Consider the following 56,439-nt stretch of genomic DNA (forward strand, 5'->3'; position numbering starts at 1 on the left):
CGGGCCTGTCGAAGGCACCGTAGTCGACTAGTTCCCGCCCACCGCTTCCGGGCGCGCCGTGCCGGTGGCGGCCGTTTCGGGATGAACAGCTACTGAGGAGTATGGTTATTCGCGTGAGTTCGGCATCAACAGGGACGGCATCGACAGGGACTATGGACAGTTCCGGGGAAACCCTGCGCATTGCGTCCGTGAACGTCAACGGCATCCGTGCCGCCTACAAGCGGGGCATGGCCGATTGGCTGGCGGAGCGCGATGTGGACATCCTGTGCCTGCAGGAGGTGCGCGCGCCCGACGCCATCCTGAAGGACCTGCTTGGTGATACCTGGCACGTCCAGCACGCCGAATGCCTTGAGGCCAAGGGCCGTGCCGGTGTCGCCATCGCCTCCCGCACCGAACCGGTCGCCGTCCGCGAGCACATCGGCGACGAGTACTTCGCACGTTCGGGCCGCTGGGTAGAGGCGGACTTCAAGGTCGCGGTGGCGGGAGAAGAGAAGATCCTCACCGTCGTCAGCGCCTACGTCCATTCCGGCGAGGTGGATACGCCCAAGCAGGTGGACAAGTACCGCTTCCTCGACACCATGGCCGTCCGGCTGCCCGCCCTGGCGCAGACCAGCGACTTCGTCCTGGTGGTGGGGGACCTGAACGTGGGACACACACCCCTGGACATCAAGAACTGGAAGGGCAACGTCAAGCGCGCAGGTTTCCTGCCCGAGGAACGTGCCTACTTTGACCGCTTCTTCGGCGAGGAAATCGGTTACACCGACGTCCACCGCTCCCTCGCCGGTGAGGTCAACGGACCGTACACCTGGTGGAGCTGGCGCGGACAGGCGTTCGACAATGACTCCGGCTGGCGGATCGACTACCACATGGCCACGCCGGAGCTGGCGGCACGGGCCGTCAACGCCGTCGTCGACCGTGCCCCCACGTATGACTCCCGCTTCTCAGACCACGCTCCAGTAGTGATCGACTACCAGTTCTAAGGGTTTCCTCCATGACATCTGAGTCTTCCAGCAGCCGCCGGCGCATCCTCTCGGGAATGCAGCCGTCCGCCGATTCCCTGCATCTGGGCAACTACCTCGGCGCCTTGGTGAACTGGGTGCGGCTTCAGGACGAATACGACGCCTACTTCTTCATCCCGGACCTGCACGCCATCACGGTGCCCCAGGATCCCGAGGACCTGCGCAAGCGCACCCGCGTCACCGCTGCCCAGTACATTGCGGGCGGCGTCGACGTCGACAAGGCGACCCTGTTTGTCCAGTCCCAGGTGCCCGAGCACGCCCAGCTGGCATGGGTGCTGAACTGCCTCACCGGATTCGGTGAGGCCTCCCGCATGACGCAGTTCAAGGACAAGCAGCAGCGCTTCGGCTCTGACTCGGCCAGTGTCGGACTGTTCACCTACCCGATCCTGCAGGTGGCCGACATCCTGCTCTACCAGCCGCACGGCGTGCCCGTGGGCGAAGACCAGCGGCAGCACGTAGAGCTGAGCCGGGACCTCGCCAAGCGGTTCAACACGCGGTTCGGCGACACCTTCGTGGTGCCCGAGGTCTTTATCCAAAAAGAAGCGGCCAAGATCTACGACCTGCAGAACCCCTCGGCGAAGATGTCCAAGTCCGCCGCGTCGCCGGCAGGCCTGATCAACCTCCTCGATGAGGACAAGGTCATAGCCAAGCGGATCAAGTCGGCAGTGACCGACGACGGCAGCGAGATCCGTTTCGACCGGGACGCCAAGCCGGGGATCTCGAACCTGCTGTCCATCTACTCCCTGATCAGCGGACGTAGCGTGGAAACCCTGGAGAAGGAGTACGAGGGGAAGATGTACGGACACCTGAAGGTGGACCTTGCGGAGGTCGTCACCGAACACATCCGGCCCATCCGTGAACGTGCCCTGCACCTGCTGGACGATCCGGCCGAGCTGGACCGCCTGCTGGCCGTCGGTGCTGCCAAGGCCAGGGAGTCGGCGTCGGTGACTCTCGCAGACGTGTACAACAAGGTCGGCTTCCTGCCGCTGGGCAGCGTTACCGCGTAGTCCCATGAGAATCTCCGAATCCTACGACCAGGCCATGCGAGCCGGCAGCATGAACGGCAGCCACGCTCCGCAGTGCGATGCGCACTGCGTGGGGATAGTGATTGCGGTTCCGGAGCCGATGGCGGCCGAGCTGAAGGCGGCACGGGCGTCCTTCGGGGATCCCATGGCGGCGCTGATCCCGGCGCACATCACCCTGGTCACCACCACGGAAACGGATGACTGGGAAGCGACGTTGAAGCATGTGCGCAAAGTCGCAGCGGCGCAGGAGCCGTTCCGGGTGACGTTGGAGGGGACCGCCACCTTCCGGCCGGTTTCGCCGGTGGTCTTCCTGAACGTCGACGAGGGCTTTGACGAGTGCACGGCGCTGCACAAGGAGCTCCAGAGCGGCCCGCTGGCCCGGGACCTGGCCTTCCCCTTCCACCCGCACGTTACGGTGGCGCACGATGTCAGCGAGCAGAGCATGGACGAAGCCGTTCGCCGGCTGGGCAGCTATTCCGCAGGTTTTACGGTGGATTGCGTGGGCCTTTACGAGCACGATGCCACCGGCCTGTGGAAGCTGCAGGAGCACGTCAGGCTCGGATCCGGGAAGCAGCCGGACTAGGACTCCCCGCCCAGGTCCAGATAGGTGCCGGCCCAGGCGGCAATGATTGCCGCGGCGCGGGTTGTCTGGGCCCGGTCCACCATCAGGTGGTCGCTGCCTTCGAGCGAAATGAAATTCCGGGGATGCCGAGCCGTCCGGAAGATCTCGCTAGCGTTGTCTATGCCCACGGTGTTGTCGGTGGGGGAGTGCATCACCAGCAGGGGCAGGTGCAGCTCCTTGATGCTGTCCGTGAGGTCATGACTGCGCAGGTCCTCAATCAGGTGGCGGCGGATTTCCAGTTCCCCGCCGCCCAGATCTACGGCTGCCGATCCCTGTTCGTGAATCCGGTCCAGCTCCGATTCGAAGAGGTGGACGACGTGTGAGGGGCGGAAGGGCGCCGCGATGGTCACCACGGCGTCCAGCCCGGGAACCTGTGAAGCGGCTGCCAGGACGGCGGCGCCGCCGAGCGAATGGCCCACCAGCAGGGAGACCGGGCGGCCGGTATCCGCCATGAAGGCGCACGCACTGAGCACGTCTGCCACCTTGGTGCTGAAACTGCCGTCTTCCCACCTGCCGGTGGAACTGCCCAGCCCCGCGGCGTCGTAGCGGAGCACACCGATGCCGTGGCCGGCCAGGGCCTTGGAAATCCGAGAGGCTGCGGCGCTGTTCTTTCCCAGCGTGAAGCCGTGGCAAAAGACCGCCCAGGCGCGGGCGCCGCCGTCGGGGATATCGACGGTTCCCGAGAGGGTGGTCCCGTTGACGCCGGAAAAGGACACAGATTCAAACGAAGGCATGGAGCAACTCTATCGAGTATGCAAAAGGCGCCGGTAAGCGGTGAAATCCGCTTACCGGCGCCTTGCGCAGGAACTGCTTAGAGGGAGCGGGCCAGGATGGCCTGCTTGACCTCTGAAATGGCCTTGGTGACCTGGATGCCGCGGGGGCAGGCTTCCGAGCAGTTGAAGGTGGTGCGGCAGCGCCACACGCCTTCCTTGTCGTTCAGGATCTCCAGGCGCATGTCTCCGGCGTCGTCACGCGAATCGAAGATGAAGCGGTGCGCATTGACGATGGCCGCCGGGCCGAAGTACTGGCCGTCGGTCCAGAAGACGGGGCAGGAGGACGTGCAAGCGGCGCAGAGGATGCACTTGGTGGTGTCGTCGAAGCGCTCACGGTCCTCGGCGGACTGCAGGCGTTCCTTCGTGGGTTCGTGGCCCTTGGTGACCAGGAACGGCATGATCTCGCGGTAGGACTGGAAGAACGGCTCCATGTCCACGATCAGGTCCTTTTCCACCGGCAGGCCCTTGATGGGCTCGACGAGGATGGGCTTGGACGTGTCCAGGTCCTTCAGCAGGGTCTTGCAGGCCAGGCGGTTGCGGCCGTTGATGCGCATGGCATCGGAGCCGCAGACGCCGTGGGCACAGGAACGGCGGAACGAAACCGAGCCGTCGTGCTCCCACTTGACCTTGTGCAGCGCATCCAGCACGCGGTCCGTGCCGTACATGGTCAGCTTCCACTCATCCCAGTAGGCTTCGTCGGAAACCTCGGGGTTGTAGCGACGGACCTTCAGGGTGATCTCGAACGAGGGGATCTCTCCGCCGATTGACTCGGGGAGCTCTACCTTTGAGGCCGGCTCGGCGATTTCGGTTGTCATTAGTACTTCCTCACCATCGGCTCGTAGCGCGTGAAAATGACCGGCTTGGTGTCCAACCGGATGCCGGCGGTGTGCTCGGTATTCTCGGCTTCGTCAACCTTGTAGGCCATCGAATGCTTCATGAAGTTCTCGTCATCGCGCTCCGGGAAGTCCTCGCGGAAGTGTCCGCCGCGGGATTCGGTGCGGTGCAGGGCGGCAACGCTCATGACCTTTGCCAGTTCCAGGAGGAAGCCAAGCTCCACGGCCTCGAGGAGGTCGAGGTTGAAGCGCTTGCCCTTATCCTGGACGCTGATTTTCTGGTACCGCTCCTCGAAGGAGGCGATGTCCGCCAGAACCTGCTGGATGGTTTCCGCGGTGCGGAACACCTGCATGTTCAGGTCCATGGTGTTCTGCAGGTCGCGGCGGATTTCGGAGACACGCTCGGTGCCTTCGGAGTTGCGCACGTGGTCCAGCAGGTTGACCGTGTCCAGCTCGGAGTTCTCCGGCAGGTCGACAAAGTCGGCGGTCAGGGCGTATTCGGCAGCGTAGATGCCGGCCCGCTTGCCGAAGACGTTGATGTCCAGCAGGGAGTTGGTGCCCAGCCGGTTGGAGCCGTGTACGGACACGCAGGCAACTTCGCCGGCCGCATACAGCCCGGGGATCACCGTGTCGTTGTCCTGGAGTACCTCGGCCTTGATGTTGGTGGGAATGCCGCCCATCACGTAGTGCGCCGTCGGGAACACCGGCACCGGTTCGGTGTAGGGCTCCACACCGAGGTAGGTGCGGGCGAACTCCGTGATGTCCGGAAGCTTCGCATCGATGTGCGCCGGTTCCAGGTGCGTCAGGTCCAGCAGGACGTAATCCTTGTTCGGGCCGCAGCCGCGTCCTTCGCGTACCTCGTTGGCCATGGAACGGGCCACGATGTCACGCGGCGCGAGGTCCTTGATGGTGGGGGCGTAGCGCTCCATGAAGCGTTCACCCTCGGAATTGCGGAGGATGGCGCCTTCGCCGCGTGCGGCTTCGGAGAGGAGGATCCCCAGCCCGGCCAGGCCGGTCGGGTGGAACTGGATGAACTCCATGTCTTCCAGGGGAATGCCGCGGCGGAACGCGATGCCCATGCCGTCACCGGTGAGGGTGTGTGCGTTGGACGTGGTCTTGTAGACCTTGCCGGCACCGCCGGAGGCGAACACGACGGACTTGGCCTGGAAGATGTGCAGCTCGCCGGTGGCGAGGTCATAGGAAATGACACCCGCAACCCGCTTCTGGCCGTCGGGGTCGACGACGGTGATGAGGTCCAGGACGTAGTACTCGTTGTAGAACTCAACGTTGTGCTTGACGCAGTTTTGGTAGAGCGTCTGCAGGATCATGTGGCCCGTGCGGTCTGCGGCGTAGCATGCACGGCGTACCGGTGCCTTGCCGTGGTCACGGGTGTGCCCGCCGAAGCGGCGCTGGTCGATGCGTCCTTCGGGCGTGCGGTTGAACGGCAGGCCCATCTTTTCCAGGTCCAGCACGGCGTCAATGGCTTCCTTGGCCATGACCTCGGCTGCATCCTGGTCCACCAGGTAGTCACCGCCCTTGACGGTGTCGAAGGTGTGCCATTCCCAGTTGTCTTCTTCGACGTTGGCCAGGGCCGCGCACATGCCGCCCTGTGCCGCACCGGTGTGGGAGCGGGTGGGGTACAGCTTGGTCAGTACCGCCGTACGGGCGCGCTGACCTGATTCGATGGCGGCACGCATACCGGCGCCGCCTGCGCCGACGATGACGACGTCGTACTTATGGACCTGCATAGCAGATGCTCTTTCTGTTGAAACTACTAGAAATTCGTGGGCGTACCCGTGGTTGTCCTGCGCCGGCCTTAGCTGGCGCCGCAGAACTCCTGGAGCGTCTCAGTCGAGGCGCCTGCAAGGCAGGGGTCAAAGGTGAAGATCACCAGGGTGCCGAGCACGATGATCACGAAGGTCGCGACATAGAGGACAGTCTTGAGCCACATGCGGGTGGCCTTCTTGTCTGCGTAGTCGTTGATGATGACGCGGACGCCGTTGGTGCCGTGAAGCATGGCCAGCCACAGCATGACCAGATCCCAGACCTGCCACAGCGGGCTTGCCCACTTGCCGGCAACGAAGCCGAAGTCAACGGCGTGGATGCCGTCGCCCAGGACCAGGTTCATAAACAGGTGCGTGAAGATCAGGACAACAAGGATCACGCCGGAGACGCGCATGAACAGCCACGCAAGCATTTCAAAGTTGCCGCGGCCCGAGGAGTTGCGCGTGTAGCGCGGGGCGATGCGTCCTGAACGGGGTGCTTCGAGGGCGTGCGCTTCGTTAGTAGATGTGCTCATTGGTTATTAACCCCCGAAGACGTTGGGCAGGTGGCGAATGGAGAAGCCGATAACCGTAACGGCCCACAGGGCAACAACGCCCCAGAGCATCTGGCGCTGGTACTTGGGCCCCTTCTTCCAGAAGTCGATCAGGACTACACGCAGGCCGTTGAAGGCATGGAACACAATCGCCGCAACGAGACCAAGCTCGCCGAGGCCCATAATCGGGTTCTTGTAGGATTCGATCACCACGTTGTAGGCCTCCGGCGAAACTCGCACCAAAGAGGTATCCAGAACATGGACCAAAAGGAAGAAGAAGATCGCCACGCCGGTGATACGGTGCACAACCCACGACCATTGGCCCTCACGGCCACGGTAGAGAGTGCCTGCTGGTAACTTCGACACTGAATTTTCCTCCCTGCATCGCAGCGGCGTTAGCGCGTGTTCCACGCAGTGATGACGCCGGTGCGACAGCGATATAAGCTCTACCATAATCTAGGCTGACGTGACCGGGGTTTCAATTTAGGTTCGCCTATGGTGTGACGCTGATTACATTGAATCGGCGCTGAAAAGGCTGTAGCGGGGCCGCTTCCTGAAGTTCGCCGGCAGGCTGGGCTAATCTTGGCTGTGATGAGTAACGAAAAGCCACAAGCCGCCCCTGCGTCCGCCGTTCTTGACCGTTTTTACGGGGTCATCCCGGCGGGCGGCGTCGGTACGCGCCTTTGGCCTCTTTCCCGGGCGGCCGCACCCAAGTTCCTGCACGACCTGACAGGGTCGGGCTCCACGCTGATCCGGGCCACCTACGAGCGCCTGAGCCCGCTCAGCGGAGACCGCGTCATGGTAGTGACCGGGGCCGTGCACCGGCAGGCCGTGCGGCAGCAGCTGCCCGAAATCTCCAATAAGAACCTGGTCCTGGAACTCGAGCCGAAGGATTCGGCCGCAGCGATCGGCCTTGCCGCGGCGATCCTTTACAAGCGGGATCCGCAGATCATCATGGGGTCCTTCGCCGCAGACCAGGTCATTGCTCCCGTGGAGGTCTTCCAGGCCGCCGTCCGGGAAGCCGTGCACACCGCAGCGCAGGGATATATCGTCACCATCGGCATCGAACCCACGCACCCGTCCACCGGTTTCGGTTATATCCGTGCCGGTGAGCAGCTGCGGGTTGCCGGCGCACCGAGCGCACGCTCCGTGGTCGAGTTCGTGGAGAAACCGTCCGCGGATGTTGCGCAGACGTACCTGGACAGCGGCAGCTACAGCTGGAACGCCGGCATGTTCGTGGCCCCGGTGGATCTGATGCTCAAGCACCTGGAAGCCAATGAGCCGGTGCTCTACGCCGGCCTGATGGAAATTGCGGACGCCTGGGACACCACCCGACGCCGCGAAGTGGTCCGCCGCGTCTGGCCCTCGCTGCCCAAGATTGCCATTGACTATGCCGTCGCTGAACCGGCGGCGGCAGCAGGTGACGTCGCAATGATCCCGGGTGCGTTCAGCTGGGATGATGTCGGCGACTTCGCCGCGATCGGCCGCCTGAACCCCGCAGCGGAAAACAGCAACCTGACGGTCATGGGCGAGGGTGCCCGCGTCTACTCCGAAAACGCCACCGGAATAGTCGTCTCCGATACCAAGCGTGTCATTGCGCTGATCGGGATTGAGGACGTCGTCATCGTGGACACTCCCGACGCCCTGCTGGTGACCACCAAGGAACACGCGCAGGAAGTCAAGAAGGCCGTGGAACACCTGAAGGCCAGCGGCGACACCGACGTCCTGTAGGCGGTCCGCCGAACACCGTCACGCGGCGTCGTTTCCGGTGCCGCACATTCCCGCTTTGGCTCCGGAATTGGCTAACCTTGAGGTTGTGCAGACTATCCCTTTGAGCAATTCGCCAATCCCCTCAATACGGGGGAGTGTGGCGCCGCTCATGGACGGATTGATTGAGTTCCGGCGGGACCTCCACTCGCATCCCGAGCTCTCGCATAAGGAATTCCGTACTACCGACCGCATTGTCGAAGCCCTGGAGCATGCGGGCCTGACACCCAAACGGCTCGAAAACACGGGCGTTGTGGTGGACATCGGCGAAGGTCCCGTCCGGCTGGCGGTCCGGGCGGATATCGATGCCCTTCCCGTGTTGGAGGAGACCGGGCTGCCGTACGCCTCGGAGAACACCGGCATAGCCCACGCCTGCGGCCATGACATCCACACCACGGTGATGCTTGGCGTAGCCAAGGTGCTTGCAGGGTTCGACGCCGCCGGTGAGCTGGGCGGACGGGTGCGCGTGATTTTCCAGCCGGCGGAAGAAGTGATGCCGGGCGGCGCCCTCTCGGTGATCGAGCAGGGGGCCCTGGACGGCGTGCCGCGCGTCCTGGCCCTGCACTGCGACCCCCGGGTGGACGTGGGGCAGGTCGGCACCCGCATCGGTGCGATTACCTCGGCGTCCGACACCATCCGGATCGAACTCAGCGGCCGCGGCGGGCATACCTCCCGCCCGCACCTGACCGAGGACCTGGTCTTCGCGCTGGCCGAGATCGCAGTCAGTGTTCCGGCCGTGCTCTCCCGCCGCATCGATGTGCGCAGCGGAGTTTCCGTGGTGTGGGGCCAGATGCACGCGGGTTCCGCGCCCAATGCCATTCCCGGACACGGATTCATGGCCGGCACCATGCGCTGCCTCGACGCCGAAGCCTGGCATGCCGCCGGGGAGCTGCTGGACAAGGTGGTGCGGGAAATCGCGGCGCCGTTCGGCGTCGACGTGCACCTGGAGCACATCCGCGGCGTTCCCCCGGTTATTAACGCCGACGCCGAGATCAGCCTGATCGAGGCGGCGGCCCGCGCCGAACTGGGCGAAGACGCCGTTGTGCTGGCCCCGCAGTCGATGGGCGGGGAGGACTTCGCCTGGATGACGCAGGCGGTGCCGGGCGCCCTGATGCGGCTCGGCACCCGCTCGCCCGGCGGGGAAACGTTCGATCTGCACCGTGGAGACTACAACCCGGATGAACGGGCAATCAGCTGCGGCGTAAGCGTGATGGCAGCCGCCGCCCTCCGCGCCGCACGGGGCCTGCGGCACTGACTGCGCATCGCCCGTTCCACCTCGTTGGGGCTGCGTAACCTGGCGACACAATCCGGCCGGCAAGCTGCGCAGGGAACCGGCCGGGACCATAGCAGTCCGGTCCCGGCCGGAAGTTCCCATTTGATAACAACATGTAAACAATGTTCCACCAGCACCGAATTTGGATTTGGTGTTGCCTCCGACACACTATGGTTATGTTGCTGCGGTCCAACGACGGACGGAGCGCTGCGCCACGCGCTGCACCTTTAAAGGGCACCGTTCGGCGAAAACCATTTCTTTTCTGGAGGAACATTGAAGAATTACCCGCGCAGCTTTAAGCGCAACGCAGGCGTCTCCGCCGCCATGCTCGGCGTCTCAGCTCTCCTGCTTTCCGGCTGCGGTGCTGCACCGGAAGAGGAAGAAGGCGGCTCCGAAGCAGCCAACAGCGACTTCACCGGCTGCATTGTCTCCGACGCCGGTGGCTGGGATGACCGCTCCTTCAACCAGTCCAGCTACGAAGGCCTGATGGCTGCGAAGGATTCGCTGGGCATCGAGACCCGCGACGCCGAGTCCCAGGCTCCCACCGACTTCACGAACAACGTTGACAGCATGGTCCAGGCCGGCTGCGACCTGACCGTGACCGTCGGCTTCCTGCTTTCCGACGCCACGAAGGCCGCCGCCGAAGCGAACCCCGACGTGAACTTCGCGATCGTCGATGACAACGCGATCGAGCTCGACAACGTCAAGCCGATCATCTACGACACGGCCCAGGCTGCCTTCCTTGCCGGCTACGTCGCTGCAGGCTCGTCCGAGACCGGCACCGTCGCTACCTACGGCGGCATGAACATCCCCACCGTGACCATCTTCATGGAGGGCTTCGCCCAGGGTGTTGAGTACTTCAACAAGGAGAACGGTGCCGACGTCAAGGTCCTCGGCGCAGACTCCTTCGTCGACAGCTTCGACAACCGTGCCGCAGGCAAGACCCTGACGCAGAACTTCATCAACGAAGGCGCCGACGTCATCATGCCCGTCGCCGGTCCGGTTGGCCTGGGCACCATGGAAGCAGTGGTCGAGGCCAACGAAGGCGGCAAGAACGTCCGCGCCGTCTGGGTTGACTCCGACGGATACGAGACAGCTGAAATCGGCAAGGAATTCATCCTGACCTCGGTCATGAAGCTGATGGGCGACGCAGTCGAGGATGTCATCACCGAGTCCGTTGATGACAACTTCAGCGCCGAGCCGTACGTGGGCACCCTGGAGAACGGCGGCGTTGACCTGGCGCCGTTCCACGACCAGGAGGCCAACGTCCCCGAAGACGTCAAGTCCGCCGTCGAGGACCTGAAGGCCAAGATCATCTCCGGTGAGATCACGATCGAAGCCGAGTCCAGCCCGAAGCAGTAGCAACGGGCGAACTGCCCTCAGACAACCGCCATGTCCCGCAGTAGAGACTGCTGGACATGGCGGTTTGTCTGTGCCGGACAGCCCTACCTCCCACACAGCACTTTTTAGAACAGATTGGTTGGGGTTTTGTGAAACTCGAGCTTCAAGGCATCACCAAGCGATTCGGTTCGCTGGTAGCCAATGACCACATCGACCTCGTGGTCGAGCCGGGGCAGGTACACAGCCTGCTCGGCGAGAACGGCGCCGGTAAATCGACGCTGATGAACGTCCTCTACGGCCTCTACGAGCCGACCGAGGGACAGATCCTCATCGACGGGCGGCCGGTAACCTTCAACGGCCCTTCGGACGCCATGGCCGCAGGCATCGGCATGGTGCACCAGCACTTCATGCTCGTACCGGTGTTTACTGTGGCCGAGAACGTGGCCTTGGGAAATGAAAAAACGCGGTTCGCCGGAATGCTGAACCTGGACGACACCCGCCGCCGGATCCGGGAGATCTCGGACCAGTACGGGTTCGACGTCGATCCCGACGCTCTGGTGGAAGACCTGCCCGTCGGCGTCCAGCAGCGCGTGGAAATCATCAAGGCACTGATCCGGGACGCAGAAGTCCTGATCCTCGACGAACCGACCGCCGTCCTTACCCCGCGTGAAACAGACGAACTGCTGGGCATCATGCGCCAGCTCACCAGTGACGGCAAGGGCGTCGTCTTCATCTCGCACAAGCTGCGCGAGGTCAAGGCCGTTTCCGACGTCATCACGGTAATCCGCCGCGGCAAGGTAGTCGGCTCCGCAGAGCCCAGCGCCGGCACCACCGAACTGGCAGCACTGATGGTGGGCCGTTCGGTCAGCCTGAGCCTGGACAAGGCTCCGGCCGTCCCGGGCGAAGAGACCTTCCGGGTGGAGAACCTCACGGTTCTCTCCGCGAGCGGCCAGCCGGTGGTTAACGGCCTGAGCTTCGGCATTGCCAAGGGTGAAATCCTGGCCGTCGCCGGTGTCCAGGGCAACGGCCAGACCGAGCTCACCGAAGCGGTCATGGGCCTGCAGGAACACGTGACCGGCTCCATCAAGCTGGACGGACGGGAACTCGTGGGCATGAAGACCCACAGGATCATCGACGCCGGCGTCGGCTTCGTACCCGAGGACCGCAACGTTGACGGACTGGTCGGCACCTTCTCTGTTGCCGAGAACCTGGTCCTCAACCGCTATGACGAGCCGCCGTTTGCGCGCGGCCTGTCGATGAAGCCTGCAGTGGTCGGCGCCAACGCCGAGGAAAAGATCACCGAGTTCGATATCCGTACCCAGACTGCGGCGACGCCGGCGGGCACACTGTCCGGCGGTAACCAGCAGAAGGTGGTTATGGCCAGGGAACTGTCCCGGCCGCTCTCACTGTTCATCGCCAGCCAGCCCACCCGCGGGGTGGACGTTGGTTCCATCGAATTCCTGCACCGGCGGATCATCGCCGAACGGGAAGCCGGCACGCCGGTGATGATCGTGTCCACCGAACTGGACGAGGTCCTCGAACTCGGGGACCGTATTGCCGTGCTGTACGGCGGCCGCCTGATGGGCATTGTGCCCGGCGGCACATCGCGGAACGTGCTGGGCCTGATGATGGCCGGCATGACCGCCGACGAGGCGCTGGCCCGAGAGGCCGCGCCCGAGGAAAACCAAATTATTGAGGGAGGGGCGCAGTGAGCCCGGAAAAGTCCACCACTGGTGGGCCAGCACCAGACCGCAAGACTTCGGCTGCCGATGAGGCACGCCTCGAAGTAGCTGCGGAAACCGCCGGAGGCCAGCTGGCGCCGCCCGCCGCCGCCGTCGGCAGTACCATCACCCCGGAGACGGACACCCGTCGCGGCGTCCTCGAGCGGATCGTGACCGGAAACGGTCTGGTATCCGTCCTCGCCGTCCTGATGGCCCTGATTGTGGGCGGGGTGCTGATCGCCCTGACCAACGAGGAAGCCACTGAGGCAGCCGGCTACCTGTTCAACCGTCCCGGCGATTTCTTCGCCGCTGCCTGGGATGCGGCGGCCGGAGCGTACTACTCGCTCTTCCAGGGTTCGATCATCAATCTGGAGGCCGAGACCTTCACCCGTGCGATCTACCCCCTCACCCAGACGCTGACCACCGCCACCCCGCTGATCTGCGCCGGCCTCGGCGTGGCGCTGGCGTTCCGTGCCGGCCTGTTCAACATCGGTGCGCAGGGGCAGATCATCATGGGTGCCACACTGGCGGCGTGGGTCGGGTTCACCTGGCAGCTGCCCGCAGTGCTGCACATCCTCCTGGTGATCATCGCCGGCCTGATCGGCGGAGCCATCTGGGCCGGTATTGCCGGCCTGCTGAAGGCCCGCACCGGTGCCCACGAGGTGATCGTCACGATCATGCTCAACTATGTGGCCATCCAACTGGTCGCGTTCCTGCTCTCCACTCCCGGTTTCCAGCGGGAGGGCAGCAACAACCCGATCAGCCCGCTGCTGGCTGACAGTGCCATGTTCCCCAAGCTGTTCGGCGCGGATTTCCGCCTGCACTGGGGCTTCATCCTGGCGATCGCGGCCACGGTCTTCGTATGGTGGCTGCTCAACCGTTCCACCATCGGCTTCGAACTGCGTGCCGTGGGTGCCAACCCCGACGCCGCCCGGAACGCCGGTATCAGCACCACGAAGGGCTACGTGGTGGTTATGCTCATCGCCGGCGCCCTGTCCGGCCTCGCCGGCGTGTCCCAGGTCTCCGGAACCGAGCGCGTTCTGACCACCGACGTGGCGGCCAGCTTCGGCTTTGACGCCATCACGGTGGCGCTGCTGGGCCGTTCGACGCCGTGGGGTACCTTCGCTGCCGGCCTCCTCTTCGGCGCTTTCCGCGCCGGGGGTGTCGCCATGCAGACCAACACCGGTACCAGCATCGACATTGTCCTGGTGGTCCAGTCCCTGATCGTGCTGTTCATTGCGGCCCCGCCGCTGGTGCGTTCGCTGTTCAGGATCCCGCCGCCCGGAGCCTTCCGCTCCACCCGCAAGCCCGCCGCAGCCGCCGGAGGAGCAGCATGAGCACCGCAACTACTACCCCCACCCCCGCGCTGACCCCGGCGCCCGCTGCCCTTGTGCGCAGCTGGAAGACACCGATCCTGCTTGGCGTGCTTGCCCTGCTGTCCCTGGTGTTCTTCGCTTTCGGGGCTCCGTCCACCGATGTCACCTTCCGGCTGACCGATCCCGGGGCAGCCATAACGCTGCCGGACCTGGTGTTCTCCGCCAAGGTCTTCGGCTGGGCAGGCGCAATCGTGCTCGTCCTGGCCGCTGCCTGGGCCTTTGTCCTGGTCCGTTCGGGGCGGCGCCTGCCGCTCTGGCTCCCGGTGATTTTCGGCGTCGTCTTCGTGGCGGCGTTCCTTTCCTGGTCCGTCGGCAGCGCCGGCACGCCCAACATTGCCCTCTACGGCCTGCTGGCCGGCAGCATCACCCTCGCCGTGCCGCTGATTTTCGGTTCACTCTCGGGTGTCCTGTGTGAACGCGTCGGCGTGGTCAACATCGCCATCGAGGGCCAGCTCCTCTTCGGCGCCTTTGCCGCAGCAGTGGCCGGCACCGTGTCCGGCAGTGCCTTCGTCGGTCTGCTGGCAGCAGCGGTTGCCGGCGTGCTCGTCTCCCTGGTGCTGGCCGTCTTCAGCATCAAGTACGTGGTCAATCAGGTCATCGTGGGCGTCGTGCTGAACGTGCTCGTGTCCGGCCTGACCGGCTTCCTCTTCTCCACCGTGCTCAGCGCGAACCCGGCCGAATTGAACTCGGCGCCGCGCCTGCCGAACATCCGGATTCCGTTCCTGGCAGACATCCCGATCATCGGACCGATCCTGTTCGATCAGTCGCTGATCGGCTACCTGATGTACTTCGCCGTTGCGGCGGTCTACTTCGGACTGTTCCACACCCGCTGGGGCCTGCGTACCCGTGCGGTGGGAGAACACCCGAAGGCGGCCGACACCCTGGGCGTCAACGTCAACCGGACCCGGTTCACCAACGTGCTGCTCGCCGGTGCCGTGGCCGGTGTCGGCGGTTCGTTCTTCACCCTCGTATCGGTCTCCAGCTTCGGCCAGGACATGACCGGCGGCCAGGGCTACATTGCCCTCGCAGCCCTCATCCTTGGCCGCTGGAACCCGCTCGGTGCCGCAGCCGCGGCCCTGCTGTTCGGCTTCGCTACGAACCTGCAGTACGTCCTGGGCCTGCTGGGTACCCCGGTGCCCAGCCAGTTCCTGTCGATGTTGCCCTACGTGGTGACGATCTTCGCGGTGGCCGGCGTCGTGGGCAAGTCCCGTGGCCCGGCTGCCAGCGGCGTGCCGTACATCAAGGGATAGCTCTCAGGGGGACCTGCTGCCGGGAAGCCGGCGGCAGGTCCCTCGTGGTTTCCGGTCCGACCGGACCGGAAACCCAATTGGAAGGAAGACATGACACAGACGACCCCCGGCCAGGTGGACTGGGACCAGCTCCTGGAAACCGCACGCGCGGCCCTGGCCCACGCCTACGTGCCCTACTCGAAATACCCGGTAGGTGCTGCGGCGCTTACCGACGACGGACGGATTGTTTCCGGCTGCAACATCGAAAACGCCTCCTACGGGCTGACGCTGTGCGCCGAATGCTCGATGATCAGCCAACTGCAGATGACCGGAGGCGGCCGCCTGGCTGCCTTTGCCTGCGTGGACGGATCCGGCAACGTACTGATGCCGTGCGGCCGCTGCCGTCAGCTGCTCTACGAATTCCGGGCACCGGGTATGCAGTTGATGACAGTAAGCGGCATTCGAAGCATGGACGAAGTCCTGCCGGATGCTTTTGGACCGCAGCACCTCGAAGGGCAGGACAAATAAACATGACCGCTGAAAAGTTCGACGCCGTAGACATCATCGGAATCAAGCGGGACCGGGGGACACTGACCCCGGAACAGATTGACTGGACCATCGACGCGTACACCCGCGGAGCGATCGCGGATGAGCAGATGGCCGCGCTGAACATGGCAATCCTGCTCAATGGCATGAGCCGGGCGGAAATTTCCCGCTGGACCACCGCCATGATCAATTCGGGGGAGCGGATGGACTTCTCCTCCCTCGGCAAGCCGACCTCGGACAAGCACTCGACCGGCGGCGTGGGAGACAAGATCACCCTCCCGCTGGCGCCTCTGGTGGCCGTTTTCGGTGTTGCCGTCCCGCAGCTCTCCGGCCGCGGGCTAGGCCACACCGGCGGCACTCTGGACAAGCTCGAAGCCATTCCGGGCTGGCAGGCGGCCCTGACCAATGATGCGCTGATGGCCCAGCTGCGCGACGTCGGCGCGGTTATCTGCGCTGCCGGTGCGGGTCTGGCCCCGGCCGACAAGAAGCTCTACTCGCTGCGTGACGTCACGGGAACGGTGGAAGCCATTCCGCTGATCGCTTCCTCGATCATGAGCAAGAAGATCGCCGAAGGCACCGGTTCGCTGGTGCTCGACGTCAAGGTCGGAAGTGGCGCGTTCATGAAGGACGAGGCCCGCGCCCGCGAACTGGCCGAGACCATGGTGGCCCTGGGCAAGGACGCCGGCGTGAACACGGTGGCCCTGCTGACCGACATGTCCACCCCGCTGGGCCTGACTGCCGGGAACGCCATCGAGGTACAGGAGTCCGTGGAGGTACTCGCCGGCGGCGGACCCCAGGACGTCGTAGAGCTCACCCTGGCCCTGGCCCGCGAAATGCTCACGGCAGCCGGGCAGCCCGACGCCGACCCCGAAGCAGCACTGAAGGACGGCCGCGCAATGGACGTCTGGCGCCGGATGATCTCCGCGCAGGGCGGCGACCCGGATGCTGCGCTTCCCGTGGCCCGCGAGTCCGAAACCATCTACGCGCCCGCCGACGGCGTGCTGGTGGAACTCGATGCCCTCTCCGTAGGCGTTGCCGCTTGGCGCCTCGGTGCCGGCCGTGCCCGCAAGGAAGACGCGGTCCAGGCCGGTGCCGGCGTCGTGATGCATGCCAAGCCGGGCGCCACCGTCCGGGCCGGCGAGCCGCTGATGACGCTGCTCACCGACACCCCCGAAAAGTTCGACCGTGCCCGCGAGGCACTGGCCGACGCCGTCGTCGTAGCTCCCGAGGGGTCGCGTCCGGCACGGAAGCTGATCATCGACCGGATCAGCTAGGGCCTCGCTTCTTCCGGGGCCCGGGGGCGCCGGGGTGCCGGGCCCTGCGGGCCATACGGGCCCCGGAACGGCGGCAACGAAATTTCCTTGCTCGCAGAGCTCGCAGGAAATATTAAAGCCGCCTTCCTCCGGGGCCCTCCGCGGCCCTTCGGGTCCGGCGCGCCGGTCCAGCCCTCCGCGGCCCTCCGGGTCCGGCGGGACCGGTGCCCCTGGTGGGGGTGCCTCCGCCGGGGAGCGCCGGACATCCAGGACCGCTTGACGGATGGCGCGTCGCCCAGAGGGTCGCCGCAGGCATCGGTCTCTGCGTGGCATGCTTGTAAGGGACCTAGGTAGCTAACTCAAGGAGCGGCAGCTGTTGGACGTTCTCAGTGCCACAGTGGACGGCATAAACAACTTCATCCTCTCCACAGCGGGTTCGCCGTGGGTCTACATCGGGCTCCTGGCCTGCTGCCTGATCGACGGCTTCTTCCCGCCGGTGCCCAGCGAGTCCCTGGTGGTCGCACTGGCATCGCTGGCGCTCAGCGGCGCCGGCGTGAATATCTGGCTGCTCATTCCCGCAGCAGCCCTGGGTGCCTTCCTGGGCGACAATCTCGCCTATCTGCTGGGCCGCTGGATCGGGACCGAAAGGTTCCGCTGGATGCGCACGCCGAAGATGCGCCGTTCCTTCGCCTGGGCCCGCCATGAACTCGACAAACGCTCCATGTCGCTGATCCTCGTGGCCCGGTTCATCCCCGTTGGCCGCGTGGTAGTCAACCTCACCGCCGGCGCCACAGGGTTCCCTCGACGCCGGTTTATCTCCCTGACCGCGATCTCCGGGATTGTCTGGGCTGCCTACAGCGTGGCTATCGGCGCGATAGCCGGTGCCTGGTTCAACGAGCACCACCTGCTCGGCGTGGTGGTGGGTGTAACCGGCGCCCTCGTCCTGGGCCTGGTCATTGACCGCATCATCACCCTGGTCCGGGGCCCCGCAGCGGGGGCAGTACCCGTGGCAGCGGACGACATGCCGAACGCCGACGACGACGCGAGCACGCAGAAGGCCGCCTGAAACACCGTAGAGTTGCTGTGTGACTGAGCCTACAAACCTCCCCGCATCCTCTTCCCTCGACGTGCGCAGCCTGCCGAAGGTATCGCTGCACGACCACCTTGACGGCGGCCTCCGTCCGGCCACCATCATTGAGCTGGCCGCCGCCGTCGGCCATACCCTGCCGAGCACCGACCCCGCCGCACTGGGGGAGTGGTTCCGCGATTCGGCGGACTCCGGATCCCTGGAGCGCTACCTCGAAACCTTCGACCACACCATCGCCGTCATGCAGACGCGCGAGGGCCTGGTGCGGGTGGCCCGCGAATTCGTCGAAGACCTGGCAGCTGACGGCGTGGTCTACGCGGAAGTCCGCTGGGCTCCGGAACAGCATGTGCAGGCGGGCTTGAGCCTGGACGAAGCCGTGGAAGCAGTGCAGGCAGGCATCGAAGAAGGCGTTGCGAACGCGGAAGCCGCAGGCAGCTTCATCCAGGTGGGACAGCTGATCAGCGCCATGCGGCACGCAGACCGCGCCATGGAGATCGCCGAGCTTGCCGTGCGGCACCGCGATTCCGGGGCCGTGGGCTTCGATATCGCCGGCCCGGAAGACGGCTTCCTGCCGTCGCGGTTCAAGGACGCGTTCACCTATCTGGCCGAAAACCAGTTCCCGGCCACTGTGCATGCCGGAGAAGCAGCCGGAATCGAGAGCATTGTGGATGCCCTGGTCCACGGCCGGGCGCTGCGGCTGGGCCACGGCGTGCGGATCGCCGAGGACATCGACGTCGAATTCGAGGACAACGGTGCGCCGGACGAACCCGAAGTGGGCATCGTGAGCATGGGCCGGGTGGCGAACTGGGTCCGGGACCGCGGTATCGCCCTGGAAGTGTGCCCGTCCTCGAACCTGCAGACCGGTGCCGTTGCCTCCTTCGGTGAGGACATCGAGACCCACCCGATCGACCTGCTTTACCAGACAGGCTTCGCCGTCACCGTCAACACGGACAACCGGCTGATGAGCTCGGTGACGCTCACCGGCGAGTTCGAGCTCCTGATGGACACCTTCGACTATGACCTCGACGATGTCCTGGAACTGACGATGAACGCCGTCAACGCCGCGTTCCTGCCGCTGGACGAGCGTGCTGCGCTTTCGGCCTATGTCACCGAGGGGTTCAACCGCGCCCGTGGCTGAAATCCCCCTTCCCGATGACCTCGGTGAGCGGTTCACCCGCCTTACCGAGGTCATCGGTGCCCTCCGCGAGCGTTGCCCCTGGACCAGGGCATTGACCCACGAGTCCCTGCTCGAGTACCTCGTGGAGGAAACATATGAGCTCGTTGAAGCGGTGGAGGGCGGAACGGCCGGTCCCGGGCGCGCTGCGGAGCTGCGCGCCGAACTCGGCGACGTCCTGCTGCAGGTGCTGCTTCATGCCCGCCTGCAGCAGGAAGCCGGTAGCTTCACAGTGGCGGACGTGATTGATTCCCTTACTGCGAAGATGATCCGCCGGAACCCGCATGTGTTCCGCCCCGACGGCAGCCTCCGGGAATCCAGCGAAGAGTCCGGTATCGCGGCGATTGAACAGGCTTGGGACGAAGCGAAGAAGGCCGAGACGCCCTCCCGGATCTCGCCGTTCGAGGGAATTCCCGCAGGCCTGCCGGCGCTGCTCCTGGCCGCCAAGACCCTGTCGCGTGCCAGCCGCGCCGGACGGCGGCTGCCTCCGACACAGCCCTCGAATGTGGAATTTGCAGATGAAAACGAGCTCGGTGACGTGCTGTTTTCACTGGTCCGCCGTGCCTCGGAACAGGGGCTCGACGCCGAAACGGCCCTGCGGGCGGCGGTCCGCCGGTACACGGACGAAGACGCAGGCACCTGATTTCGACGCCGCCTACCCTGCGCCGAAGAGATCACCGATGTCCGTGATTCAGCTCACCGGACCTTACTCGGAGCCGTGATTCTATTAGGCTAAGAGGCAGACACTCAGAACCTGCCCGCCAGGCAGGTCTGCGGTTTTCTTCCCAATCGTTCCAATGAACAGGAGCAATTCAATGGCCATCATCGATGCCATCCATGCCCGCGAGATTCTTGATTCCCGCGGCAACCCCACCATCGAGGTGGAGGTGCTGCTCGACGACGACACCTTCGGCCGCGCGGCTGTCCCCTCCGGCGCCTCCACCGGCGCTTTCGAAGCCAACGAACGCCGTGACGGTGAGAAGAACCGCTACCAGGGCAAGGGCGTGCTGCAGGCCGTTGAAGCCGTGATCGAACAGATCCAGCCGGCACTGCTCGGGTTCGACGCATCCGACCAGCGTGCCATCGACCAGGCCATGATCGACCTGGACGGCACCGAGAACAAGTCCGGCCTGGGCGCCAACGCCATCCTCGGCGTCTCCCTCGCGGTCGCCCGTGCCGCCGCAGAATCAGCTGCACTGCCGCTGTACCGCTACCTCGGCGGTCCCAACGCGCACATCCTGCCCGTGCCGCTCATGAACATCCTGAACGGCGGTTCGCACGCCGATTCCGACGTCGACATCCAGGAATTCATGATCGTTCCCCTGGGCGCTCAGACCTACTCCGAGGGCCTGCGCTGGGGTGTTGAGGTCTACCACAACCTCAAGTCCGTGCTGAAGGAAAAGAACCTCTCCACCGGTCTTGGCGACGAAGGCGGCTTCGCTCCGAACCTGCCCTCCAACCGTGCAGCCCTGGACCTGATCATCGAAGCCATCGAGCGTGCCGGCTACGTACCGGGCAATGACATTGCCCTGGCCCTGGACGTGGCAGCCTCCGAATTCTTCAAGGACGGCTCGTACCTCTTCGAGGGACAGAACCGGACCGCGGCCGAAATGTCCGCCTACTACGAGGAACTGGTCCGCGACTACCCGCTGGTTTCCATCGAGGACCCGCTGGATGAAGAGGACTGGGACGGCTGGAAGACCCTGACCGCGTCCATCGGCGACAAGGTGCAGATTGTGGGCGATGACCTCTTCGTCACCAACCCTGCACGGCTGGAAACCGGCATCAAGAACAACGCCGCCAACTCCCTGCTGGTAAAGGTCAACCAGATCGGCACCCTGTCCGAAACCCTGGACGCCATCACCATGGCCCAGCGTGCCGGCTACACCACCATCACGTCCCACCGCTCCGGTGAGACCGAAGACACCACGATCGCCGACATCTGCGTTGCCACCAACGCCGGCCAGATCAAGACCGGTGCTCCGGCCCGTTCCGAGCGCGTGGCCAAGTACAACCAGCTGCTGCGCATCGAAGAGGAACTGGACGACGCCGCACGCTACGCAGGGCGCAGCGCGTTCCCGCGCTTCAACAACGCCAAGTAGCCGTACCGCCGCGACGGCTGCCGGCCCGATTCCGGGACGGTAGGCGTTGCGGAACAGGCTCCAAACACCGCGGGTGGGTAACCTCATAGGAGGGAACCCGCCCGCGGTTGTTTTTCACCGCCCGCCCCGCCTCTTCGACAGCACCGATTTAGACAGGAAGCGCATGCCAACCCGACGCCCCAAGGTGCCCCGGTCCGCGGCCCCAGCCAACCCGGACAGGGTAAAAGCCAGCGGAGGCGACGCGTCGAAACCGGTGGAACCTGCCGCCCCGAAGGCTGCAACCCCGAAGGCTGCAACCCCGAGAGCTGCCGCCCCGAAGGCTGCAACCCCGAGAGCTGCCGCCCCGAAGGCTGCCGCCCCGAAGGCTGCCGCCCCGAAGGCTGCCGCCCCGAAGGCTGCCGCCCCGAAGGCGACGGCTAAGAAAGCACCGGCCCCGAAAGCTAAGCAGCCGGCGGCCCGGAAAGCCGAAGCTCCGAAGGCCGGAACGCAGCCGGGGAACCAGCGCTTCGGGAAGATGTCGGCATCGGACGCCCGCGCAGCAGTGCGCTCCCAGCTTTCCGGCGCGATCCGCCGCAAGTCCGATCCTGCACCGGAATCAAAAGCCCCCGCAGCCGTGCCGGAGGTGGAAGCCCCGGAAGAGCTGCGTCCAGTACCCGCGAAGGCATTCTCCGGACGGCTGCTGGTCCTTGCCATGGTGATGGTGGCCATCACCGTACTGCTTGCACCGTCGGTGCGGACGTACCTTCAGCAGCGCTCGGAGATCGCCGTGATGAAGACGGAGATTGCGGAGGCTGAAGCAACACAGGCCGAATTGGAAGTCCAGCTTGGCCGCTGGGAAGACCCTGCCTACATCAAGCAGCAGGCGAGGGACCGTATTTTCCTGGTGATGCCGGGGGAGAAGCGGTACCTGGTCAAGGGTGAAAACGGTGTGGAACAAGCAGAGCAGCTTGCTTTCGAAGAGGAGCCCGAAGACCTGCAGTGGGTGGATTCGCTGTGGGACTCGGTCAAGAAATCCGCCACGGCACAGTAATCTGGAGGCTGATAGAAGAAGCAGCCCGGGGCCCTCACCGGCCCCCACGGAAGGAACCTCCTGCATGACCCAGGACCAGCTCGCCCCCACCCAGGAAGACCTGGAAACCCTGAGCCGGCAGCTTGGCCGCCCGGTGCGCGACGTCGTTGAAATCGGCGCCCGCTGCGTCTGCGGCAACCCTCTGGTAGCCACCACGGCCCCCCGGCTGAGCAACGGCATACCTTTCCCCACCACCTATTACCTGACGCATCCGGTCATCACGGCTGCCGTGTCCCGGCTGGAAGCTGCCGGCCTGATGACCGATATGAGCCGCCGGCTGGAGGAGGACCCGGAGCTGGCGCAGCGGTACCGAAGCGCCCACGAACACTACCTCCGGGTCCGTAACGAGATCGGGGAGCGCACCGGAACCGGTCCGGTACCGGAAATCGACGGTGTCTCCGCGGGCGGAATGCCTAACCGCGTGAAGTGCCTGCACGTGCTGGTGGGCCATTCCCTGGCCGCCGGCCCCGGGGTGAATCCGCTGGGCGACGAAGCACTGGCCGCTATTGAACAATGGTGGACAACCGACCGCTGCTACTGCGAAGGTGCTTGGGACACTGCAGCTCCGGCTCCGGCGCGTGACCTTAGCCGCCACACGAAGACGCAGGGCCTAAGCCCGGAAGAACTCGAGAGCAAGAAGGCTGCACGCCGGCAGGCAACGGATGCCGCTACGAACGAGGGGGAACTGTGACAGGCCAGGAAGACAACCGCGCCGAAGGCATGCGGGTTGCAGCCATCGACTGCGGCACCAACTCCATCCGGCTCCTCATCGCGGACATCACCCGGGACGATCACGGCGCAGCCCAGCTCACCGACGTCGTACGCCTGATGCGGGTTAACCGGCTGGGACAGGGCGTGGATGCCACCGGACGGCTGGCCCCGGAAGCGTTGGAACGCACCTTTGCAGCGGCGGATGAGTACGCTGCCCTGATCCGTGAGCATGGTGCCTCCCGTATCCGGTTCGTTGCCACCTCCGCCAGCCGCGACGCCGAAAACCGGCAGGAATTCGTCGACGGAATCCGCGAACGCCTCGGCGTTGAACCCGAAGTGATCAGCGGAGACGAGGAAGCGGCGCTTTCGTTCGCCGGTGCGGCAAGCGTGTTCGCCGGCGGGAACGGCGCCAAGACACTCGTGGTGGACCTGGGCGGCGGCAGTACCGAGTTCGTCCTCGGTGACGGCTCCGGCGTCCTGGCGGCGAAGAGCACCAACATGGGCTGCGTGCGCTTCACCGAACGGTACCTGCTGTCGGATCCGCCTACCGAAGCGGAAATCGCGTCAGCACGCACCGACATCCTGGACATGATTGCTTCCGCACTGGTCAGTGTGCCGCTGGCCGAAGCCGATCGGCTGGTGGGGGTGGCCGGGACCATCACCACTGTCACCGCCGCGGCCTTGGGCTTGGCCGAGTACTCTCCCGAGGCCATACACGGGGCCGAGCTGAGCCGGGAGCGGATTGACGAGACAGCCGACGCCCTGCTGCGGCGGGACCGTGCCGGGCGGGCAGCACTGCCGTACATGCATCCGGGCCGCGTGGACGTTATCGGGGCCGGCGCGCTGATCTGGCGCACCATCGTGGACCGCATCGACGAACTGACCGACGGCCGCGTGGCCACGGCGTTCGCCAGCGAACACGACATCCTTGACGGCATTGCGCTGAGCGCGTGAGGGCAACGGGAACCGCTCCCGGCCGCCGCCGGGGAGGCGCCGCACGCCTCAGGACCGCCGCCGCAGCGCTCTGCGCAGCAGTGGCGGTGCCGCTGCTGGCACCTGCTCCGGCACAGGCCGATGAATGGCGGGACAAACAGTATTGGCTCGCCGACTACGGTGTGACCGAGGCCTGGAAGACCACCAAGGGTGCCGGAGTGAAGGTGGCCGTCATCGATACCGGCGTCGATGCAACTCACCCTGACCTGGCCGGTGCCGTCGTCGGAGGGTTCGATGCATCAGGCGCGGGCGATCCGCAGGGTGCCAGGGGCCTCGGCAGCACACCCGGGCACGGAACGCTGGTGGCGACACTGCTGGCGGGCCGGGGCCACGAGAAACCCCCGGAGGACAAGGAAGCCGGCGAAGGGGACGAAAAGGAAGGCGAGGACAAGGACAAGCCGGCGGACCGGCCCGACGGCATCATCGGCGTTGCCCCCGAGGCGGAGATCCTCGCTGTCTCCACCTGGATCGGCGGAACGAATCCCGGCGGAGTTCCGATTGACACGCAGATCCCCGCCGCCGTCCGCTGGGCCGTGGATAACGGCGCCCAGGTCATCAACATGTCCCTCGGCAGTACCTCGACCGCCTGGCCGGAAAGCTGGGACGACGCGTTCCTTTACGCCGAGCAGAATGACGTGGTGGTTGTCGCAGCCGCCGGCAACCGCGGTGTCGGCATGGTCCAGGTGGGAGCACCTGCCACCATTCCCGGGGTCCTCACCGTGGCCGGACTGAACCGGCAGGGCGAGGCCAGCCAGAACTCGTCCTCCGAAGGCATCAGCATTGGTGTTGCCGCTCCTGCCGAAGACCTGATCGGGGGGATGCCCGGGGACACATCCCGGTATGCGAAATGGGAAGGCACCTCCGGGGCGGCGCCGCTGGTGTCCGGTGTTGCTGCACTTATCCGTGCTGCACACCCGGAAATGAGCGCGGCAGATGTGGTCAACCGGATCGTCAGCACCGCGCGGGACGCCGGGGACCCGGGGACAGACACTATTTACGGCTACGGGATCCTGGACGCCAATGCCGCAGTGAATGCCGATGTTCCCTCGGTCACCAGCAACCCGCTGGGAACCATTGCCGAGTGGATCCGCGTGCACCGGCGGGTGGCGGATGAGTCGCCCGGCGCTGCGGATATTCCCGCCCCCTCGGTCCCGGACCTGCCGGAGCCCGCCGTCCCGGTGGCGCAGGAGCCGGCTGCTGCGAACGGCAACCTACCCGCCGTCGTCGTACTTGGTTTCGGCGGGCTCCTGGTGGCCCTGCTGGTGGCCGGCACGGTGCATGTGACTCACGTTCGACGCCGCGGGACAACGGCCGGCGGGACGCAGGCGACCGAAACGGGCTCCCTGGATGAAGCGGGAGTCCGGTAGCGAAACGCCCTGTTCGCGGTTTGTCAAATGGTTCGTGAAAGCTTTCACAAACTCAGGTAGGATTGGGGCATGGCATCGAACAAGCAGTTTTCTGATCGTCCCCGCGTTCTGGTGGTCGGCGGTGGTTACGTCGGTCTGTACGTGGCCAAAGACCTCCAGAAGAAGGTAAAGGAACAGGGAGGGATTGTTACGGTAGTGGATCCGCTGCCGTACATGACCTACCAGCCTTTCCTTCCCGAGGTTGCCGCAGGCACCATTGAAGCCCGCGACGCCGTTGTGTCCCACCGCATGCACTTGAAGCAGACCGAGCTGATCAACGGCAAGGTGACTTCCATCAACCATGCCGCCCGCACCGCGACCATTGAGCCGGGCGACGGCAGTGAGCCGTTCGAGCTGCCGTACCAGGATGTTGTCGTAGCGGCAGGCTCGATCACCCGCACCTTCCCGATCCCGGGCCTCGCCGAGGCCGGCATCGGAATGAAGAGCATTGAAGAAGCAATGGCCACCCGGAACCACGTGCTCGAGCGCATTGAAACCGCATCGCTCATGCCCATTGGCCCGGAACGCGAACGTGCGCTGACCTTCGTCGTCGTCGGCGGCGGCTTTGCCGGCATCGAAACCCTGACCGAGCTCGAAGACATGGCCCGCGACGCGGTCCGTATCAATGACCGGCTTCGCCGCGAAGACCTCCGTTTCGTCCTGATCGAGGCCATGGGCCGGGTTATGCCCGAGGTCAAGCCGGACCAGGCCGAGTGGGTTGTCTCGAGCATGCGTGAGCGCGGCATCGAGGTCCTGCTGAACACGTCGCTGGCGTCCGCAGAAGGCGGCCTCCTCAAGCTGATCAACATGGCGGACAAGTCCCCGGCCGGCGAGTTCGGTGCTGACACCCTGATCTGGACCGCCGGTGTGCAGGCGAACCCGATGGTCCGCGCCACCGACTTCCCGGTGGATGAGCGCGGCCGTGTCCGCGCCAACGCCGAACTGCGCATCACCGGCGACGACGGCCCCATCGACGGCGCCTGGGCTGCCGGCGACGTCTCCGCGGTTCCGGATCTTTCCGGCGGCGGAGTAGGCGGCTTCTGCGTCCCGAACGCACAGCATGCCGTCCGCCAGGCGAAGCTGCTGGCCAAGAACATCATGGCCGCCCGCTACGGCGTCGGCACCGTGGAAGAGTACAACCACAAGAGCCTGGGTGCTGTTGCAGGCCTTGGCCAGTACAAGGGTGTCGCCAACATCATGGGCTTCGGCCTGAAGGGCTTCCCGGCCTGGCTGGCGCACCGTGGCTACCACGGCCTGGCCATGCCGATGTTCGAGCGCAAGTTCCGCGTCATCTCGGGCTGGCTGCTGAACGTGAGCTACGGCCGCGACCTGACGTCGCTGCGCAACCTGGAAGATCCGCGCCGCGGCTTCGAGGAAGCAGCAACGCCGGCTAAGAAGCCGGCCGTGAAGGCCTAGTCTTCCGCATTCGTTCACAGACGACGACGGCGGCCCTCCAGCAGGAGGGCCGCCGTTGTTGTGTTTCCTGCCGTACACGCGTTTCCAGTAGGCTTGGAAGGCAATCGCAGAGCCCCAGTAGCCCAATTGGCAGAGGCAACCGACTTAAAATCGGTGTGTTGTCGGTTCGAGTCCGACCTGGGGTACTTCTAGCCGCGTGACCGGTTGCGGTGGCGCAGCAGCAGTCCGCCGGCGAGCAGTCCGAGGATGACGACCGCCGCGATCGCCGGCAGTGCCAGATCCGAGGCGGTACGTTCCTCATCCACCGCGTCCGTGGCGGACGGCGAGGGGCTGGCAGTCCGGCTGGGACTCGGTGACGTCGTGCCGGTCGAAGAGTTCCCTCCGGTTCCGCCGACGGTTGTTCCACCCGTGCTGCCGGTGGAAGCCGGGGACGGCGGCATAGTGGACGGCGCGGCTTCCGGTGTGGCTTCCGGCGTGGGCTCCACGGGTGCGGCGGGCGCGGCCGGAACCGGAACGGCGGGAACCGCCTCGGAATAGTTGCCGGTGGACGGATCGTAGTGGCTTTCGCCCGGGTTGTAGGACGGCGCCGGCACAGCGGGGCTGTAGGTGCTTACGACGCACGTCTCGACCCCGTCGATGACGGCGGGAAGGTAGCCCGGCGCGCACTCCAGGGCCTGTGCCGGAGCAGCGGGCCCCATCAGGAGCAGCACGGCAAGTGCGGAAGCGGCAGTGGACAGGCGTGGAATGTGCATTTGTTTCCCCCAAGATAACGGTTCTACGGCCATCGTATAGGGCTAATGCGCACTTCCCGGCAAGGGGATCAATGTTGGAATGTGACGAGCGTTACAAGGCTGTAACCGCAGCCTCTTATATTCGACACAATGATCTACTAGCTTTTCTTCTAATCAGGAACACCTGGTATTTGCGTCAAAGGCACCCGCCTTTCGATCGGGGAGAAACTTTTATGACTGCACTACGCACTGCCAGCGGTTTTGGCACGGGCACGGGATACGCCCGCACCGCCAAGATCGCCGCCCTTGGGCTGGGCCTCGCAATGTTCGCCAGCGGCTGCAGCGGCGGCAGCGGGGAATCGTCCGCTGAAGAAACATCCGCAGAGACCGAAACCGCCGCTGCCTCGGTTCTGTCCTGCCCGGAAAGCCAGGGGGGAACCGGGGAAGACCCGGGCGCCAAGGGCGATCCCGCTTCCGTTCCCGCCTCCACCGGCACCACCGACGCACCGCTGAAGATCGGCACGCTGCTGCCCACCACGGGTTCCCTCGCGTACCTCGGCCCGCCGGAAATTGCCGGCACCAACCTGGCAGTTGAGGAAATCAATGCGGCCGGCGGCGTCCTCGGCAAGGACATCGAAATTGTCCACCGCGACTCCGGCGACACCACCACGGATATCGCCACCCAGTCGGTAAACGACCTGCTCAGCCAGGGCGTCAGCGCCATTGTCGGTGCAGCGTCCTCGGGCGTCTCCAAAACAGTGATCGGCAACATCACCGGCGCCGGCGTCATCCAGTTCTCCCCGGCCAACACCTCACCGGACTTCACCACTTGGGATGACAACGGACTGTACTGGCGGACCGCTCCCTCGGATCTCCTGCAGGGACGCATCCTGGGCAACTACATCATGTCCTGCGGCGCGCAGACCGTGGGCATGATCGTGCTTAACGACGCCTACGGCACGGGGCTGCAGAGCAACGTGAAGACCTCGGTTGAATCCGCCGGCGGCCAGGTGGTGGCCGAGGAGATGTTCAATGAGGGCGACTCCCAGTTCAGCAGCCAGGTGGACTCCGTTGTGGCAGCAAAGCCGGACGCCATCGTGGTGATCAGCTTTGACCAGGCCAAGAGCATCGTGCCGCTGCTGACGGCCAAGGGTGTCGACGCCAGCCAGTTGTTCTTTGTGGACGGCAATACGTCGGACTACAGCAAGGACCTGGACGCCGGAACCCTTGAAGGGGCGCAGGGAACCATTCCCGGAACCTTCGCATCGGAAAACTTCAAGGAGTCCCTGCTTGGAGTCGATCCGGCGCTGAAGGACTGGTCCTACGCGGGTGAAAGCTACGACGCCGTCACCCTCTTGGCGCTCGCGTCCGAGGCCGCGGGCAGCACCGACGGCAAGGCCATAGCCGCCCAGCTGGAGAGTGTGTCCGGCGAGGGCGAGAAATGCTACGACTTTGCCGGCTGCGTGACCATCCTGCGCGGCGGCGGAGACATCGATTATGACGGCTACTCCGGACCGATCACGTTCGATGCGAACGGAGACCCCACGGAAGCCTTCATCGGTATCTACCAGTACGACGCTGACAACGTGCCGCAGCCGAGCCGCTCCGAAGCGGGCAAACTGTAACTGAAGCAGAACAGCAAGGAAGAAGCCCCCGCCGGTTCTCCGGCGGGGGCTTCTTCCTTGCTGCTGACTGTCCTCTGATGATGCCTCCCAGAGGCGCGGAGTCTTCCGCCGCCCCTGGGCCCCTCCTTGGGCCGGGCGGGACTAGGCCGTCTCTGCCAAGGTGCCCAGGTAGAGCTGGATGACCTTTGGATCCTTCATGAGTTCGCGCCCGGTACCGGTGTAGGCGTCCCGGCCCTGGTCCAGCACGTACGCCCGGTCACAGATCTGCAGGCAGCGGCGGGCATTCTGTTCCACCATGATCACGGAGACTCCTGCCCGGTTGATCTCATGCACCCGCAGGAACGCCTCGTCCTGCTTGACGGGGGAGAGCCCGGCGGAGGGTTCGTCCAGCAGCAGCACGGCGGGATCCATCATCAGGGCACGGCCCATGGCGACCATCTGGCGTTCACCGCCGGACAGGGAACCCGCCCGCTGGGCCCGGCGCTTGGCCAGTTCGGGGAACACGCCGGCCACAAAATCGAAGCGTTCCCGGAAGGTCCTGGGCGCCTGGTAGACGCCCATCTGCAGGTTCTCCTCGATGGTCAGCGAAGGGAAGACGTTGTTGTTCTGCGGAACGAATCCCACACCCCGGCTGACGAGCTTGTTGGCCTTGAGCCCGGTGAGGTCCTGGCCGCGGACCACTACGGTCCCGGAATGCACCTTGACCAGGCCGAACATCGCCTTGAGCAGGGTGGACTTGCCGGCACCGTTGGGTCCGATGATTCCGATCAGCTCTCCCCGGCGGGCTTCGATGCTGCAGCCGTTGAGGATGTTCACCCCGGGGATGTACCCCGCCACGAGGTCGGTCACCTTGACAACCGAGTCGCCGTCGAATGCCTCCGCGCTCATGCCTGGTCCTTCCGTTCGTCGTGGCGCCGGGCCGATGCCCCGGCAGATTGGACGGCGGGTTCGGTTCCCACCGATGACTCGGCGTCCTGCTCCAGCTCCGCCTCGAGCTTTTCGAAACCCTCCGAATCGGCGAGGTCCACGTCGTGATGGGCGCCCAGGTAGGCGTCGATCACGGCCTGGTCCTTCATGACCTCGGAAGGCGGTCCCTCGGCCACCACCTTGCCTTCGGCCATGACCACCACCCAGTCGGCAATGTGGCGGACCATGTGCATGTCGTGCTCGACGAACAGGACGGTCATGCCCTCGGCCTTTAGGTTCTTGATGTGGTCCAGCAGGGACTGGGTCAGCGCAGGGTTCACGCCGGCCATGGGCTCATCCAGCATGACCAGTTTGGGGCGGACCATCAGGGCCCGGGCCATCTCCAGCAGCTTGCGCTGGCCGCCGGAGAGAGACGCTGCATAGTCGCTCCGCTTGGTGTCCAGCTTGAACTTGGCCAGCAGGACGTCGGCCTGCTCGGTAATCTCCTTTTCCCGCTGGCGCCACAGCGGAGGCAGGAGCGCCCGTCTGAGGGATTCCCCCGGCTGGGCGGTGGCACCCAGGCGCATGTTCTCCAAGACGGTCAGCTTGCCCATGACCTTGGTCAGCTGGAATGTGCGGACCATGCCGAGGCGTGCCACCTTGTAGGCGGAAACCCCGGCCAGGTCTTTGCCCTCGAACTGCCAGGCGCCCGACTGGGGCGTGTCGAAGCCGGTCAGCAGGTTGAAAAGAGTCGTTTTCCCGGCACCGTTGGGGCCGATCAGTGCGGTGATCTTATGCCGCGGAATCTCCACGTGCTCCACATCCACGGCGTTGATTCCGCCGTAGGTCCGGGTGACGTTTTCCGCCACCAGGATCGGATCCCGCTTGGCACATCCCGGGCCGATCTCACCTTGTGCGATAGGACGCGTGTCGTCCATGTATTCGTTGTCCGCGGCCGCCGGGGTGACTTGACCGGCGTGGGATGCTTCCGCTTCCGTACCGGCTGCGTGCGCCCCTGAGGCGCGCGCTTCCGCCCGGGGCTCGTCTGCTTTGTGGCTCATGCGAACGACAGCTCCTTCTTGTTGCCCAGAATGCCCTGGGGCCGGAAGATCATCAGCAGCATCAGGGCTACGCCTACAAGGATGTAGCGGATCTGGCCTGCCTGGGTAGTGGTGATGAACGTGATGTACCCGGATTCAATGGCACCGTAAAGCAGACCCTGCGTGACGGAGAGGATGGCCCAGAAGATCATCGACCCCAGAACCGGTCCGAGCACGGTGGACATTCCGCCCAGGAGAAGGGCGGTGTAGAGGTAGAAGGTCAGCTCGGTCCCGTAGTTTGCCGGCTGCACGGCGTCCCGGGGGAGGGTGAAGATGATTCCGGCCAGCGAGCCCAGGAGGCCGCCGATGACCAGCGCCTGCATTTTGTAGGCGTACACGTTCTTGCCCAGGGCACGGACGGCATTCTCGTCCTCCCTGATGCCTTTGAGCACGCGGCCCCAGGGACTGCGGATCAGCATCCACACCAGGAGGCAGGCGAGGGCCACCAAGGTCCAGGCCACCAGGCGGATCCAGAGGTCCCGCTCGTTCATGGAGACGGGGCCGAGGCTGTAGGAGCCGTCCGGTATCGGGTTGAGGGCATAGAAGCTGCCGGTAAAGGCGGCCAGGCCGTTGGCGGATCCGGTCACCGGTGTCATGGAGTTGGTGGTGACGACGTACCGGATGATCTCGGCGGCGGCAATGGTAACGATGGCAAGGTAGTCCGCACGGAGACGCAGCGTGGGGATGCCCAGGATGACGGCAAACACCGCGGATGCCAGCAGGGCGATCAGCAGCGCCAGCGGCAGCGGGGCGTTGAAGGAGAGGATCGGTATGGCGAAGCCGTAGGCGCCGACGGCCATGAATCCGGCCTGGCCGAAGTTCAGCAGGCCGGTGTAGCCGAAGTGCACGGCCAGCCCGAGGGCGGCCAGTGCGTACGCGGCCGTGGTGGGGCTGATGATTTCGGTGAAGGCACCGAGAAGAATATTGGCGAAATCCATTTGCAGCTAAGCCCCTAACCTATGCGCTCGCGGCGGCCGAGGAGTCCCTGCGGCCGGACCAGCAGGACAAGAATCATGATGACCAGGGCGCCCACGTATTTCAGGTCCGCCTCCAGCCAGAGGGTGGAGATTTCCACGAAGAGGCCTACCAGGACGGATCCGACCAGTGCGCCGAAGACCGTGCCGAGACCGCCCAGGGTCACTCCGGCGAAGATCAGCAGCAGGATCTGCTGGCCCATGTTGAAGGAAACGCCCGGCCGGTAGTACGCCCAGAGGATGCCGCCCATGGCGGCAAGGGCTCCACCGATGACCCAGACGAGCCGGATGACCCGGTCCACGTCAATGCCCGACGCCGCGGCCAGGGCGGGGTTGTCCGCCACTGCCCGGGTGGCCTTGCCGATCCGGGTGCGCAGCAGCAGGAGCGCGACCACCAGGATGACGGCCAGGCTGACGATCAGGGACACCAGGGTATTCCGGGGGATGGACACGGGGCCGAGTTCCAATATCGGGCTCTGCGAGCCCGGCAGCTGCTGGGTTCCGCCGCCGAAGAAGAACAGGACGGTGTAGCGCACTGCCACGGCGAGGCCGATGCTGACGATCATCATGGGCACCAGGCCGGTGCCGCGGCGTCGCAGCGGCTTCCAGATTCCGGCGTCCTGCACATAGCCAAAGGCCGCGCCGCCCAGTACCGCCAGCGGAAGCGCGACCCAGAGCGGCATGCCCAGTGAGGCGAAGGCGAAGGCCAGGATGGCGCCCAGAGTCACCATTTCCCCATGGGCGAAGTTGGTCAGGCCGGTGGTGCCGAAGATCAGCGAGAGACCGACGGCGCTCAGCGCCAGCAGGAGTCCGAAGCTCAGGCCCGCCACGGCGCGCTCGAGCAGCAGGGACCCGAAGCTTTCCTCCTGCAGCACGATGCCTTCACCCAGCAGGAACAGCGTGGTGATGTTGGTGGTGTTGGCGAAGGTGACGGTGCGTGGGTTCTGCTGGCCTTCCGCCAGGGCGACACCCTCCGGAAGGGTGGATTCGTCCAGCTCCACTTCATATGCGCCCTGCTGCGGGACGCCGATGGACCAGGAGCCGTTTGCCCCGGTGACGGCTTCGCCCTCGTACCCGTTGCCGTTCGCGGTGATTTTCACCCCCTCGAGCGGAGTGCCCTCATTCTTGATGACGCCGCTGATCCGGTCGGGGTAGTCCGCCCCGGAGTCGGGACTTGTGGCTGACGGCGAGGCGTCAGACGTTGCAGTGGTTGCGGACGCGGCTGGAGCCGAGAGCAGCAGGGCAGCAAACATTGCTGCCACGGCCGCCAGCATCCCCAGATAACGGGTCAGCGCCGATGTTCTTACCAAGTTCTGAAACCTCCACGCAGGGCTGCGGAACCGAAGAAGCGGCGCGCAGGCGGGCAGATGTGACACGGGTCACCGAATGGAGAACATGCTACCCACAGAATGTTTCAGGCAATGACCTTTCTCCCGGCGCGCATGTCGCGATCGGGTAACGACTGGCTGGGCGCAAATGCAAGCCCGCGTTCCTCCGGGGGATCCGGCGGTACCAAACCGTTATCTCCAGGCAGCAGTTCCGCGGGAATCTGCCGCCCCCTGTACTCGTTGTACTTGGTAGGCTGGGCTGAAACAGCCCCCCAGATGGAGGACAGATTCAATGGCACTTGGCGGAAATCCGGTATTCAACGGAAAAAACTTCCGTTCCCAGACCCGCGGCGGTACCGCAACGGGCTCCCTGGCAACAGACAACAGCTACATGACCCCGCAGCAGCTGCAGGATCTTTACACGGCCCCTTCGGCCAAGCCGTCGGACATGGGCCGCATGACCTACGACGACGTCATCATGAAGACGGTGTTCTGCCTCGCGATGGTCCTGGTGGGTGCCGCAGTTCCGACCCTGCTGCTGCCGGGACTGGGCGGCGGGCTGATGATCCTGGGCGCACTGGGCGGCTTCGTCCTGGGTCTGGTGAACTCCTTCAAGCGTGAGCCCGTTCCCGCACTGATCCTGGCTTACGCCTTCCTTGAAGGTATGTTCCTCGGCGGTCTGACCGCTGTCCTGGACAACATGTACCCGGGTGTCGGACTGCAGGCAGTGCTCGGCACGCTGGCAGTCTTCGCGGTCACCCTCGTACTGTTCCGCAGCGGCAAGGTGCGCGCCACGCCCAAGGCCGTCCGCTTCTTTATGATCGCCATCATCGGCTACGCGGTCTTCTCCCTGCTCAACGTCGGCCTGATGATCTTCGGCGGCGTGCAGGATCCGTGGGGCCTGCGGGGCAGCGTGGAGATCTTCGGCATCCCGCTGGGCGTCTTCATCGGTGTCCTGGCCATCGGCCTGGCAGCGTTCTCGCTCATCATGGACTTCACGTCCATCGAGCAGGGCGTCAAGGCGGGCACCCCGGAGCGTTACTCCTGGACCGCTGCATTCGGCCTGACCGTGACGCTGGTGTGGCTGTACGTGGAGATCATCCGTCTCCTGTCGATTCTCCGAGGCAACGACTAAACGCACCCGGCAACGACACATCGGTAGTACTACTACCGGAAGGATCGCAGGCAACGCCTGCGGTCCTTCCGCCGTTTAAAAGGCCTGGACTCTGGGCACCCTCCTCATGCAGACGTAGCATGGCCGCTGGGGGACCGGGAAAGGGGGCTTCGATGGCCGAATCCGAGCGGCAGCCGGTGGTCGAGGAGCTCGTTGCCGCCCTTCTGGACGGACCGGATACCGAGACATTCCTGTCCGTTGCCGCCGGGGTTGCAGCCCGGCGGCTGGCCCTGTCTGCACCGGACGGTTGTACGATCGCCGTGGAACGCAGCCGGCGGCCGCTGCTCACCGTCCGCACCCCGGGGTTACCGGCAGTCCGTGCGGAGCATGGTCCCGGCAGCCCGGGCGGGACGGTGCTGGGCGGCGGCCCCGACGTCGTGCTGACGGACCTTGCCGCGGACCAGCACTGGCCCGCGCTGGCCGGGGCAGCCGATAACGGAATCCGGTCAATTGCCGCCGTCGCCCTGCCGTTGGAAGGGGACCGCGGGGTCCTCAGCTGCTATTCCGCGCGGATAAACGCGTTTGGCCCCGGCGAGATTGCCGGTGTGCGTGCTGTTGCCGCTGAAACTGCCAAGGTCCTCCGGCTGGCCCTGCAGATCGATGCGCAGGCGAACCGGGCGGCGAACCTCCAGGCCGCGCTGGAATCGCGGACCGTGGTGGACCTGGCGGCAGGCATCATCATGGGGCAGAACGGCTGCAGCCAGCAGGCTGCAATCGACATCCTGCGCAGCGTCTCGAACAGCCGTAATATCAAAATCCGCAATGTCGCGGCAGGTGTGGTTGCCGCCGTCAGCGACCGGGTCAATACGCATTTCGATGAGTGATTACCGGGCGCGCGGGTAAGATCGGGTGGCATGAACGCAACCGGCAGCGAACCGGTGGAGGCCAGCCCGGCCACCGGTCCGCAATATGAAATCAGCCGCGGCAGTGCCCGCGCCGTCATCGCTTCCCTGGCCGGCGCGCTGCGCCGGTACACGGTTGACGGGGTCGATCTGGTGCAGACGTATCCGGACACCGCCATACCCCCGTCCGCCAACGGGGTGCTGCTGGCGCCATGGCCTAACCGGACGGCGGACGGACGATGGACCCTGGCGGGGAAGACACAGCAGCTGGACATCACCGAGCCATCCCGCGGGCACGCCAGCCACGGCCTGCTGCGCAATACCGGATACACCGTCCGGGAACAGGTGCCGGGCGCCGTGGAACTCAGCGCGGAAATCTTCCCGCAGCACGGGTATCCCTTCCACCTGCTGCACCGTGCCCGCTACAGCCTCGACGACGACGGCGGTCTGCGGGTGCAGCAAAGCCTGACGAATGTGGGCACCGCCGCCGCTCCCGTTGCCCTCGGTGCCCATCCCTTCCTGCGGCTCGGCGACGTACCGACCGAAGACCTGGTGCTCACTGTGTCCGCGTCCACGGTGCTGACCGTTGATGAGCGGCTCATTCCAAACGGCAGGCAGGAACCGGCCGGAGCGGCGGACCTCCGCGGCGGGGCCCGGGTAGGGGACCTGGCACTGGACAGCGCCTACACGGACCTGTCGTTCGATGAGTCAGCCCCCGGCACGCACCGGCATACGCTCAGCGCGCCGGACGGACGGACGGTGAGTCTCTGGACCGGGGCCGAATGCGGTTATGTCCACGTTTTTGTCACAGACACATTCCCCGGGCAGCGGCGCGCGGTGGCCCTGGAACCGATGACCGCCCCGGCCAACGCCCTGAATTCGGGGGAGGGCTTAGCCTGGCTGCCCCCGGGCCAGGTCTTTTCCGCCCACTGGGGCATCCGCGCCCAGTTGGACCCGGCTTGAGGTAACAGCGAGGATAGGCACGTAAAGAGGGGTCCCGGCCCAAGCCCGGTATGGAAAGATGGCCCCATGAAACCCCATGCGCGACGCACAGCGGCGCCCCGCGCGCTGCAGGCAGCGGCGGCGAATTCCCACCGGAACAACGACGAGGTCCCTTTCGCCCTGCGGGTCAGTGCCGCCTGGGCCTGGCGTCTCGGCATTGTCCTGATCGTCGGCGCCGGGCTTATCTGGATCCTCAGCCACTTCTCGCTGCTGATCATTCCGCTGATGATCGCCGCCCTGCTGGCCGGGCTGCTGTCCCCGGTTTCGAGTTGGCTGCGGCGGAACCGGCTCCCCGGCGGTCTGTCGGTTGCTGTGACCATCGTGGCCTTCCTCGGCGTCGTTATCGCTGCCCTGACCTTGGTGGGACGGCAGCTTGCCCTCGGGTTCCGGGATCTCTGGGGAGAAACGCTCGCCGGAGTGCGCCAGATCCAGGGCTGGCTGTCCGACGGTCCGCTGAACGTCACCGCCGGCGACATGGACTCGCTGTTCAACGAAGCCACCACCACGCTGCAGGACAATTCGGCCAATATCCTCTCCGGTGCCCTGAGCGTGGGCAGCAGCGCCGGCCACTTCGCCGCCGGCATCCTGCTGACCCTCTTCGCCTTGGTTTTCTTCCTGCTGGACGGCCGCCGGATCTGGGAGTTCACTTCCGGACTGCTGCCGCGCAGGGCACGGACCGCCGCCTACGGAGCCGGCATCCACGGCTGGGAATCCATGGTCAACTACGTGCGGGTGCAGGTGGTGGTGGCGCTCATCGATGCCATCGGCATCGGCGGCGGAGCAGCCCTCATCGGTGTACCGCTCGCCCTGCCCCTCGGGGTTCTGGTCTTCCTGGGCTCGTTCGTTCCGTTGGTAGGTGCGTTTGTCACCGGCTTCGTGGCGGTCTTGCTGGCATTGGTGGCAAACGGCGGAGTCAACGCGCTGATCATGCTGGGCATCGTCCTGCTGGTGCAGCAGCTGGAATCCCACATCCTCCAGCCGCTGGTCATGGGTAAGGCCGTCTCCCTCCACCCCCTGGCCGTGATCCTGGCAGTCACGGGCGGTACCCTCGCCGCGGGGGTTCCCGGAGCCCTGTTTTCAGTGCCGCTGCTGGCCATCCTCAACACGATGGTCCGCTACATAGCGGCCCGCGGCTGGGAGGACGACCCGGCGATGGTACAGGAGGGGGAAGAGAGCGACGACGGCGGCAACCCTGTGTCGGGGGAACCCGGTTCCGACACGGTGGATACATTGGCTACAGAGGAAGAGCGCCGCAAATGACCGATCTGTCGCAGTTGCCCGTCACCCTGGACGATATCCGGGCTGCGGCGAAGCTCCTCGACGGAGTCATTGCCCACACACCCGTCGAGTCATCACGGGCGCTGGCCCGCGAAATCGGCTCGCCCGTGCACCTCAAATGCGAAAACCTCCAACGGGCAGGTTCATTCAAGGTCCGCGGCGCCTATGTCCGCATGGCCAAGCTGTCTCCCGCTGACAAAGCCAGGGGAGTGGTGGCAGCCTCTGCCGGCAACCACGCACAGGGCGTGGCCGTAGCTGCGGCGCGCCTGGGTATTTCCGCCCGGATCTACATGCCGCAGGGAGTGGCGCTGCCCAAGCTGGCCGCCACCAGGGGACACGGCGCGGAGGTCATCCTTCACGGCCATACCGTCGACGAGGCCCTGGCAGAGGCCCAGCGGTACTCCGACCAAACCGGTGCCGTCTTTGTCCATCCGTTCGACAACGTGGATGTGGTGGCCGGACAGGGGACCATCGGGCTTGAGCTCCTGGACCAGATACCGGACCTGGACACCGTGCTGATGGGGGTGGGAGGCGGCGGCCTGCTCGCCGGCGTCGCCGTCGCGATCAAGTCCCGTGCACGGGAACTGGGCCGTGAGATCCGGATCATCGGAGTGCAGGCGGAAAACGCTGCCTCCTATCCGCCGTCACTGGCCGCCGACGCACTGGTACCCCTTACCAGGGTCAGCACCATCGCGGACGGCATCGCCGTCGGACGGCCCGGACAACTGCCCTTTTCGATCATCCGTGAACTGGTGGACGATGTGGTGACCGTGAGCGAGGATTCCCTTGCCCGCGCACTGATTTTCCTCCTCGAGCGTGCCAAGATGGTCGTGGAACCGGCCGGAGCCGTGGGAGTGGCTGCATTGATGGACGGGAAGATAGACAATCCCGGAAACACGGCAGTCATCCTCTCCGGCGGCAACATCGACCCGATGCTGATGCTGAAGGTCATCCAGCGGGGACTGGCGGCTGCGGGCCGTTACTTGGTGGTCCGCATCCTCCTTGACGACCGTCCCGGGTCGCTGGCCACCATTTCGCGGATCATCGCGGAAGCGGACGCCAACGTCACCGGGGTGGACCACACGAGGGTAGGAGGATCTATCAGCATGGGAGACGTAGCGATCACCATCAACATGGAAACAAAGGGCCACGAGCACTGCGAACTGGTGCTGAAGAACCTGCGCACTGTTGGTTTCCAGCCCGTAGTGCTGGCGGGTTAAGCCGATGGCTGCCTCCCGTACACGCACGGCCCTGGCCGGGTCGCTCCTGTTCGCCGCCGTGCTCTGGGCGGTGTACCTGCTCACGCTGCTCTTCAAACCGGTCCTCTTTCCGCTGCTGGGCATCCTGCCGAGGCAGCTTGAGGGGCTCGACGGCGTGGTGTTCGCCCCGCTGCTCCACGCCGGGACGTCCCATCTCCTCGGCAACACGGTCCCCTTGATCGTCTTTTCGTTCCTGACGCTGCTGGAAGGGGTGCGGCGGTTCGTCTCGGTGCTTGCCATCTCCTGGCTGTGCTCCGGAATCGGGGTATGGCTGTTCGGCAGCGGACTGACCGTGGGCGTCTCCGGCGTGGTGTTCGGTTTATTCGCGTATCTGATTGTCCGCGGCTTCTATAACCGCAATATCGGGCAGATCCTGCTCAGCGCCGTGTTGTTCCTGGTGTACGGATCAATTCTCTGGGGCCTTTTCCCGACCTCACTGGGCGTCTCCTGGCAGGCGCACCTGTTCGGCGCGATGGGTGGCGTGCTGGCCGCCGTGGTGCTGCGGCACGACCGCCGCGCGCCAACGCAAAGGCGGGCCCTCCCGTAGGAAAGCCCGCCTTCACTGAACCGGGGAAAACCTACCCGGTGTAGGGCTTGGCGGAGATGATCTCGACGGAGATGTTTTTACCGTTCGGTGCCGTGTAGGTAGTGCTGTCCCCGGCCTTGAGGCCCTGGATGGACGCACCCAGCGCAGACTTTTCGCTGTAGACGTCGATGTTGCCGTCGCCGGCGATCTCGCGGCTGCCCAGCAGGAAGGTCTCCACGTCGCCGGCGACGCGGGCTTCCACCAGCATGCCCGGCTCCACGACGCCGTCATCGGCCGGGGATTCACCAACTTGTGCACTTTCAAGGAGCTGCGTCAGCTGCCGGATCCGGGCCTCAGCCTTGCCCTGTTCCTCTTTGGCTGCGTGGTATCCGCCGTTTTCCTTGAGGTCGCCCTCGGAGCGTGCCTGCTCGATGCGGGCAACGATTTCCGTCCGACCGGGGCCGGACAGGTGATCCAGTTCCGCCTTCAGGCGGTCGTAAGACTCCTGCGTGAGCCAGGCGACAGATGCGCTGTTGGTTGACACGGGTATCTCCTTATATAAACGTCCGGGCCATCCATTGGTCCGGCATGGCTGAATGCCCGCCGGCCGGATTGGCCTGACAAGCAAAGACCCCGCCGGGCGGAGACCAACTGGTTTTGGAATGTCTACCAAAGACCAGCCGGACACCTGGGCGGGGCATGTCGTAAGTTCCCATAGTAGTTTGCCCGCGCACATAACCCAATATGCGGGACGGGACGTCTTACGGGGCTAGCCCTCGTCCACTATCCAGCAGGAGGACACACCGCCGGTAACTGCCGGGGAGTCCGTGCGGAGTTCAACCCGCTGGGTGCTGCTTTCCGGAGCATCCGGACCCAGGAGCACCGTCTTCCAGCCCACGACGGCGTAACTCTCGTTGAGTGCCTGGACGGCGCAGGCAGCGGTGCTGCCGGCCGATTTATCGACCTTGAAATCCACCACCACACGGCCGTCCTCCGGAAAGGTAAAGCCGACGTCCTTCGACGTGACCGTTCCGGTGGAGGCGGGGATGTTCATCCACGCCGCAGCCACTATGCCGGCGGCCACCGCGGCCGACGTGCCGATGATCCGTGCCCGCCGCGACAGGCGCCGCTTTGGAGCGCCGTAGCGATTGGCTAATCTGGACTCGGACGTGGAAACGTCCGGCTGATGGGGTGCCGACGTCTCGGGCTGACCTTCCGAAGTGCTCACAGGCCCATTTTAGCTTCTCGATTCCACCGTCGTTTTCCGCTTACCTCAGGAGTTGCCTTGTCTGCCCGCGAAAGCACCGATTCCCGGCCTACCGCCCCGCTGCGCCTGCTCGCGGTGCATGCCCACCCCGACGACGAAGCCAGCAAGGGCGCGGCCACGATGGCCTCCTATGCCGCCGCCGGCGTCGAAGTGATGGTTGCCACCTGCACCGGAGGGGAAAGGGGATCCATCCTCAACCCCGGTGCCGAAGATGATCCCGCAGGCAAGCGGGACCTGGCCGGCCTGCGCCGGCGTGAAATGGCCGCTTCACAGGCGGCCCTGGGAATCCGGCACCGCTGGCTTGGATTCACGGATTCCGGGCTGCCCGAAGGTGATCCGTTGCCGGACCTGCCCTTCGGCTGCTTCGCCCTGCAGCCGCTGGAACGCGCTGCGGCGCCCCTGGTGAAGCTGGTCCGCGAGTTCCGGCCGCACGTCATCATCAGCTACGACGAAAACGGCGGCTATCCGCACCCGGACCACATCATGGCCCACAAGGTCGCCGTGGAGGCGTTCGCCGCGGCCGGCGATCCGGAGCGGTACCCCGGGACAGGGTCCGCGTGGGAACCGTCGAAGCTTTACTACGACAGGGCTTTCAACCCGGAGCGTTTCCGGGCCCTGCACTTTGCCCTGGAAGAGGCCGGCCTGGAGTCCCCGTACGCAGAGCGGATCGCCGCCTGGCAGGAAACCGATGCGGAAGGCCATCAGCCGCCCGCTCCCACTCATGCGACCACTACGCAGATCGAGTGCGGCGACTTCTTCGAAGTCCGGGACGAAGCCCTGCGCAGCCACCGCACGCAGGTGGATCCGAACGGCTTCTTTTTCGCGGTCAGCCCGGATCTGCAGCGCAAGGTCTGGCCCTGGGAGGACTACTCCCTGATTGAGTCGCGCGTGGAAACCGACCTGCCTGAAACCGACCTGTTCGCTGGCATACGATAGACCCTGGGAACATAGGTCCCGCCGCAGTATTGGCTAAAAGAGAGATATACCGTGAACTTCCTGTACAGCCTGGCTACGGCCGCCACTCCGGCACCCGAGGAGTCCCTCGCACCGGGAGTTGCCGCAGAAGACGTCACCCCGGGAACGCTGGGGTTCCTCTTCACGCTCTTCGTGGTGATTGCGATCATCTTCCTGATCCGCGACATGACCAAACGCATCCGCCGGGTCCGTTACCGCGAACAGGTGCTGGCCACCCAGGAAGCCGCCCGGGAAGACGCCGGGCGGGACGCCTCCGGACCTGCGCCTGCCAAGGGCACCCCCGGTGCGACGGAGGAACGGGACACCACCTGGGACCACCTCCGGTAAGGGGAATGCCATGGCTGAAAGACTGAGGAACCAGGCGTCGGCCTACCTGCGCCAGCATGCGGACAACCCCGTCGACTGGTGGCCCTTCAGTGAGGAAGCCTTTGCCGAAGCCCGGCGCCGGAATGTTCCCGTCTTTATCTCCGTGGGTTACGCTGCCTGCCATTGGTGCCATGTCATGGCGCACGAATCGTTCGAGGACGCTGCCACGGCGCAGTACCTGAATGAGCACTTCGTGTCGGTGAAGGTGGACCGCGAGGAACGTCCCGACGTCGACGCCGTGTACATGGCAGCTACGCAGGCGCTGACCGGCCAGGGCGGCTGGCCGATGAGCGTGTTTACCCTGCCGGACGGCCGCACCTTCTATGCAGGCACCTATTTTCCGCCCCGGCAGCTGCAGGGTATGCCGTCCTTCCAGCAGGTTATGGAAGCGGTTTCCTCCGCCTGGCGGGACCGCCCGGCTGAAGTCGAAGCAAGCGCCGCGCAGATTGCCGCACACCTGGCCTCCGCCCAGGCGGGAAACCGGCGGTTGATCGGCAGCCTGGAAGTGACGGCCGAGTCCGGTCCGCTCTCGGGGGAGGTGCTCGAGGCCGCGGTGGACGCGGTGTTGGAACAGGAAGACCAGCGTTTCGGCGGGCTGGGCGGTGCACCGAAGTTCCCGCCGTCGCCCCTGCTGCGGTTCCTCCTGGTTTACGGATCCACTGACCGGCCGGCCGCCGGCGCCGCCGCGTCCGTGGCTGACCGAACCCTGGAAACCATGGCCCGCAGCGGACTGTATGACCAGCTCGAAGGCGGCTTCGCCCGGTACACCGTGGACCGGGCCTGGGCCATCCCGCACTTCGAAAAAATGCTTTACGACAATGCCCAGCTGCTGCGCCTCTACGCCCACTGGAGCCGTTCGGCGCCCTCGGAGGACCAGCGGCACCTGGCGCTGCAGGTCAGCGCCGATACCGCGGCCTGGCTGGCCAAGCGACTGCGCGTCGAGGGGGGAGGATTTGCGTCCTCGCTCGACGCCGACACCCTCGTGGACGGGCATCGCCGGGAAGGTGCCACCTATGTGTGGACCCCCGACGAGCTCCGCACCGTCCTGTCGGATTCCGGCGCCGACGCCGACGCCGACGCGGTTCTGTCCCTGCTGGACCTGGAAACCGGCCGGATGGAGGACGGCGGATCCACCCTGCACTTCGGGCGCAGCCTGCAGCCGGAGGAGGAGCAGCTCTGGCAGCGCGTGCGGCCTGCACTGCTGGCCGTACGGGACCGGCGGCCCCAGCCGGACCGCGACGACAAAGTGGTGGCGGGGTGGAACGGGCTGGCCATCGCCGGCCTGGCCGACGCCGCCCTTGCACTCGACGATGCCGGAGACCCGGGGGAGAAGGCAGCGGGCCTGCTGGACCTGGCCCGGGACGCTGCGGATTACCTGCTGCGCGTGCACTACCGGAACGGTCTGCTGGCGCGGGTGTCCCATGCAGGCACGGCCGCCGGCATCGAGGGCCTGCTCGAAGACTATGCGGGGGCTGCCGAAGGGCTGTTTGCGCTCTTCGCCGCCACCGGCGAAGAGCAGTGGTACCGCAAGGCGGAGGAGCTGGTCCTGGCCGCCGAGCAGCGCTTCATCGTGGACGGCGTCCTGCAGGACACCGCCGTACGCACGGACCAGCTGGCGGCCGCGCAGGGATCGCTCTCGGCAGCCGATCCGATGGACGGCCCCACCCCCAGCGGCACAGCGCTTTTTGCCGGCGTGCTGGTGACCTACGCGGCCTATTCCGGTTCCTCCCGGCACCGTGCCCTCGCAGAAGCGCTGCTGTCCCATGTTCAGCTGGTGGCGGCACGGGCCCCGCGCGCCGGCGGCTGGGCGATGTCCGTCCTCGTGCAGGCGCTGGAGGGGCCGCGGGAACTCGCCGTGACAGGCAGCGATCCCCGGCTGGTGCGTCAGCTGCTTCGGACCGGGCGGGCCGCGGGCGGGCCCGCCGTCGTCGTAGCCAGCGGCTCCGGCGGCGAAACAGCGGTGCCGCTGCTTCGGGACCGGCCCGCACCGGACGGCGGTGCCTTGGCCTACCTCTGCCGCGGGATGGTCTGCAGCCGGCCGGTGGCGGATCCGGAGGAGTTGGCGGCCCAGTTCCGCACGCTGAACTCCTAGCCTGCCACCGCGCGGACGGCCATCAGGATGGCGACATAGTGGGCGGCGAATCCAGCCAGGGTAAAGGCGTGGAAGATCTCATGGAAGCCGAACCAGTCCACCGAGGGATTGGGCTTCTTCATGGCATACATAACGGCACCGGCAATGTACATGGCCCCGCCCACGCAGATGAGGATGGCGGCCGTCGGGTTGGTCCCGTAGAAATCCGGAATGTAGAACAGGGACGCGCAGCCCAGCGCAATGTAGACGGGCGTGTAGAGCCAGCGGGGCGCGTGGAGCCACAGGAGCCGGAACGCGACGCCCACCAGGGCACCGGACCAGATGATCCAGAGCAGCGTGACCGCGCTGTCCCGGGGTAGGAGGGACCACGCGAGCGGGGTGTAGGAACCGGCAATGACCAGCATGATGTTCGTGTGGTCCAGGCGCTTAAGCACCACTTTCACCTTCGGGGACCAGTTGCCGCGGTGGTAGACGGCGCTGGTGCCGAACAGCAGCACGCCCGTAAAGGCGTAGATTGCGGAGGCAATCCGGGTGCCCGTCGTCGGTGCGAGGACTACAAGGATGATCCCCGCCGCCAGGGCAAGGGGAGTGGCACCGGCATGCAGCCAGCCGCGCAGCCGGGGCTTGATCTCCAGTTCTTCGGCTACTGCTTCAACGGCGTTTTCCAGGGGGCCGGGCGTGGTCCGCGATTCGGGGTCGTGCTGAGCAGGAACTCCCGGAGACGGGGCGGAAAATGGTGACGAATCCATAACGGAAATTCTAACCTACGTCCCGGTAAGTTACGGTCTGGTAAGCAGGTGCCAGCACCGATATGCGCTTCGGCGAGCCGAGCTAGCGGTAGCCTAGGAGAAGATTTTTATCCTATGGGCAGACCCGGGGTATGCGGGACCCTTGGCGGTCCCCGCTCCGGATCCCAGGCACGTGAGGCAAACAATGAAATTCCCCGGTGTTGTCTACGCCTACTATGAGCGTAAGCTGCGGCGGTCCCTTATCGGAGACCGTATCCCCGAACACATCGGGGTGATGGTGGATGGAAACCGGCGGTGGGCCAAACTCGCCGGGGCGCCGACCAGCGACGGACACCAGGCCGGAGCGGACAAGATCCTGGAGTTCCTGGGGTGGTGCCAGGAGCTCGGGGTGCGGATGGTCACCCTGTACATGCTGTCCACGGACAACCTGAACCGTGATGCGGACGAACTGGAACCGCTGCTGGATATTATCGGCAACACCCTGGACCGGCTGGGCGAACAAGGCAACCTGCGTGTCCAGCCGGTAGGGGCACTTGAGATCCTCCCAGCCCGGTTGGCCAAACAGCTCACTGAGCTTGGCGAAAGCACGGGCGACGCCGACGGGCTGCATGTCAACGTGGCCATCGGTTACGGCGGACGCCGGGAAATTGTCGACGCCGTCAAGGAACTTCTGCGGGACGCCGAAGCCGAAGGCAAGGGCATCGCGGAAGTCACCGAAGAAATCTGCGACACCAAGATTTCCGAATACCTCTACACCCGCGGCCAGCCGGATCCGGAACTGGTCATCAGGACCTCCGGCGAGCAGCGCCTCTCCGGCTTCCTGATGTGGCAGAGCGCCTACAGCGAGTTCTACTTCTGCGAAGCGCTTTGGCCGGATTTCCGGCGGGTGGATTTCCTGCGTGCCCTGCGCGATTACGCCAGCCGGCAGCGGCGCTTCGGCTCCTAGCGGCTTCCCCGCAGGCAGCTGGGCCGGGAACGGCCGTGTCCTGCTGCGGGACTGCGGCCTGCGGGCGTACTTTGGTGCTACCGGCCCGGCTGAGGCAGCGGGCGGAACGTCCAACGCAACATCGGGATGGAATACATCCAGCGACCGGGGCCCTGGGGCGCCCCTGACGGGAGTTCCACGTGGCAGCTGAACAGCAAGTGCAGGAGCGGGCCAGCTTTGTACTGGATACCTCGGTGCTATTGTCCGATCCGCGGGCGATCCTCCGTTTCGCCGAACATGAAGTGATCCTTCCCCTGGTGGTCATCACCGAACTGGAGCGCAAGCGCCAGGATCCCGAGCTTGGGTATTTCGCCCGGAACGCGCTGCGGCTGCTGGACGACCTCCGGGTCCAGCACGGCGGGCTCGGGGCGCCCATCCCGTTGGGGGAGAGCGGCGGCACACTGCGGGTGGAGCTGAACCACATCTCCACGGACGTGCTGCCTGCGGGCATCCGGGGCAGCGACAATGACAGCCGGATCCTCGCCGTGGCCAAGAGCCTGTCCGACAGCGGCCGGAACGTGACAGTGGTGTCCAAGGACCTGCCCATGCGGGTGAAGGCCTCGGCGATGGGACTGGCGGCGGACGAGTACCGCAACGAACTGGTCCGGGATTCGGGCTGGACCGGTGTGGCGGAACTGGAAATTTCGGACGCGGACATGGCGCTGCTGTATGACCACCAGCCGCTGCTGATCCCCGAAGCCGCGGACCTGCCCGTCAACACCGGCACGGTGCTGATGGCCGGCCGAGCCTCGGCTCTTGGCCGGGTTGGGGCGGATAAGCGGCTGCGGCTGGTCCGCGGGGACCGGGATGTCTTCGGGCTGCACGGACGCTCGGCCGAACAGCGGCTGGCCATCGACCTGCTGATGGACCGGGAGGTGGGCATTGTTTCGCTGGGCGGCCGGGCAGGAACGGGTAAGTCCGCGCTGGCCCTGTGCGCCGGACTGGAAGCGGTGCTGGAACGCAGGGAACACCGCAAGGTGATGGTGTTTCGTCCGCTCTACGCCGTGGGCGGCCAGGAGCTGGGTTATCTGCCCGGCACGGAGTCCGAGAAAATGGGCCCCTGGGGCCAGGCGGTCTTCGACACCCTTGAGGCGCTGGTCTCCGTGGAGGTGGTGGAGGAGGTCCTGGACCGCGGCATGCTCGAGGTGCTGCCCCTGACCCACATCCGGGGCCGTTCACTCCATGACGCCTTCGTGATCGTGGATGAGGCACAGTCCCTGGAGAAGAACGTCCTGCTCACGGTCCTGTCACGGATCGGACAGAACTCCAAGGTGGTCCTGACCCACGACGTCGCCCAGCGGGACAACCTTCGGGTGGGCCGGCACGACGGCGTGGCCGCCGTGGTGGAGACACTCAAGGGCCATCCGCTTTTTGGACACGTGACGCTTACCCGCTCGGAGCGCTCGCCGATTGCCGCACTCGTGACCGAGCTGCTGGAGGAAGGGCAGATCGGCTAGCTTGTCCACAGCCGCGGGCCCGGACCCCTGAGCCGGGCGGGCCTCAGGCTACGGTGGTTCCATGGTGGGGATCCTGGCGAGCTATTGGGCAGCAGGCGCCGACGGTGAAGCGGGTCCATCCGTTGCCGTGGTGCTGCTTGGTGCGGCGCTCGTCTGGTTTGCGGCCGTCGCCGTCCGGCTGGCCGTGATCGACATCCGTACCCGCCGCCTGCCCAACACCTTGGTCCTGCCGTCCTATCCCGTAGCCGGGGTGCTGCTGGCCGGTGCGGCGCTGGCCGCCGGGGAACCGGACCGAGTCAGCGCAATGCTGGTGGGGGGCGGTGCGCTGTGGATCGGGTTTTTTGCCCTTCGGCTGCTCAGTCCCGCCGGCATGGGCTTCGGGGACGTCAAGCTTGCCGGGCTGCTGGGCCTCTATCTGGGTTTCCTCGGCCCCGGCCACGTCCTGGCAGGGGTAGTGGCTGCATTTGTTTTCGGCGGACTCTGGGGAGTGGCGTTGATCCTCACCCGGCGGGGGACGGCGTCGTCAACGGTGGCATTCGGTCCGTTCCTGCTCCTGGGGGCCGCCGTAGCCATGCTGGCCCCTGCCCTACAGTAGAAGCATGCCTACCCCTGATTTTGTCCTGTCCCTGCGGAATCGGATAGGACATGATCCGCTCTGGCTTCCCGGCGTCACGGCCGTGGTGTTCAACGCGGAAGGGCAGGTACTGCTGGGCCGCCGCGCGGACAACGGGCGGTGGGCCTTGATCACCGGAATGCTCGAACCGGGGGAGGAAGCAGGGCCGGGAGCCGTGCGTGAAGTGGAAGAGGAAACCGGCATCCGGGCCGAGCTGGAGCACCTTATCCACGTCGGCGCCCACGGGCCGGTTACCTTCCCCAACGGCGATGTCTGCTCCTTCCTGAACCTGGCGTTCAGCTGCCGGTATGTGTCGGGGGAGGCGCGCGTGAACGACGACGAGTCCACCGAGGTGGGCTGGTACCGCCTGGATGCCCTGCCGCCCCTGAGTGAACGGCACCGAATGCTGATTGACCTGGCCCTGACGGCCGACGGCGTGCCGGTCTTCGAACGCTGAGCCGCTGAGACCCCGAACAGGAAAGGGCCGTCCCGCAGCAGCAGGACGGCCCTTTCGGCGGTTAATGCAGCGAAGCCGCTACTTCTCCCGGTAGGGGTTTTCCGGAGCCTGCGGCTCAGGCTCCGGGGCTTCTGCCGGGGCTGCGGCCTGCGCACCGGTTCCCTTGAGCGCGGCCAGGCGTTCGGCCTCCAGCCGGTCCGCCTCCGGGCCGGCAACGGCGTCCCCGCGGGCCACCATTCCGGCGACGTCGGACAACGGGATCTGCTTCAGGAAGAAGGCCAGGACCAGCGCGATGACCAGGAACGGGATCAGGTACCAGAAAACGGGGGCCAGCGAATCGGCATAGGCGGTGACAATGCCGTCCCGGATCGGTTCGGGCAGATCGTTCATGACGGACGGCTGCAGGGTGGCAGTGGCCTCGCCGGCGGCGGAAGGATCGAAGCCGGCCTTGGTGAAGACCTCATTCAGGTTGTCCGAAAGGCGCGAGGTGAACATGGCACCGAAGATAGCCACGCCCAGGGAAGCGCCGACCTCGCGGAAGTAGTTGTTGCTGGAGGTCGCGGTGCCGATCTGGTCCACGGGGACGGAGTTCTGCACCACCAGGACCACCACCTGCATGATGTAGCCGAGCCCGGCGCCGAAGACGAACAGCTGTGCGCAGATCACCCAGACCGGGGTGTCGGCGGAGAGGGTGGTCATCCAGAGCATGGCAGCGATCACCAGGGCCGCACCCATGATCGGGTACTTCTTGTAGGTGCCGTGCTTGGTGATGGCGAGACCCGAGTAGATCGAGGTACCCATCATGCCCACCATCATCGGCAGCATCAGCAGGCCGGAGACCGCGGCCGAGGTGCCGGTGGACATCTGCAGGAAGGTCGGCACGAAGGCAAGGGCAGCGAACATGCCCATGCCCAGAGTGAAGCCGATGGCCGTGCTGTTCACGAAGATCGGGTTCCGGAACAGGCTCATCGGGATGATCGGGTCCGCGACGCGGTTTTCCACCATCACGAACAGGGTTGCCGCAACCAGCATCCCCGCGCCGAAGGCCAGCGTCAGCGGGTCGGTCCAGCCGCGCTCGTCGCTGCCGCCGAAGTCCGTGAAGAAAATCAGGCAGGTGGTGGCAATGGACAGCAGCACCACGCCCGCGATGTCGATCCGTTTGGTGGCCTTCTTGCTCGGCAGCGTCAGGGTGAAGAAGGCGATCAGGAAGGCAGCGATGCCGATCGGGATGTTGATGTAGAACGCCCACTGCCAGGTCAGGTGGTCCACGAAGAAGCCGCCCAGCAGGGGGCCTGCAACGGCGGAAAGGCCGAAGATGCCGCCCAGCGGGCCGAGGTACTTGCCGCGCTGGTCGGCCGGCACAATGTCCGCGATGATGGCCTGCGACAGGATCATCAGGCCGCCGCCGCCAAGACCCTGAATGGCCCGGAAGATAACAAATCCCCAGAAATCGGTGGCGAAGGCACATCCAACCGACGCCGCAGTGAACAGGACAATGGCGAACAGGAACAGGTTGCGCCGGCCCAGCACGTCACCGAACTTGCCGTAAATGGGCATCACGATGGTGGTGGCCAGCAGATAGGCGGTGGTGATCCAGGTCTGATGCTCGACGCCGCCCAGTTCTCCCACGATGGTGGGCATGGCGGTGGAAACAATGGTCTGGTCGAGGCTGGAAAGCAGCATGCCTGCGATCAGGGCGGAAAAGATGATCCAGATGCGTTTCTGGGTCAGCAGAAGCGGCCCGGAAGCACGTTCGGCGGTGGAGGTCATTTACTGTCCTTGGCGGTATCGGCAGGGGCGGTGGATGCAGGGCGGTGGTCCGTTGGTTCGACGGAGAGTGGAGACGCGGACGAAAACACGGCTATGGCCGCATTGACCTCGGTAACGAGGATGCTGCGGTAGGAATCGGTGTTGGCCGGATCGAAGAAGCGGAGCCCGGCGCGCTGGACCAGTGCTCCGAAGACGGCAACGGTTGCCCGGACGCGTGGGTCATCGGCCGGCAGGGACTCCCGGGCAGCTACTATCCGCGCAAAGGTTTCCTCGGTCTCCTGCGAGCCGCGCATGGCCTTTTGGATGAGCCGGGGTTCGGCGCTGACAGCTTCCTTCAGCTGCGCCATCTCCGAGCGGGACATGGCCATGCGTTCGGTCATGCCGACGGCCAGGTCCACGAAGTCCGCAACCAAGGCGGGGGAGATTCCTTCGCCTGCAGAGCCGGCGCCGCCGTCGACGAAGCGCTGAACCAGATCCTGGGGAAGGTCATCTGCGGGCGAACCCAGAATGGCATCTTCCTTGGCGGGGAAGTAGTTGAAAAACGTCCGGCGGGAAATGCCGACCCGCTCGCACAGCTGTTCGACGGTGAAGCCGTTGACACCGTTGGCGGCGGTCAGGATGCGGGCGTGCGCCGTGATGGCGGCACGGGTGGCCGTCCGCTTGCGCTCCCGCAGTCCGCAGTCTTCTGTTGCACCTTTCGTCACGGAGTAGAGTTTTGCACTCTGAGCCGGCAGGTGCAAATTTCCGGTCGCCGGGCAAAACGAAGGAGCGCCCGGGGATCCGGACGCTCCTTCGGCGGGCCTGCCGTACTGGGGCAGCAGTGGTTCTTTAGGCCTGCGGCGGCTTCGTCATGGACAGGACGTCCAGTGCCTTGTCCAGCTGCTCAACCGTGAGTTCGCCGCGCTCCACGTAACCGAGGTCCTCGACGGACTGGCGGATGGTCTTGCCTTCCTTGACCGAGTACTTGGCGATCTTCGCTGCGTTTTCGTAGCCGATGAACTTGTTCAGCGGCGTCACGATGGACGGGGAAGCCTCCGCCAGGTAGCGGGCGCGCTCGACGTTTGCTTCGATGCCGTCGATCATCTTGTCCGCCATTACGCGGGAGGAGTTCGCCAGGAGCCGGATGGACTCGAGCAGGTTCGCGGCGATCACCGGAATGCCCACGTTGAGTTCGAAGTAACCGAAGGTGCCGGCCCATGCCACGGCGGCGTCGTTGCCCACTACCTGCGCGGCAACCTGCAGGACGGCTTCGGAGATGACGGGGTTGACCTTGCCCGGCATGATCGAGGAGCCCGGCTGCAGGTCCGGGATGGCAATTTCGCCCAGGCCGGTGTTGGGGCCCGAACCCATCCAACGCAGGTCGTTGGCGATCTTGGAGAAGGACACGGCGATGGTGCGCAGCATGCCGGACACCTCGACCAGTGCGTCGCGGTTGGCCTGTGCTTCGAAGTGGTCCCGCGCTTCCGTCAGCGGCAGGCCGGTGTCAGCGGCCAGCAGTTCGATCACGCGCTGCGGGAATCCGGCGGGAGTGTTGATGCCGGTGCCGACGGCGGTGCCGCCCAGCGGGACTTCGGCTACACGGGGCAGGGATGCCTGCACGCGCTCGATGCCGTAGCGCACCTGAGCGGCGTAGCCGCCGAATTCCTGGCCAAGGGTGACCGGAGTGGCGTCCATCAGGTGGGTTCGCCCGGACTTGACGACGTCCTTGAATTCTTCGGCCTTGCGCTCCAGGGACACGGCAAGGTGCTCGAGGGCGGGGACCAGGTCATTGATCAGGGCGGACGTGGCGGCAACATGCACCGAGGTCGGGAAAACGTCGTTGGAGGACTGCGAGGCGTTCACATGGTCGTTGGGGTGGACAGTGGTCTCGCTGCCGGCGTCCTTCAGCGCCCGGGTGGCGAGCTCCGCGAGGACCTCGTTGGTGTTCATGTTCGAGGAGGTGCCGGAGCCCGTCTGGAAGATGTCGATCGGGAACTGGTCATTGTAGGTGCCGGCGGCGACGGCGTCGGCGGCCTTTTCAATGGCCCGGGCGCGCTCGTCGTCGAGTACTCCCAGTTCCGCGTTGGCGGTCGCGGCGGCCTTCTTGATCCGGGCGAGCGCTTCGATGTGCGAGGGTTCCAGCGTGGTGCCGGAAATGGGGAAGTTCTCGACCGCGCGCTGGGTCTGGGCGCGGTAGAGGGCGGAGGCCGGAACCCGGACCTCACCCATGGTGTCGTGTTCGATGCGGTATTCGGAGGTGTCAGAAGTCATGCCCCCAAGCCTAATCTCCGAAGGCACCGCAGTGATAACCGCTACTTGGGCAGCGACGAACGCAGGACGGCGGGATGCTCGAGGGCGCCGAAGCCGGAGACGAGTTCGGCGTTGCCTTCCGCCAGCCGGTAGGACAGGCCGATAACGGCAACTTGCCCTTCCTCCACTGCAGCGGAAATGAGGCGGGAACTTTCCACCAGGCGTTCCGCGGTCTGCTTGGTGTGTTCAACCACCATGTCATTGACTTCGTGCAGGTCCTTGCGCTGCGCCGCCAGCACGGACGGAGTGATCCGCTCCACCAGGGTGCGGACGTACCCGGTGGGCATTTCGCCCGTGTCCACGGTGGCTTTGGCGGCAGTGACGGCGCCGCAGTTGTCATGGCCCAGCACCACAATGAGGGGTACGCCCAGCGTGCCCACGCTGTACTCCAGCGAGCCGAGCACGGCGTCGTCAATGACCTGTCCGGCGGTGCGGACCACAAACGCGTCCCCGAGACCGAGGTCGAAGATGATCTCTGCAGCGAGGCGGGAGTCCGAGCAGCCGAAAATCACTGCAAACGGGTTCTGCCCCTCAACGAGGGAACTGCGTCGAGGCGCGTCCTGGTTGGGGTGGCGGGCGGTGCCGGCTACGAAACGTTCGTTGCCTTCACGCAGCTTCTGCCAGGCCTGGGCGGGTGTGATGATCTGTTCGCTCGCTGTTTCCACGCTATTGAGGTTACTACTACGGGAACCGGTGGTGCCGACCCGGGACGCCCGCAGGCGTCACGATCAGTTGCTGCGCAGCTCGCGGACCACGTGTTCGGCGAGCACATCGAATTCCGCCAGGTCGGCGGAACCGGTGAGGATCACGGTTTGCCCGTCGATCTCCGCGACCAGTGTTGAGTCCTTATTGGAGGAATCGCGCAGCTCCCAGGAGACTCCGCCTGCCGGCCGTTCACCGGACACGGTCGAGTTGCCGCTGTGTTCGAAGATCCAGGTGGGATTGGCGGCGTTGGTCTGCGTCAGGGAGATGAACTCGGTATCCGGAGTGACATATCCGACTTCCCAGTTCGGGACGCCGTCGTTGGTTCCGGCATTCCAGCGGGCGTAGTTGGCACTCCAGCCGTCCGGAAGCTCCAGGGCCAGCGGCTGGTAGCCGGCGTCTCCGGCGGCCTGGTTGGCAGCGGCAGCAACATCGACGTTGCGGGCCTGCATCTTGGGCGCGGGATTCAGCAGTACGGGCACCAGGCACAGCGCCAGCGTGAGTCCGGTGGCGATCAGCATGCCTATCACGGTGGCATTGGCCCGCTTGGCCTGCTTGGCGGTCAATACCGGCGTTACGGGTTCATCGGTCTGCTGGGGATCGGGCTGCGTTTCACTCACCCATCCATGTTCTCTTATTCGGATGCGATGTCCTACTCCGAGTAACGCACCGCCGCCGAAATCCTCTGCCGAGGTGGTGACGGGGGGCACGCAGACTATGATCGGACAAAGGCCACCCGCTTTCGGCGGTTGTCCGCAGACGTTTACAGCAGAATTTCTACATCATAATTTCGAAGATGAGGTTTGACGTGTCCAAAGGTGCCCAGTACTCCACACTTTCCCCCGCATTGGCAGTCGGGGACTCCGAGCCGGACCGCAACCTGGCCCTGGAACTCGTCCGAGTCACCGAGGCGGCGGCCATCGCTGGCGGCCACTGGGTGGGCTTCGGTGACAAGAACGCGGCAGACGGTGCTGCCGTGGATGCCATGCGCTCACTCATTTCCACGGTCTCCTTCAACGGCGTGGTGGTGATCGGCGAAGGTGAAAAAGACGAAGCGCCGATGCTCTACAACGGCGAGCACGTCGGTGACGGCACCGGCGCCCTCTGCGATGTCGCGGTGGATCCGATCGACGGCACCCGCTTGACTGCATTGGGCATCAACAACGCCCTTGCCGTGCTGGCCGTCGCGGAACGCGGCACCATGTTCGATCCTTCGGCGGTCTTCTACATGGAAAAGCTGGTCACGGGACCGGAAGCCGCAGACATGGTGGACCTTCGCCTTCCGGTGAAGCAGAACCTGCACCTGATTGCCAAGGCCAAGGGCAAGAAAATCAACCAGCTCAACGTGATGATCCTGGAGCGGGACCGGCACAAGCCGCTGGTGCAGGAAATCCGCGACGCCGGTGCGCGCACCCGGATGCTGATGGACGGCGACGTCGCCGGCGGCATCGCTGCAGCACGCGAAGGCACCGACGTCGACGCACTGATGGGCATCGGCGGCACCCCCGAGGGCATCATCACGGCCTGCGCGATCAAGACGCTGGGCGGCGTCATCCAAGGCCGGCTGTGGCCGACCTCCGACGATGAGAAGCAGAAGGCCATCGACGCCGGGCATGACCTGGACCGCGTGATGTCCACCAATGACCTCGTCACGAGCGACAACTGCTACTTTGCCGCCACCGGAATCACCGACGGCGACCTGCTGCGCGGCGTGCGCTACAAGAAGGACCGGGTCCTGACCCAGTCGATCGTGATGCGCTCCAAGTCCGGCACCATCCGCGTGGTGGACGGCGAACACCAGGCACACAAGTGGGAGTCCTACGCCCGCTCCAACTAGGAGCTGACGCCGGCCCCGAACTGACAAGACACAGCTGATGCTGCCCGGCGATCCGCCGGGCAGCATCAGCTGTTTGTAAGGCGCCGCGGCGGCGCCGCTTTTCGGGTGCGGCAGCGGAGCCAAGTAGGCTGGAAGGCATGACACTGCGCGTTACCCCCTGCTCCGATGCCGCCACCTGGAACGAAACCGTGAACCGCTTCCGCGGGCACCCGCAGCAGTTGTGGGGCTGGGGGAAGACCAAGGCAGACCACGGATGGAACGTAGACCGCGTCCTGGTGAGCGACGACGCCGGTACGGTCCTCGGGTGCGCTCAGGTCCTGCTGCGTGCGCTTCCCTTCCCCTTCCGGGCCCTTGCCTACATTCCCCGTGGCCCGCAGGGCGAGCCCGGACGGGAACTCGAAGTCCTGGACGCCGTTGCGGATTACGTCAAGAGCACCCATTCCGCCGTGGCCTTGTCCATCGAACCCGACTGGGATGCGGACGGGAAGCTGGTGGCGGGGTTGCCCCGACTGGGCTTCCGCAGCAGCGCGAACACCATCCTCATCGGCCGGACGCTGATCCTGGACCTGCAGCGCAGCCTCGAGGACCTGTCGGGGGACATGAGCAAAAAACACCGGCAGTACATCCGCAAGTCCGGGCGCGAGGACCTGACCTACCGGCGGGTGACGCGTGCGGAAATCGGCAAATGCCTGGCCGTGTACAAGCTCACCGCCGAACGGGCGAACTTCGGCATCCACGAGGATTCCTACTACCTGGATATCTTCGACAACCTCGGCGAGGATTCACCGGTCTACGCTGCCTTCAAGGGCGAGGACGTGGTCGCGTTCCTGTGGCTTTCCACCAGCGGCTACACCTCATTCGAGCTCTACGGCGGAATGACCGAGGAGGGTGAACGGCTACGGGCGAACTATGCCCTCAAATGGCACGCCATCTCCGATATGAAGGAGCGGGGGATCGCGCGGTACGACTTCAACGGCCTGCTCAATGACGGGGTCTCGAAGTTCAAGATGGGCTGGGCGAAGCACGAGGATCAGCTGGCCGGCACCTGGGACAAGCCCCTGTCCCCGCTCTATCCGGTCTTC

55 protein-coding genes and 1 tRNA gene (2 of these 56 only partly in view) are annotated in these 56,439 nt (G+C 65.4%); 38 read left to right on the forward strand and 18 right to left on the reverse strand.

From position 1 onward, the window contains the following. From NNX38_RS13605 to NNX38_RS13620, 4 genes are all read left to right on the forward strand, one after another. Positions 1-31, forward strand: partial view of a hypothetical protein gene (locus NNX38_RS13605; protein WP_255798490.1) — the 3' end only. It extends 473 nt beyond the left edge of the window; only the last 31 of its 504 coding nucleotides appear in the window; the start codon falls outside the window, past its left edge; the stop codon is at positions 29-31. A gap of 121 nt (positions 32-152) precedes the next feature. Then, positions 153-980 (forward strand): exodeoxyribonuclease III, encoded by an 828-nt coding sequence (locus NNX38_RS13610; RefSeq protein WP_229952511.1) that lies wholly within the window; start codon positions 153-155, stop codon positions 978-980. An 11-nt stretch (positions 981-991) separates the two neighbouring features. Beyond that, positions 992-2,026, forward strand: a complete 1,035-nt coding sequence (gene trpS, locus NNX38_RS13615) for a tryptophan--tRNA ligase (protein WP_255798491.1) — start codon at positions 992-994, stop codon at positions 2,024-2,026. Between the two features lie 4 nt (positions 2,027-2,030). Then, positions 2,031-2,627 (forward strand): 2'-5' RNA ligase family protein, encoded by a 597-nt coding sequence (locus tag NNX38_RS13620; protein WP_370646451.1) that lies wholly within the window; start codon positions 2,031-2,033, stop codon positions 2,625-2,627. Here the strand turns inward: NNX38_RS13620 and NNX38_RS13625 are convergent. From NNX38_RS13625 to sdhC, 5 genes are all read right to left on the reverse strand, one after another. Next, positions 2,624-3,400 carry a S9 family peptidase gene (locus NNX38_RS13625; RefSeq protein ID WP_255798492.1) on the reverse strand — a complete coding sequence of 259 codons (777 nt, stop codon included), beginning with the start codon at positions 3,398-3,400 and terminating at the stop codon, positions 2,624-2,626. The two genes, NNX38_RS13620 and NNX38_RS13625, sit on opposite strands and share 4 nt — an antisense overlap. A gap of 77 nt (positions 3,401-3,477) precedes the next feature. Then, positions 3,478-4,254 carry a succinate dehydrogenase iron-sulfur subunit gene (locus tag NNX38_RS13630; protein ID WP_227914227.1) on the reverse strand — a complete coding sequence of 259 codons (777 nt, stop codon included), beginning with the start codon at positions 4,252-4,254 and terminating at the stop codon, positions 3,478-3,480. Continuing rightward, positions 4,254-6,020, reverse strand: coding sequence for a succinate dehydrogenase flavoprotein subunit (sdhA, locus tag NNX38_RS13635; protein WP_255798493.1), 1,767 nt, complete (start codon positions 6,018-6,020; stop codon positions 4,254-4,256). Before sdhA ends, NNX38_RS13630 begins: the two co-directional genes overlap by 1 nt. A 68-nt stretch (positions 6,021-6,088) precedes the next feature. After that, complete coding sequence (locus NNX38_RS13640; protein WP_255798494.1) at positions 6,089-6,571, reverse strand: succinate dehydrogenase hydrophobic membrane anchor subunit; 483 nt, start codon at positions 6,569-6,571, stop codon at positions 6,089-6,091. A gap of 6 nt (positions 6,572-6,577) precedes the next feature. Further along, entirely contained in the window at positions 6,578-6,955 is a 378-nt protein-coding gene (gene sdhC, locus NNX38_RS13645) for a succinate dehydrogenase, cytochrome b556 subunit (protein ID WP_146363726.1), read from the reverse strand. A 225-nt stretch (positions 6,956-7,180) separates the two neighbouring features. Here sdhC and NNX38_RS13650 point away from each other — a divergent pair, with 225 nt between their 5' ends. The 18 genes from NNX38_RS13650 (at position 7,181) to NNX38_RS13735 (ending at position 27,238) form a co-directional block, all read left to right on the forward strand. Further along, complete coding sequence (locus NNX38_RS13650) at positions 7,181-8,320, forward strand: mannose-1-phosphate guanylyltransferase (RefSeq protein WP_255798495.1); 1,140 nt, start codon at positions 7,181-7,183, stop codon at positions 8,318-8,320. 148 nt (positions 8,321-8,468) lie between these two features. Further along, the gene (locus tag NNX38_RS13655; RefSeq protein ID WP_255798496.1) at positions 8,469-9,611 is read left to right on the forward strand and encodes an amidohydrolase; all 1,143 of its coding nucleotides are present in this window, start codon (positions 8,469-8,471) and stop codon (positions 9,609-9,611) included. A gap of 291 nt (positions 9,612-9,902) precedes the next feature. Continuing rightward, complete coding sequence (locus NNX38_RS13660) at positions 9,903-10,991, forward strand: BMP family protein (RefSeq protein WP_370646452.1); 1,089 nt, start codon at positions 9,903-9,905, stop codon at positions 10,989-10,991. 128 nt (positions 10,992-11,119) lie between these two features. Then, positions 11,120-12,682, forward strand: coding sequence for an ABC transporter ATP-binding protein (locus NNX38_RS13665; protein ID WP_255798497.1), 1,563 nt, complete (start codon positions 11,120-11,122; stop codon positions 12,680-12,682). Next, positions 12,679-14,028, forward strand: coding sequence for an ABC transporter permease (locus tag NNX38_RS13670; protein WP_370646453.1), 1,350 nt, complete (start codon positions 12,679-12,681; stop codon positions 14,026-14,028). The genes NNX38_RS13665 and NNX38_RS13670 overlap by 4 nt, the downstream gene beginning before the upstream one ends. Further along, positions 14,025-15,317 carry an ABC transporter permease gene (locus NNX38_RS13675; RefSeq protein WP_255798498.1) on the forward strand — a complete coding sequence of 431 codons (1,293 nt, stop codon included), beginning with the start codon at positions 14,025-14,027 and terminating at the stop codon, positions 15,315-15,317. The genes NNX38_RS13670 and NNX38_RS13675 overlap by 4 nt, the downstream gene beginning before the upstream one ends. Positions 15,318-15,407: 90 nt before the next feature. Then, positions 15,408-15,824, forward strand: a complete 417-nt coding sequence (locus NNX38_RS13680) for a cytidine deaminase (RefSeq protein WP_229952503.1) — start codon at positions 15,408-15,410, stop codon at positions 15,822-15,824. Positions 15,825-15,826: 2 nt separating this feature from the next. Then, positions 15,827-17,116, forward strand: coding sequence for a thymidine phosphorylase (locus NNX38_RS13685; protein ID WP_255798499.1), 1,290 nt, complete (start codon positions 15,827-15,829; stop codon positions 17,114-17,116). 376 nt (positions 17,117-17,492) lie between these two features. Beyond that, positions 17,493-18,161 carry a DedA family protein gene (locus tag NNX38_RS13690; protein WP_255798658.1) on the forward strand — a complete coding sequence of 223 codons (669 nt, stop codon included), beginning with the start codon at positions 17,493-17,495 and terminating at the stop codon, positions 18,159-18,161. Between the two features lie 19 nt (positions 18,162-18,180). Next, entirely contained in the window at positions 18,181-19,320 is a 1,140-nt protein-coding gene (locus tag NNX38_RS13695; RefSeq protein ID WP_255798500.1) for an adenosine deaminase, read from the forward strand. Beyond that, the gene (locus tag NNX38_RS13700; protein ID WP_255798501.1) at positions 19,313-19,999 is read left to right on the forward strand and encodes a MazG nucleotide pyrophosphohydrolase domain-containing protein; all 687 of its coding nucleotides are present in this window, start codon (positions 19,313-19,315) and stop codon (positions 19,997-19,999) included. Before NNX38_RS13695 ends, NNX38_RS13700 begins: the two co-directional genes overlap by 8 nt. A gap of 172 nt (positions 20,000-20,171) precedes the next feature. Next, positions 20,172-21,458: a phosphopyruvate hydratase gene (gene eno / locus NNX38_RS13705; RefSeq protein ID WP_229952792.1), complete on the forward strand. Its 1,287-nt coding sequence runs from the start codon at positions 20,172-20,174 to the stop codon at positions 21,456-21,458. Positions 21,459-21,621: 163 nt separating this feature from the next. Then, entirely contained in the window at positions 21,622-22,488 is an 867-nt protein-coding gene (locus NNX38_RS13710; protein WP_255798502.1) for a septum formation initiator family protein, read from the forward strand. 64 nt (positions 22,489-22,552) lie between these two features. Next, positions 22,553-23,218 carry a DUF501 domain-containing protein gene (locus NNX38_RS13715; RefSeq protein ID WP_255798503.1) on the forward strand — a complete coding sequence of 222 codons (666 nt, stop codon included), beginning with the start codon at positions 22,553-22,555 and terminating at the stop codon, positions 23,216-23,218. A gap of 29 nt (positions 23,219-23,247) precedes the next feature. Then, on the forward strand, positions 23,248-24,192 hold the full coding sequence (locus tag NNX38_RS13720) for a Ppx/GppA phosphatase family protein (protein ID WP_255798659.1): 945 nt from the start codon (positions 23,248-23,250) through the stop codon (positions 24,190-24,192). Then, positions 24,189-25,598, forward strand: coding sequence for a S8 family serine peptidase (locus NNX38_RS13725; RefSeq protein ID WP_370646454.1), 1,410 nt, complete (start codon positions 24,189-24,191; stop codon positions 25,596-25,598). The genes NNX38_RS13720 and NNX38_RS13725 overlap by 4 nt, the downstream gene beginning before the upstream one ends. A gap of 69 nt (positions 25,599-25,667) precedes the next feature. After that, a complete protein-coding gene (locus tag NNX38_RS13730; RefSeq protein ID WP_255798504.1) occupies positions 25,668-27,053 on the forward strand; it encodes an NAD(P)/FAD-dependent oxidoreductase in 1,386 nt (461 codons plus the stop codon). A 111-nt stretch (positions 27,054-27,164) separates the two neighbouring features. Beyond that, a tRNA-Leu gene (locus NNX38_RS13735) sits at positions 27,165-27,238 on the forward strand. 3 nt (positions 27,239-27,241) lie between these two features. Here the strand turns inward: NNX38_RS13735 and NNX38_RS13740 are convergent. Continuing rightward, on the reverse strand, positions 27,242-27,805 hold the full coding sequence (locus NNX38_RS13740; RefSeq protein WP_255798505.1) for a hypothetical protein: 564 nt from the start codon (positions 27,803-27,805) through the stop codon (positions 27,242-27,244). A gap of 212 nt (positions 27,806-28,017) precedes the next feature. Between NNX38_RS13740 and NNX38_RS13745 the strand changes: the two genes are divergently transcribed. Next, positions 28,018-29,409, forward strand: a complete 1,392-nt coding sequence (locus NNX38_RS13745) for an ABC transporter substrate-binding protein (RefSeq protein WP_255798506.1) — start codon at positions 28,018-28,020, stop codon at positions 29,407-29,409. A 141-nt stretch (positions 29,410-29,550) separates the two neighbouring features. Here NNX38_RS13745 and NNX38_RS13750 read toward each other — a convergent pair whose 3' ends face one another. The 4 genes from NNX38_RS13750 to NNX38_RS13765 all read right to left on the reverse strand — a co-directional run bounded on the left by NNX38_RS13750 (position 29,551) and on the right by NNX38_RS13765 (position 33,663). Beyond that, positions 29,551-30,297 carry an ABC transporter ATP-binding protein gene (locus NNX38_RS13750; protein WP_230024746.1) on the reverse strand — a complete coding sequence of 249 codons (747 nt, stop codon included), beginning with the start codon at positions 30,295-30,297 and terminating at the stop codon, positions 29,551-29,553. Beyond that, on the reverse strand, positions 30,294-31,253 hold the full coding sequence (locus NNX38_RS13755; RefSeq protein ID WP_255798661.1) for an ABC transporter ATP-binding protein: 960 nt from the start codon (positions 31,251-31,253) through the stop codon (positions 30,294-30,296). The genes NNX38_RS13750 and NNX38_RS13755 overlap by 4 nt, the downstream gene beginning before the upstream one ends. A gap of 119 nt (positions 31,254-31,372) precedes the next feature. Beyond that, complete coding sequence (locus NNX38_RS13760; RefSeq protein ID WP_255798507.1) at positions 31,373-32,353, reverse strand: branched-chain amino acid ABC transporter permease; 981 nt, start codon at positions 32,351-32,353, stop codon at positions 31,373-31,375. Between the two features lie 14 nt (positions 32,354-32,367). Continuing rightward, complete coding sequence (locus NNX38_RS13765) at positions 32,368-33,663, reverse strand: branched-chain amino acid ABC transporter permease (RefSeq protein ID WP_255798662.1); 1,296 nt, start codon at positions 33,661-33,663, stop codon at positions 32,368-32,370. Positions 33,664-34,009: 346 nt separating this feature from the next. On the opposite strand from NNX38_RS13765, the gene NNX38_RS13770 reads away from it, so the two are divergent. The 6 genes from NNX38_RS13770 (at position 34,010) to NNX38_RS13795 (ending at position 39,819) form a co-directional block, all read left to right on the forward strand. Then, positions 34,010-34,852, forward strand: a complete 843-nt coding sequence (locus NNX38_RS13770; protein WP_255798508.1) for a Bax inhibitor-1/YccA family protein — start codon at positions 34,010-34,012, stop codon at positions 34,850-34,852. A 152-nt stretch (positions 34,853-35,004) separates the two neighbouring features. After that, positions 35,005-35,715 carry an ANTAR domain-containing protein gene (locus NNX38_RS13775; protein ID WP_255798509.1) on the forward strand — a complete coding sequence of 237 codons (711 nt, stop codon included), beginning with the start codon at positions 35,005-35,007 and terminating at the stop codon, positions 35,713-35,715. Positions 35,716-35,745: 30 nt separating this feature from the next. Then, positions 35,746-36,696, forward strand: a complete 951-nt coding sequence (locus NNX38_RS13780) for an aldose 1-epimerase family protein (protein ID WP_255798510.1) — start codon at positions 35,746-35,748, stop codon at positions 36,694-36,696. 66 nt (positions 36,697-36,762) lie between these two features. Beyond that, positions 36,763-37,995 carry an AI-2E family transporter gene (locus NNX38_RS13785; RefSeq protein WP_255798511.1) on the forward strand — a complete coding sequence of 411 codons (1,233 nt, stop codon included), beginning with the start codon at positions 36,763-36,765 and terminating at the stop codon, positions 37,993-37,995. Beyond that, positions 37,992-39,233 (forward strand): threonine ammonia-lyase, encoded by a 1,242-nt coding sequence (gene ilvA, locus NNX38_RS13790; protein WP_255798512.1) that lies wholly within the window; start codon positions 37,992-37,994, stop codon positions 39,231-39,233. The genes NNX38_RS13785 and ilvA overlap by 4 nt, the downstream gene beginning before the upstream one ends. A 4-nt stretch (positions 39,234-39,237) precedes the next feature. Beyond that, positions 39,238-39,819, forward strand: a complete 582-nt coding sequence (locus NNX38_RS13795) for a rhomboid family intramembrane serine protease (RefSeq protein WP_255798513.1) — start codon at positions 39,238-39,240, stop codon at positions 39,817-39,819. Positions 39,820-39,850: 31 nt separating this feature from the next. Here the strand turns inward: NNX38_RS13795 and greA are convergent, their stop codons facing one another. Next, entirely contained in the window at positions 39,851-40,342 is a 492-nt protein-coding gene (greA, locus tag NNX38_RS13800) for a transcription elongation factor GreA (RefSeq protein WP_227924248.1), read from the reverse strand. A gap of 225 nt (positions 40,343-40,567) precedes the next feature. Then, positions 40,568-41,026: a DUF4307 domain-containing protein gene (locus NNX38_RS13805; RefSeq protein WP_255798514.1), complete on the reverse strand. Its 459-nt coding sequence runs from the start codon at positions 41,024-41,026 to the stop codon at positions 40,568-40,570. Between the two features lie 57 nt (positions 41,027-41,083). Here NNX38_RS13805 and mca point away from each other — a divergent pair, with 57 nt between their 5' ends. The 3 genes from mca to NNX38_RS13820 are packed head-to-tail and all read left to right on the forward strand — an operon-like array spanning position 41,084 to position 44,498. Then, a complete protein-coding gene (gene mca, locus NNX38_RS13810; protein ID WP_255798515.1) occupies positions 41,084-42,001 on the forward strand; it encodes a mycothiol conjugate amidase Mca in 918 nt (305 codons plus the stop codon). Between the two features lie 51 nt (positions 42,002-42,052). Further along, a complete protein-coding gene (locus NNX38_RS13815; protein ID WP_255798516.1) occupies positions 42,053-42,367 on the forward strand; it encodes a hypothetical protein in 315 nt (104 codons plus the stop codon). 10 nt (positions 42,368-42,377) lie between these two features. Continuing rightward, positions 42,378-44,498 (forward strand): thioredoxin domain-containing protein, encoded by a 2,121-nt coding sequence (locus tag NNX38_RS13820; RefSeq protein ID WP_255798517.1) that lies wholly within the window; start codon positions 42,378-42,380, stop codon positions 44,496-44,498. Here NNX38_RS13820 and NNX38_RS13825 read toward each other — a convergent pair. Further along, positions 44,495-45,247 carry a hemolysin III family protein gene (locus NNX38_RS13825; RefSeq protein ID WP_255798518.1) on the reverse strand — a complete coding sequence of 251 codons (753 nt, stop codon included), beginning with the start codon at positions 45,245-45,247 and terminating at the stop codon, positions 44,495-44,497. The genes NNX38_RS13820 and NNX38_RS13825 overlap by 4 nt on opposite strands. Positions 45,248-45,431: 184 nt before the next feature. Between NNX38_RS13825 and NNX38_RS13830 the strand changes: the two genes are divergently transcribed. The 4 genes from NNX38_RS13830 to NNX38_RS13845 all read left to right on the forward strand — a co-directional run bounded on the left by NNX38_RS13830 (position 45,432) and on the right by NNX38_RS13845 (position 48,759). Further along, positions 45,432-46,193 (forward strand): isoprenyl transferase, encoded by a 762-nt coding sequence (locus tag NNX38_RS13830; protein ID WP_255798519.1) that lies wholly within the window; start codon positions 45,432-45,434, stop codon positions 46,191-46,193. A 179-nt stretch (positions 46,194-46,372) separates the two neighbouring features. Further along, positions 46,373-47,689 (forward strand): PhoH family protein, encoded by a 1,317-nt coding sequence (locus NNX38_RS13835; protein ID WP_255798520.1) that lies wholly within the window; start codon positions 46,373-46,375, stop codon positions 47,687-47,689. Between the two features lie 61 nt (positions 47,690-47,750). Beyond that, positions 47,751-48,284 (forward strand): A24 family peptidase, encoded by a 534-nt coding sequence (locus NNX38_RS13840; RefSeq protein ID WP_255798521.1) that lies wholly within the window; start codon positions 47,751-47,753, stop codon positions 48,282-48,284. A 4-nt stretch (positions 48,285-48,288) separates the two neighbouring features. After that, positions 48,289-48,759, forward strand: a complete 471-nt coding sequence (locus NNX38_RS13845) for an NUDIX domain-containing protein (RefSeq protein ID WP_255798522.1) — start codon at positions 48,289-48,291, stop codon at positions 48,757-48,759. A 78-nt stretch (positions 48,760-48,837) separates the two neighbouring features. On the opposite strand, the gene NNX38_RS13850 is transcribed toward NNX38_RS13845, so the two are convergent. The 5 genes from NNX38_RS13850 to NNX38_RS13870 form a co-directional block, all read right to left on the reverse strand. Further along, on the reverse strand, positions 48,838-50,529 hold the full coding sequence (locus NNX38_RS13850; protein ID WP_255798523.1) for an MDR family MFS transporter: 1,692 nt from the start codon (positions 50,527-50,529) through the stop codon (positions 48,838-48,840). Then, positions 50,526-51,233: a TetR/AcrR family transcriptional regulator gene (locus NNX38_RS13855; protein ID WP_255798524.1), complete on the reverse strand. Its 708-nt coding sequence runs from the start codon at positions 51,231-51,233 to the stop codon at positions 50,526-50,528. The genes NNX38_RS13850 and NNX38_RS13855 overlap by 4 nt, the downstream gene beginning before the upstream one ends. A 124-nt stretch (positions 51,234-51,357) precedes the next feature. Then, positions 51,358-52,779, reverse strand: coding sequence for a class II fumarate hydratase (locus tag NNX38_RS13860; protein ID WP_229952475.1), 1,422 nt, complete (start codon positions 52,777-52,779; stop codon positions 51,358-51,360). A 41-nt stretch (positions 52,780-52,820) separates the two neighbouring features. After that, positions 52,821-53,483, reverse strand: coding sequence for a carbonic anhydrase (locus NNX38_RS13865; RefSeq protein ID WP_255798525.1), 663 nt, complete (start codon positions 53,481-53,483; stop codon positions 52,821-52,823). A 63-nt stretch (positions 53,484-53,546) separates the two neighbouring features. Then, on the reverse strand, positions 53,547-54,140 hold the full coding sequence (locus tag NNX38_RS13870) for a DUF4245 domain-containing protein (RefSeq protein ID WP_255798526.1): 594 nt from the start codon (positions 54,138-54,140) through the stop codon (positions 53,547-53,549). A gap of 176 nt (positions 54,141-54,316) precedes the next feature. Here NNX38_RS13870 and glpX point away from each other — a divergent pair, with 176 nt between their 5' ends. After that, complete coding sequence (gene glpX, locus NNX38_RS13875; RefSeq protein ID WP_230024773.1) at positions 54,317-55,357, forward strand: class II fructose-bisphosphatase; 1,041 nt, start codon at positions 54,317-54,319, stop codon at positions 55,355-55,357. A gap of 137 nt (positions 55,358-55,494) precedes the next feature. Then, positions 55,495-56,439, forward strand: the 5' portion of a protein-coding gene (locus NNX38_RS13880; protein ID WP_255798527.1) for a peptidoglycan bridge formation glycyltransferase FemA/FemB family protein. The gene runs 84 nt beyond the window's last position; only the first 945 of its 1,029 coding nucleotides appear in the window; it begins with the start codon at positions 55,495-55,497; the stop codon falls past the right edge of the window.

The organism is Arthrobacter sp. zg-Y238, from assembly GCF_024385525.1.
Taxonomy (GTDB): Bacteria; Actinomycetota; Actinomycetes; order Actinomycetales; family Micrococcaceae; genus Arthrobacter_B; species Arthrobacter_B jinronghuae.

What these genes read in the sequence shown, in the direction of transcription:
- NNX38_RS13860 (WP_229952475.1), bottom strand. Translation starts at nt 52,779, where the DNA reads ATGACTTCTGACACCTCCGAATACCGCATCGAACACGACACCATGGGT.
- NNX38_RS13675 (WP_255798498.1), top strand. Translation starts at nt 14,025, where the DNA reads ATGAGCACCGCAACTACTACCCCCACCCCCGCGCTGACCCCGGCGCCC.
- NNX38_RS13740 (WP_255798505.1), bottom strand. Translation starts at nt 27,805, where the DNA reads ATGCACATTCCACGCCTGTCCACTGCCGCTTCCGCACTTGCCGTGCTG.
- NNX38_RS13850 (WP_255798523.1), bottom strand. Translation starts at nt 50,529, where the DNA reads ATGACCTCCACCGCCGAACGTGCTTCCGGGCCGCTTCTGCTGACCCAG.
- NNX38_RS13750 (WP_230024746.1), bottom strand. Translation starts at nt 30,297, where the DNA reads ATGAGCGCGGAGGCATTCGACGGCGACTCGGTTGTCAAGGTGACCGAC.
- NNX38_RS13610 (WP_229952511.1), top strand. Translation starts at nt 153, where the DNA reads ATGGACAGTTCCGGGGAAACCCTGCGCATTGCGTCCGTGAACGTCAAC.
- NNX38_RS13775 (WP_255798509.1), top strand. Translation starts at nt 35,005, where the DNA reads ATGGCCGAATCCGAGCGGCAGCCGGTGGTCGAGGAGCTCGTTGCCGCC.
- NNX38_RS13715 (WP_255798503.1), top strand. Translation starts at nt 22,553, where the DNA reads ATGACCCAGGACCAGCTCGCCCCCACCCAGGAAGACCTGGAAACCCTG.
- NNX38_RS13840 (WP_255798521.1), top strand. Translation starts at nt 47,751, where the DNA reads ATGGTGGGGATCCTGGCGAGCTATTGGGCAGCAGGCGCCGACGGTGAA.
- sdhA (WP_255798493.1), bottom strand. Translation starts at nt 6,020, where the DNA reads ATGCAGGTCCATAAGTACGACGTCGTCATCGTCGGCGCAGGCGGCGCC.
- NNX38_RS13845 (WP_255798522.1), top strand. Translation starts at nt 48,289, where the DNA reads ATGCCTACCCCTGATTTTGTCCTGTCCCTGCGGAATCGGATAGGACAT.
- NNX38_RS13710 (WP_255798502.1), top strand. Translation starts at nt 21,622, where the DNA reads ATGCCAACCCGACGCCCCAAGGTGCCCCGGTCCGCGGCCCCAGCCAAC.
- NNX38_RS13640 (WP_255798494.1), bottom strand. Translation starts at nt 6,571, where the DNA reads ATGAGCACATCTACTAACGAAGCGCACGCCCTCGAAGCACCCCGTTCA.
- glpX (WP_230024773.1), top strand. Translation starts at nt 54,317, where the DNA reads ATGAGGTTTGACGTGTCCAAAGGTGCCCAGTACTCCACACTTTCCCCC.
- NNX38_RS13765 (WP_255798662.1), bottom strand. Translation starts at nt 33,663, where the DNA reads ATGCTGGCGGCCGTGGCAGCAATGTTTGCTGCCCTGCTGCTCTCGGCT.
- NNX38_RS13830 (WP_255798519.1), top strand. Translation starts at nt 45,432, where the DNA reads ATGAAATTCCCCGGTGTTGTCTACGCCTACTATGAGCGTAAGCTGCGG.
- NNX38_RS13650 (WP_255798495.1), top strand. Translation starts at nt 7,181, where the DNA reads ATGAGTAACGAAAAGCCACAAGCCGCCCCTGCGTCCGCCGTTCTTGAC.
- NNX38_RS13620 (WP_370646451.1), top strand. Translation starts at nt 2,031, where the DNA reads ATGAGAATCTCCGAATCCTACGACCAGGCCATGCGAGCCGGCAGCATG.
- NNX38_RS13820 (WP_255798517.1), top strand. Translation starts at nt 42,378, where the DNA reads ATGGCTGAAAGACTGAGGAACCAGGCGTCGGCCTACCTGCGCCAGCAT.
- NNX38_RS13680 (WP_229952503.1), top strand. Translation starts at nt 15,408, where the DNA reads ATGACACAGACGACCCCCGGCCAGGTGGACTGGGACCAGCTCCTGGAA.
- eno (WP_229952792.1), top strand. Translation starts at nt 20,172, where the DNA reads ATGGCCATCATCGATGCCATCCATGCCCGCGAGATTCTTGATTCCCGC.
- NNX38_RS13630 (WP_227914227.1), bottom strand. Translation starts at nt 4,254, where the DNA reads ATGACAACCGAAATCGCCGAGCCGGCCTCAAAGGTAGAGCTCCCCGAG.
- NNX38_RS13745 (WP_255798506.1), top strand. Translation starts at nt 28,018, where the DNA reads ATGACTGCACTACGCACTGCCAGCGGTTTTGGCACGGGCACGGGATAC.
- NNX38_RS13720 (WP_255798659.1), top strand. Translation starts at nt 23,248, where the DNA reads ATGCGGGTTGCAGCCATCGACTGCGGCACCAACTCCATCCGGCTCCTC.
- trpS (WP_255798491.1), top strand. Translation starts at nt 992, where the DNA reads ATGACATCTGAGTCTTCCAGCAGCCGCCGGCGCATCCTCTCGGGAATG.
- NNX38_RS13755 (WP_255798661.1), bottom strand. Translation starts at nt 31,253, where the DNA reads ATGGACGACACGCGTCCTATCGCACAAGGTGAGATCGGCCCGGGATGT.
- NNX38_RS13625 (WP_255798492.1), bottom strand. Translation starts at nt 3,400, where the DNA reads ATGCCTTCGTTTGAATCTGTGTCCTTTTCCGGCGTCAACGGGACCACC.
- NNX38_RS13780 (WP_255798510.1), top strand. Translation starts at nt 35,746, where the DNA reads ATGAACGCAACCGGCAGCGAACCGGTGGAGGCCAGCCCGGCCACCGGT.
- NNX38_RS13685 (WP_255798499.1), top strand. Translation starts at nt 15,827, where the DNA reads ATGACCGCTGAAAAGTTCGACGCCGTAGACATCATCGGAATCAAGCGG.
- NNX38_RS13760 (WP_255798507.1), bottom strand. Translation starts at nt 32,353, where the DNA reads ATGGATTTCGCCAATATTCTTCTCGGTGCCTTCACCGAAATCATCAGC.
- NNX38_RS13825 (WP_255798518.1), bottom strand. Translation starts at nt 45,247, where the DNA reads ATGGATTCGTCACCATTTTCCGCCCCGTCTCCGGGAGTTCCTGCTCAG.
- ilvA (WP_255798512.1), top strand. Translation starts at nt 37,992, where the DNA reads ATGACCGATCTGTCGCAGTTGCCCGTCACCCTGGACGATATCCGGGCT.
- NNX38_RS13795 (WP_255798513.1), top strand. Translation starts at nt 39,238, where the DNA reads ATGGCTGCCTCCCGTACACGCACGGCCCTGGCCGGGTCGCTCCTGTTC.
- NNX38_RS13730 (WP_255798504.1), top strand. Translation starts at nt 25,668, where the DNA reads ATGGCATCGAACAAGCAGTTTTCTGATCGTCCCCGCGTTCTGGTGGTC.
- NNX38_RS13655 (WP_255798496.1), top strand. Translation starts at nt 8,469, where the DNA reads ATGGACGGATTGATTGAGTTCCGGCGGGACCTCCACTCGCATCCCGAG.
- NNX38_RS13770 (WP_255798508.1), top strand. Translation starts at nt 34,010, where the DNA reads ATGGCACTTGGCGGAAATCCGGTATTCAACGGAAAAAACTTCCGTTCC.
- NNX38_RS13785 (WP_255798511.1), top strand. Translation starts at nt 36,763, where the DNA reads ATGAAACCCCATGCGCGACGCACAGCGGCGCCCCGCGCGCTGCAGGCA.